The organism is Kribbella caucasensis (genome assembly GCF_004361855.1).
In the GTDB taxonomy this organism is placed as follows: Bacteria; Actinomycetota; Actinomycetes; order Propionibacteriales; family Kribbellaceae; genus Kribbella; species Kribbella caucasensis.
The window spans coordinates 1-56189 of the sequence record NZ_SNWQ01000017.1 but is presented as its reverse complement, the minus strand read 5'-3'; the positions used below and the strand labels follow the sequence as shown (position 1 = coordinate 56189).

Genomic DNA, 56189 nt, shown 5'->3' with positions numbered 1-56189 from the left:
CTCAGCCAGCATGTCTGACGAGAAGTCCATGCCGACGCACGGATGCCCGTCGGACGCGATGGGGATCAGCTTGTGCCCGGTGCCGCACCCGAGTTCCAGTACGCGCCCGCCTTGCCGATTGACGTCGGCCCGGTAGAAGTCGACTGCGGGCCCGCCGCCCGGGAACATCAGGTCGTACAGCCTCGCGTGCGAGTAGAACGCTTCACTCATTAAGCGCCTCCTCCTTTCCGACTCATCCGCGGTCAGCCGTGATGGCCTGCTGATTCAAGCGTGCACCGCCGGCGTGTCTGCCGGTGGCGCGGGCGTCGTCCTAGTGGTGGCGGCGGGCGAGGTGGGCATGGATCTCGGCGTTGAGTTCCACGGTTTCGGGCAGGACCTGGAGGATTCGGCGGAAGACCTGGTCTCGGTCGGCGGGTTGCAGCATCACGTACGCCGAGACCGTCGAGAGTTGTCCGATGTAGTCGTGGGCGCTCATCGTCAAGCGCCGTTCGATCACCGACTGGCGGACATCGGTGAACCACTCGGACTGCTGGAGCTCCGTGCCGGGCCATTCCATCGGGCGATCCGCGGGGGGTGTGCCGTCAGGCGACGGGATGCCGTCGTTCTCCAGGTACGGCGAACGTGCCGCGCGCACAGCCTCCTTGAGGGCCGGGTCGGCCAGCTGGATCGGTACACCGAACGAGGCGAACACGCCACCCGGTTGGACGAGTGCGGCCATGCGGGCCCACCGGCCTTCAGGGTTGGTCCAATGGAGCGCGGCAGCCGAATACACCAGCTCGTACGACGAATCCGGCGGCAAGTCCTCGAAGGCGGCTTGCACGGTTGTGACGTTTGCCGGCAGGTGTTTGCGCATCTCCGCGAGCATGGCCGCGTCAGGCTCGGTCGCCGTGACCGCGATCCCTGCCTGCGCGAACAGACGCGTTGCCTTGCCTGTCCCGGCGCCGAACTCGAGGGCGGTCCGGATCGGCCCACCGGCGTACGCGATCACCAGATCGAGGAGTTCCACGGGATACTCAGGCCGGAACCGTTCGTACGCTTCCGCCACCACCCCGAAGCTCAACGCGCGCGCAATCATGCCGGCATCCTGGCACCTTCCACGCCCCAGCGCTTGCCATTTTCCCCCGCCGAAGAGCGGACGTGATGAGGGCTGGTGACCCCTATCTATTGGTGGCGGCCCCTGGAACCGGAGCTACCGCGGCCGGGCGAAAGACACCACGATCAAACGGAGACCACAACACAACGCCGACAATCAGCCCGGCTTGACTTGTTCAGTGAAGGAAGCCATCCCACTTCGGTTATGTGTGTTTGACACTGTCCGGTGGTGGTCGCTGGTCTAGTCTCCGGGCTCATGTCTTCTCCTGGCTGGCGGGTGCATTTCGCTCGTCGTGAGCTGCGACGCTGACCTGCCGCGTCGCCTTGCGTTGGGGCGATCGGGCTGCGAGTGTCGCGGAATGCTGAGCAGTGTCGCGGTTCTGTCCGATGTCCATGGTGTGCTGCCGGTGCTCGACGCGGTGCTGGCCGAGCCCGAGGTCGCCGGCGCCGACGCCGTCGTGGTCACTGGTGATCATGCGGCGGGTCCACAGCCGGTCGCGGTTCTGGATCGCCTGACCGCGCTAGGCAACCGTGTCGTGCTCGTGCGAGGCAACGCCGACCGCGAACTGGTCGCGCTAGCCGAAGGCAGGCCGTCGACCGTCGGCGAGCCCTACGAGATCGACATGTGGGCCGCCAAGCAGCTGTCGCCCAAGCACGTCGCACTGCTCGCGGGCCTGCCCCACCCCGTGACCCTCGAAGTGACGGGCTTCGGCCCGGTGCTGTTCTGCCACGGCTCCCCCCGCGACGACGACGAAGTCGTGCTGGTCGACACCCGACTGGACCGCTGGGCCGAAGCATTCGCCGACCTACCGGCCGATGTCCAGACCGTGGTCTGCGGGCACACCCACATGCCATTCACCCGCCTCGTCGATCGCCGGCTAGTGATCAACCCAGGCAGCATCGGCATGCCCTACGGGCGCCCAGGCGGATCCTGGGCACTCCTGCGAGACGGAGCCGTCACGCTGCGATCGACCGCGGTCGACATCGACGCCGCGATCGCTGATGTCATCGCCGACTCGAACTACCCCGACCGGCGCGACTGGGCCGAGTACTACCTCCGAGCCACCTCAAGCGACGCCCAGGCCCTGACCTCCTTCGCACCACGCGACGGCCGCTCAACCAGTTGAGCACTCAGACGTGTCCCATCAACACACCGCCAGTAAGACGCCCACAGCGGACAACGGACAGGTAACGAAACCCTGTCAATAACTTCGGCTCATACCTCGACCCGCCCGGCAGCCTTCTCCCCAGGCACGCCTCCACCCCTTGAGCCGTACCGCTCGCGCATCCGCGGGAAGCCAGCTCGAAGTCCACCGGCCCAGCCAGCCCCACCGGCAGATCCACCATCACGCCATCACCGCAGGTCCGCGACACCTGTCGCGCACAGCAACCCACCCGACACCAGCCACCTGACCAGGCATAAGGCACCCCCGGCGACATGGCCGTGCCGCTCCTGCACATCGTGCCCAGCAGGCCCGACGCGGAGCGCCTCATCCCCATGAGTCCGGAGCTGGTGACGGTGCTGCTCGCGGTACAGCGCCGCGCCAAGGCCGGCGGAGCGCACGTGCCGCTATCGCCGCCGCTGACGCCCCGGCTCGTTGACCTGGGTACAACTGTCGGCGCTCTCACATAGCATCCCGGCAACTGGCCTGAGTGTGACTCGCCGGCTCCAGGAGGTGTCGTGGACGCGGTGCGCTGGAAGACTGCAACGTTTGCCGGTCATCAGCTCCGATACGCGGTGGCCGGGAGCGGCCCAGCGGTGGTGATGCCGAAGAAGGACCGCGGCTCGTATGTACCGTTCGAGCGACTCGCGGACCAATACACGATGGTGCAGATCGAGCCGCTCGGGTTCTGCCGAAGCGACCGCCCAGACCCCTACCCCTCAGCCGGCATCCACGAACAGATCCTCGCGGTCTGCGACCAAGAAGACATTCCCGAGTTCGCGGTGTGGGGCTTCTCGCAGGGTGGCGCAATGGCCTGCACGATCGCTCAAGCAACTCCCCGGGCTCGCCTGATGGTGTGCGGTGGGTTCAACGTGCTGCGTGGTTTGTCCGACGCGTGGCTTGCCCGGATGAACCGAGAGCGTCGCGTCCCGGTCGGCAGCCGAACGTTCTGGAACTGGTTCCATAGCTACAACTGGCACGCCGAGCTTCGTCAGATGGCAGTACCGAAGTTGATGTACTGGGGCACTCTGGACGCGCAGCGCGTATCGCTCAAGGACCAGCACATCCTTCGCGGTCTTGGGATCGATGTCGCCGAATTCGCTGGTCTTGACCACGGCGGCTGCGGTCTCGGCGATCCTGACAGCCCAGCAACGGCCGTGGTGGCCGATTGGCTGCAGCGCCATGGGTGGTGACCTGACAAGGCGACGCACGGTCAAGACCGAACCCAAACCGGGTCAGCGAAGTTAGTGGGGGTCGGCTGGCACAGCGCTCCACTTGGCCAGTCGGAGAGGCTGGGTCAGCCTGGCTTGACCGCCAGCGTCGCAAAATAGTTCGACATGTATTGGGCGGATGCGTTGGATTGGTCCGGTGCTTCTGCGAAGCCGGTGAGGACGAACCCCGCGGCGAGTTGCCCGCCGATCTGGTCGGTGAGGGTGTGACTATATTCAAGAGGGGCATCCGCGCCGAACTTCGTGGCGCGTTCCTCGGCGGAGTACTGCGTGACATCGCTGTAGGGCAGCTTGTGCACGACGACCAGCTCGCCGCGCTCGTCGAGGGCCTCGTGGTCGAACAAGTACACATCAGGGTTGAGGAAGCCCACGAGCAGAGTTCCGCCCGGTCGCAGGACGCGGAAGCACTCACGCCACACCGGTGCCAAGTCGGGTACAAATAAGTTCGAGACCGGGTGGAACACAACGTCGAATGCTGCGTCGCCGAAGGCGCTGAGGTCGCGCATGTCACCCAGGACGGTGCGCAGCTCGAGTCCGTCGCGCGCCGCCACCATCTGGTCCTGGCCGAGCTGGCGGGGCGAGTTGTCGAACACGGTGACCCGCGCCCCCGCGGCGGCGAGGATCGGACCCTGCTGGCCACCGCCGGAGGCCAGGCACAACACGTCCTTGCCGGTCAGGTCCGTCGGCAGCCAGGAGCGGTCGACTGGCTCACGCCCGATGAGAACAATCGACCAATCGCCCATGCGGGCGCGCTCGACATCCTCAGCACTCACCGGCCTCGACCACTCGTTGCCCTCCTGGACATACTTGTCCCAGGCTGCCCGATTATGGGCACCGGGGTCGACGACAATGTCCTGCACTTTTAACTCCCTGCTACAGCCAAGCGGACACCAGCGGTACTGACAGTTCGGTGCCGCTAGCCAACACGATCACAGGTGCGGGCTCAACGAAATTACCGGGCGTCGAGGTGCCCACGTGACGTGCCAACGGTCCACGGCGGTCTGCCAGACCCCGGTGACCTCGTCGGGGATCCATCTCGGCCGGCCTCGGCGGATCTCGTCGATACCGAGCATCTGCATCGGCTCGGGCTGGGCCGGCAGCACCGCCCGGGCGTGACTGGTGAACGCCGCCGCGACGACCGGCCAGGACAGCGCATGGTCCCGGGCCGCCTGGACGACCGTGCGGCCCTGATCGGCCACCGCCGCCCCGGCCGCAGACAAGTTGCCCATAGCCACAGTGTGACCCCGGTGCCTTGACTTGGTCCCGCTCGGACAGGTGACGACCCAGCAACAACCCACCCATCGACGAATCAGAAGGCAGCAGGGCTTCACCTCAATCAGATGACGTTGACGGCGTCCAGCAAGCGAGCGGCAAGCTGGGCGTCGCCAGTGACTGTGACGTCGCTGTCGCGCCAGGACGACCGCTGCGTGCCCCAGTCGGGGAAGGTCAGCGCGGGGCGGTGATGTGCGCGGCCACCTTGTCGTCGGATGGGGTGAGGACGCCGGCTTCGTCGATCCACCAGGTCCCGCCGCCGGGGCCGGTGAGGGTCAGGGCGACGCGGGCGTCGAGCCCGGCGATTGGCGCCTGCGCGATCTGGTTGCTCAGTACGGCGATCATCCAGGTCAGGACCGCGCGCATCCGGTCGGCGTCGGTCGGCGGTGCACCCCGGCCGAGTGCGGGGGCCATGTCGTGGCGCAGGTGTGTGTGGTGGTCGAAGACGCTAGGGGTTCCGGAGGGCACGGTGAAGGCTCGGTTGACGCGGGGGCGGGCGCGGCTCGCTCCGCTGGTTCGTGAGTTCGCGGATGATGCCGAGGAGGTCGGCCATGTCTGAGCTGAAGGAATTGTCGTGGTCGGTCCAGGAGAAGGTCGAGCCGGTGCCGTTCGAGCAACTGGAACGCCGCGGCATACGGCGTCGCCGGCGGAAGCAGGCGCTAGCCGGGGTCGGGGTCGCGGCGGCCACCACAGGCGGTGGGCTGCGGCCTGGAACGGGTGCCCAGGTGGGTCCTGCAAGAACAGTGCGGTGCTCAGGCGGGACGGTCTGCGGGTGACCGCTCCGGCGAGCGACCTCGAGTAAGCCGTACTGCGGAACGGTGACGACGTGATCGCCGGGACCGTGCTGGCCGCGGATTCCTTCAGCGCAAGCGATCCGAGCTGGGCCAAGGCCGTATTGGTGCGACTGACCGCGCAGGGTCGGGCGGTGACACCGCTGCGGTATGCCAGGGCCACGCAGACCTTCGGCGCGGACGAGATCCTCACCACCGAGCTGAGCCAGAGTCGCGAGCTGCTGGTGCTTCCTCTGGGCTCCAGGATCGACAACGCCCCGGTCGCGATGACGAAGGCCGTGACGAGCACCGATGACGGCAGGAGTTGGCAGGCCTTCGAACCCCGGTGAGAGGTTGGCTAGGGGTGCATCAGGGCGCCTTTGAGGATCTTGTCGACGGCGTTCTTGGGGCCGTGCAGGGCCAGTCCGACCAGGTCGAGCTTGTCCTGAGCAACCGCTCGGACGGCGGCTCGGTTGTCCCGATCGTTGCCGGTCGCAAACAGATCCGCGGTGAAGATCGAGTGCGGCAGCTGCCGGCTCAGGACCCGGCCGTGCGCGCTGCTGAGGAACTCCATCGAGCCCTCGAACACCAGCACCGGCTGGCGGAACATCGGCAGGTACGGCGTGCCGTCGGCGTCCGCGTAGGGTTCGCCGACCAGCTCGGGCGACGTCGCGGCGATCCCGCTGATCAGGAACGCGGTCACGTTCAGTCGCTGCCAGCCGGCCAGATCGTCACGCAGCAGCACCGCGATCTTGGTGTCGAATCTGATCAGTTCGTTGCTCACAGCACCACTTTGCCGGTGAGAGCCCGACCGGGTCTTGTACGTTTCTTGCCTGCCGACTCAGCAAAACCGGTCGCACGTAAATTCCGTGTGACCCCGTAATGCCAATCATTGGTCAATATCAAGGAAGTACTTGTGGGCCATCTGCGGCCTCAATACATTCCTTTCAACGCGCAGCGTGACCCGTTCGATACAGCGAGTCCGAAGCGTTCATTTGATGGCCCACTCTCCCGGGCCATTCGTGTGGTGCCCGGACGGCAATCCGGGCACCCCAATCACAAGGAGATCCAACGTGCCCAAGCTCAAGACCCGCCTCGTCACCGTCCCGCTGGCCGGTATCGCCCTGGCCCTCGCCGGCGGGTTGTTCGCCGCCACCAGCGCCTCGGCGCACGAGAGCCCGACGCCGGTCGGCAACGTCGGCGACGCGGTGCAGTACGGGACCCACGCGGTCCAGCTGCACCTGGACGCCCCGATGCTGGGCCTGAACCCGGCCATCGACGACCCCTACGGCTACGTGTCCGGCCACGTGCTCGGCACCGGCGTCAACATCGTCTCCTACACGCTGACCGGCCACCCGATCGCGGACGACCACACCGGCGAAGACCACGACCACTGATCCCGATCGGATCGGCGGGCGCTGACCGCCCGCCGGACCCGGGAGCCCGTACTCGCGGAAGTCGACTCCGCGAGTACGGGCAGTCGCCGTAGCCGGTAATTCGCGGCCGGCGTCCCAGGTCGAAGTTCTCACACCAACAAAATACCGGTGAGAGGTTTCCTGGCGATTTCGGAAATGCCCGCCGACGTTACGAATCAATTTCCGGCGGTGCGTCCCGAGGTGCACCGCCACAGCATTTCGCCCCGCAATTCCTTCGTGCCTGGAGGACCCAGATGATACTTTCTCCGCTTGCCCGAACCGCGACCCGTTCCGCGCTGCCGGCGGCTGCCGCCCTGGTGCTGGCACTCGCCCCCGTCATCCCCGCCCAGGCCCATACCGGACTCGTCGGCAGTACGCCGGCCGACGGCTCCCAGCTGACCTCGAACCCGGCCGAGCTGCGGCTCAGCTTCGACCAGACCCTGCAGCCCGTGCCCGGCTGGGATGCGATCGTCGTGACCGGCCCGGACGGAGTGAGCCGGCCGGTGCAGTCCGTCAGCGTCGACGGCAAGAGCATCGTCGCCGCAGGCAACCAGTTCGGACCGCAGGGCCGGTACGCGATCAGCTACCGGGTGATCTCCGGCGACGGCCATCCCGTCGCGGGCCACATCTCCGTCGTACTGGGCGGGGCCGGCTCCGGTTCGCTGGTGACCAACGCCCTGGCCGCCCCGAAGGGTGGGGTGCCGGCCTGGATCTGGATGCTCGAGCTGGCGGTCGCGATCTTCCTGCTGCAAGCGTTCCTCCGCTCCCGCTCGGCAGCCTGGGTCGCCGTCCGGCCGGCCAAGGCGCGCTTCGACCACGGCGGCCGCCTCGACTCCGCCTCCCACGGCTAAGGACCTGCATGGAGACCACCACCGTCACGGCTCCCGTCCGGCGATCGGGGCGCCGGACGTTGGTCTTCGCCGGGATCGCCGCGCTCAGTGTCGTCGCACTCGTCTGGGCGATCATGGTCACCCGCCCGGACCCCGAACCGGCCGTCGCGATGACCAGTCCCGGCCTCGCCTACACCACCCCACTGGCCCGGTTCGCCTCGAACGCGGCCGCGATCGCCGCCGTCGGTTCTGCGCTCTTCCTGCTCCTACTGGGGGCCGCAGGGAGAGCGCGGTACGCCGCCATCGCCGACCGCGCCCGGGTGATCGCGGTCGGCGCCGGCCTCATCTGGGTCACCGCGAGCACGACGACCTGGTGGTTGCAGGCCGCATCCGTCTCCGAGTCCGGATCCACGATGCCGTTCGCCGGCCTCGCGTCGTACGCGCTGCGGGTGTCGTCGGGCCGCGCGCTGGTCGTCACCGTGCTCGCGGCCGCGGCCTTCACCCTGCTCGCACTCACGAAGCCGCACAACTGGTGGGCCGAGGGTTGCCTGGCGGTCGCGTTGATCGGTCTGATCGCGGTCCCGCTGACCGGGCACGCGTCGCAGAGTACGGCGATGTGGCTCACCTCGCCGGCGATCTGTCTGCACCTGTGCGCGGTCAGCCTCTGGGTCGGCGGGCTCGCGCTCACCGCCGTACTGGTGTCGGCTCACCGGTCGGCGCTCGCGCTCGTGTTGCCGCGTTTCTCAACCGTGGCAGGGCTTTCGCTCGCGACCGTCGCCGTCACTGGGTTTCTGCTCGCGGGTCCCCGGCTGCTCAAGGACGCGACGCCGGACCCCTTCGCGCTGGTCAATGTGATGATGCACAGTCCGGCCGGCTGGCTGGTCACCGGCAAGCTCATCGGCCTGATGCTGCTGGCGGCGACCGGCGGCTACATCCGGCAGTTCCTGATGCCTTCGGTGCAACGCGAGGAGACGTCTGGACTGGCCAAGCTCGCGACGGTCGAGGTCACGCTGATGGCCGTCACCATCGCGCTGGCGACAGCGTTGGCCCGCCCGCTCTGACCTGTCAGCAGTACGGCGGGTTGGTGGTGACGGCCGTTGCCACCCGCAAGTAAAGGCAGAACAGCCGATAGAGGTCGAGCATGACGCCCTCGACCACGACGGTCCGGTCGTCGCGCCGTTCAACCCCCGGGATCGCGATCAGGTGGGCGGGGACAGACGCGGATTGCCAGCGGACGGTCAAGGTACGACGCTCCGCGGGCGTCGGCACGGAAGGGATCCGGCCAAGCGCCACCGCGGTGGTCGACTCGATCGCCGCGCGGGCCTCGGGGACGGGGACGAGCTGCGCGGCGAACCGGTCCCTTGCGTGCTTGACGGCAACGGTGGAGACCCTGTCGTCCCAGGCGGTCATCTCGGCGCAGGCGGTGTCGTCACCGGTGAGCAGCGCGACCGGGACCCCGAGCGAGGCGGCGGCCGCGTGCAACATCCCGATCTCCCCGACCAGCTGGTCGTCGAGCCACATGTCCTCGATCTCGTGCCCCATGAAGCTGTGGCTGAGTACGCCGAGAACGCCCGCGCGCGAGTGGAATCCGACGCACAGCGCGGCGTCGTACTCGGCGGTCAGTCCCTCGATCATCCCGAACGCCTTCGGCCGGCCCTTGATCAGCGCGGCCCGGGGATCGAGCAGCTCCGGCAGCAGGTTGCGCATCGGGCCGTGCGCGTCGTTCACCAGCACCGACGTCGCGCCGGCCGCGTAGGCGCCCCGGATCGCCGCGTTCACGTCCTCGGTCATCATCACCCGGCCGCGCTCGTAGTCCCGGCCTGGCGGCTGGACATCCTCGGCGTCGACCAGTCCGGTGATGCCTTCCATGTCCGCGCTGATGTAGACCCTCAACTCGCAACCCCTCCTCGGAACCCGTGTCTCCGAGTGGCAGCGTATGTTCTGACCTGTGAGCGGTGACGCGCAGGTCAGTGCGTGGCGTCCCGAGGTGAACGGGATCGTCGAGGTGCTGCACGCGTACTTCCCGTCGCACGCCTACCCCAGTCACACGCACGACGCGTGGACCGTGCTGATGGTCGACGAGGGCGTGGTCCGGTACGACCTGGACCACCGCGAACACGGGTTGGCCCAGGCCCAGATCTCCCTGCTCCCGCCGAACGTCCCGCACGACGGCCGCTCGGTCCGGCCGGAGGGATTCCGCAAGCGGGTGCTCTACCTGGCCCCCGACCAGCTCGGCGAGGACCTGGTCGGCGCGGCCGTCGACCGGCCCGAACTGGTGGACCCGGTACTGCGCCGACGGCTCCACCAGCTGCACGACGTGCTGGTGGACGGCCGCGAGGGATTCGAGGCCGAGAGCCGGCTGAGGCTGATCGAGAAGCGGCTGCGCCAGCACCTCCGCAGGCAGGCCATCGCTCCGCCGGACAGTCGCGACCCCGGAGTCGCCGGGCGGCTGCGCGAGGTGCTGGATGCCAACCTGCCGGACGGCATCACCCTCGACGAGGCGTCGAAACTGGTGCTCGCGCATCCGACCCACCTGGTCCGCGCGTTCACCCGCGAGTACGGCATGCCGCCGCACCGGTACCTCACCGGCCGCCGGGTCGACCTGGCCCGGCGGTACCTGCTCGAGGGCCGCCCGGCCGCCGAGGTCGCCGGGCTGGCCGGTTTCTACGACCAGTCGCACCTGACCCGGCATTTCCGCCGGATGCTCGGCGTCAGCCCCGGCCGCTTCGTCAGACGCTGACCCCTCAGGAGCCGCCGCGGTCGACCGTGCGGAGGAGCTGGGTGCGGTTGGCGACACCGAAGCGGCGGTAGAGGCGGGTGAGCTGCGACTCGACGGCCTTGACGCTCAGGTAGAGCGCGGCGGCGATCTCGCGGTTGGTGGAACCGTCCCGGACCATCGCGACGATCTGCAGCTCGTTGTCGGTTAGCTCGGACGGCTGCCGGCTCCGGCTCGGGACGTCGAGCCGGGCCAGCTCGGTCTCGGCCACCTCGCGCCACGCGGGCGCGCCGTACGACTCGAACTGCTCGATCGCGTCCAGGAACGCGGTCCGGGCCACCGACCGGCGCCGGGCCTGCCGGGCGACCCGGCCTCGGGTGAGCTCGCAGCGGGCCAGGTCGAGCGGGTAGAGCTGGTCGCCCGCGGAGGTGATCGTCTTCTCCAGCAGATCCAGCGCGGCGGCCGGATCGCCCTGCTTGGCGATCAGCAACGCCTCGGCCCGGGACAGGCCGATCTTCACGACCTCACGATCTAGCGTCTCGGCCCGGTTCCGGATCTCCGCGATCAGCGCGGCCGCGTCGTCCAGCCGGCCGGCGGCGACCAGGGCCTCGGCGTAGTCCGCGTGCCAGGGGATCACGGCCGGGTCGTACGGCATCGCGGCCTCGCCGGATTCGGCGATCGCGTCGAACGCCTCGACCGCGCGCTGCGGATCCCCGGTCAGTACGCCGACCAGGCCGACGCTGGCCAGGGCCGGTCCGGTCCACTCGTCGTTGCCGATCGAGCGGACCGCCTCCAGCGCCGCCTCGGACAGCTCGCGCGCCGCCGTCGCCGTACCGCCGGCCCATTCGGCCCGGCTGGCGATCACCAGGCCGACCTCGGGCTCGTCGCCCAGGTCCTGCATCAGCTGCAGGCACTCATGTCCGGCGGCGAGTGCCTCGGCGCCGCGCCCGCTCCGCTCGTAGATCGCGGTCGCGGAGATCAGCACCCCGGCCAGCCAGCGGATCGCGCCAACAGCGCGGACCTCGTCGACCAATGTGCTGATCCCGGCGATCGCCTCGGTGGTCCGGCCGCGGAACAGCTCCCGCATCGCGGCCATCTGCCGGGCGAGGATCACGGTCTTGGTCAGCGGCAACCCGATCGCCAGCTCACCGGCCTGTTCGAGCAACCGGTCCGCCGCTTCGCCGCCGCCGACCGAGATCTCGACCGAGTTCGCCGCGCTCAGCGCGTCCACCAGCACCTCGGTGTCGTCGCACTTGCGAGCCAGCTTCTCGGCCACCCGGGCAGCCTCGCGGGCCTCGTCGAGCCGGCGGTCGAAGTACGCGCTGTGGCTGCGCACGATCCACACCTTCGCCTCGAGCCGCTCGTCGCCGGCGGCCGCCTCGAAGGCCTCGGTCAGCAACTCGATCCGCTGGTCGTGCTCGGACCACGCCGCATCCACCAGCAGCAGAAGGGCAGGCACCTTCACGTCCGCCCGAGTCGCAGCCCGTACTGCGAGCCGGGCCATCTCGGCCGACTCCACCAGATGGCCGGCAGCGGCCGCATCGTCGGCGGCTCGGGTGAGGCGACGTCCGCGGTCGTCGGGCTGGTCCGCCGGGGTCCGCTCGGCAGCGAGTCGCCAGAGGGTCGCGGCGGCTCCGAGCGCACCACGGCCGCCCGCGGTCACGGCCGCCTCCTCGATCGCGGTCGCAAGATCCGCATCCGCTTCCTGGGTGGCCAGCGCCCGGTGGGTCGCGTTCTCCACCGGCTCCTCGACCACCGAGGCCAGCTGCGCGTGCGCCTGCCGACGGGCCGCGGACGTCGCCTCGGCGTACACGAACTCGCGCAGCAACGGGTGGTTGAACCGCAACCGCTCCGAGGAGACGTCGATCAATCCGAGTCCCTCGGCCTCGGCGAGCTCGGCATCGATTGGACGGCCCAGCGAGTGCGTCAGCTGGGCCGTGGTCGGCCGGGGCGACGAGGCCGCGTGCAGCAACAGCTCGTGGGTCGCCGTACTGAGATCGGCCAGCCGATCGCCCAGCAGCGTCTTCAGCCGGCTCGACACCGGAAGTGGATCGTTGGGCGAGACCCCTTGCGGGTGCCGCAGCACAGCCCGGCCCAGCTCCAGCGCCATGAACGGATTGCCCCCGCTCGCGGCATGAATCCGGCGCGCCGTCCGCACCGGCAGTGGGCTGGACAGCCGGTTGCGCAGCAGAGCCAGTACGTCGGGCTCGCCCAGCGGCGGGACCTCCAGCTGCAGCACCGGCTCGGGGCAGGCCTCGGCCATCAGCGGGAGATCGCCGTCGGCCACCTGCTCGGTGGCGAGCATATGCACGCCCTCGGTCAACCTGCGCGCGCAGAAGGTCAGTACTTCAAGACTTGACGGGTCGACCCACTGGATGTCGTCCACGACCAGCAACACCGGCCCGGACGCCGCCAGGCGACGCAGTACGTGCAGGACGGCCAGGCGCACGGCCAGCTCGTCGCGGACGGTGTCGGGGGCGCTCGCCTTGAGCAGGGCAACCTCGAGGGGCTGCCGGAGATGGTCGGGGAGCACCTGCCAGGCCAGCTCGAGCTGGTTCGAGAGGAGGTCGAGGAGGGTGACATACGGCAGACCGGCCTCGCTCTGGGAGGGCGCCGCACTGAGCACCCGCCAGCCGGACCGGGCCCGCTCGGCGACGAGAGCGCGCCCGACCGCGGACTTGCCGATCCCGGTCGGCCCGTAGAGCAGCACGCTGCCGCTGGTCTCGAGCTGCGTCCGCGCACGCTCGACCAGCCCGGCGCGCCCGACCAGCTCGTCGTCAGTCATCGATCCACATTCTCCCCGAAGGATTACATTCGCCGACATCACAGTCGAGCGCCAATCGACACGGCGAGTGTCACACACCGAAACCCGTCCGCCACCCCCTCGACACCATAATCAGGTGAGGAAGGCTCGCAGCAGCGCGGCGGTGCCGGCCAGGTGTTCCTGCATGGCCTGGCGGGCGGCCGGTGGGTCGGCGGCGAGGATGGCGTCGATGACGGCCTGGTGCTGCTTGTCCGAATGCTCGATATTCCGCTCCAGCAGTGGGATCGCGTCGAGCAGGGCGTTCAGCCGCATCCGGACGTCGGCGACCGCGGTGGTCAGCGACGGCGAACCGCTCACCTCCGCGATGGCGAGGTGCAGCCGGGAATCCATCCGGCGGTAGTCGGCGAGCTTGGCGGCCGCGGTGTCGGCGAGGCACCGTTCCAGGTGGGCGCGTTCGGCGGGGCCGAGGTCGCGGGCGGCTGCCGCCTCGGCCGCGCCGACCTCGAGGGCCGAGCGGAGGATCAGGGCGTCGTCGAGACCGCCGCCGAGTTCCTTCGCGAGTTTGCGGGGACCGACGCGGCGGGGTTTGGGGAGGCGTTCGTTGACGAACGTCCCGCCGTACCGGCCGCGCCGTGACTCGACGTACCCGGCCTCGGTGAGCGCGCGGATCGCCTCCCGCAGGGTGACGCGGGAGACGCTGAGCCGGGCGGCCAGGTCGCGTTCGGAGGGCAGCCGCTCGCCCGGGGCGACCACGCCGAGCTTGATCGCCTGCAGCAACCGCTCGACGGTCTCCTCGAACGGGTTGCCGGCCCGAACCGGCCGGAACAACGCGTCCCCAGCCCGCGCCTCCTCCAGCAAACCATCCACCTTCTCCCCGCTCAGCGTCCCCGTCAGCTTAGGCCGTGTCTGATGGTTTCCTGCAGTCGCGAGCAGGTGCTCGGTGCGGTAGCTCGGTGTGCTGGAGTGAAGGCCTCGATGCGGTGTTCATCGTGGCCTTTGCTCCAGTGCAGCGAGATGCCGTGCCGAGTGCCGCGCAGCACGCAGGAAACCGTCAGACATGGCCTAAAGGCGTCACGTAGGCGCCTGAGATACCGCCGTCGACCAGGAAGGTGTTGGCGGTGATGAAGGACGAGTCGTCGGAGGCCAGGAAGGCCACCGCGGCGGCGATCTCCTCGGGTTCGCCGAAGCGGCCCATCGGGACGTGGACCAGCCGGCGCTGGGCCCGCTCGGGGTCGGAGGCGAACAACTCCTTCAGCAGCGGGGTGTTCACCGGCCCCGGGCAGAGCGCGTTGACCCGGATGCCCTGGCGGGCGAACTCGACACCCAGTTCGCGGCTCATCGAGAGCACGCCGCCCTTCGACGCGGAGTACGAGATCTGCGACGTGGCGGCGCCCATCACGGCGACGAAGGAGGCGGTGTTGATGATCGAGCCCTTGCTCTGTCGCTGCATGTACGGGATCACGGCCTTGCAGCACAGGTAGACCGAGGTCAGGTTGACCTCCTGGACCTTGCGCCACGCGTCCAGCCCAGTGTCCAGGATCGACGCGTCCTCAGGCGGTGAGATGCCCGCGTTGTTGAACGCGATGTCGACGCTGCCGAAGACGTCGTCGGCCTGCTTGAACAGGTTGTCCACCTCGGCCGCGCTGGTCACGTCAGTCGGTACGAACAGCCCGCCGACCTCGTCCGCGGTGGTCTTGCCCGCGTCCGGGTCGAGGTCGCCGATGACGACCTTCGCGCCCTCGGCCGCGAGCCGCCGTACGCTGGCCAGCCCGATCCCGCTGGCGCCGCCGGTCACCACCGCGACCCGGCCGTCGAGCCGATGAGCGTGCACGTCTGTCATTTGGATTAGTCCTCCGTGGAGATGAAGATGTTCTTGGTCTCGGTGAACGCGGCCAGCGCGTCCGGCCCGAGTTCACGGCCGAGCCCGGACTGCTTGAAGCCGCCGAACGGCGTGGAGTAGCGCACCGAGGAGTGCGAGTTCACCGACAGGTTGCCCGCCTCGACACCACGTCCCACCCGCAGCGCGCGGCCGACGTCGCGGGTCCAGATCGACCCGGACAGCCCGTACTGCGAGTCGTTGGCGAGCCGAACCGCGTCGGTCTCGTCCTCGAACGGCGCGACCACGACCACCGGCCCGAAGATCTCCTCGCGCATCGCCGGCGCATCGGGCGACACCGGCGCGAGCACGGTCGGCGGGAACCAGAACCCGGGCCCCTCCGGCATCGACCCACGGAAGGCAACCGCGGCCTCGTCCACATACCCGGCGACTCGCTCCCGCTGCTGCGCCGAGATCAGCGGCCCCATCTCGGTCGCCGTGTCCGCCGGATCGCCGACCTTCACGCCCTTCACAGCCGGCTCCAGCAACTCCAGGAACCGGTCGTACGCCGACCGCTCGACCAGGATCCGCGACCGCGCGCAACAGTCCTGTCCCGCGTTGTCGAACACCCCGTACGGCGCCTGCGCGGCCGCCTTCTCCAGGTCGGCATCCGCGAACACGATGTTCGCCGACTTCCCGCCGAGCTCGAGCGTCACGCGCTTCACCTGCTCCGAGCAGCCGGCCATGATCTGCTTGCCCACCTGCGTCGAGCCGGTGAAGACCACCTTGCGGACGGCGGGATGCATGACGAACCGCTGCCCCACCACCTTCCCCGCACCCGGCACGATCTCCAGCACCCCCGGCGGCAGCCCGGCCTCCAACGCCAGCTCCCCCAACCGCATCGCGGTCAACGGGGTCAGCTCGGCCGGCTTCAGGACGACCGTGTTCCCGGCCGCCAGCGCGGGCGCGAAACCCCAGCCCGCGATGGGCATCGGGAAGTTCCACGGGACGATCACGCCGACCACGCCCAGCGGTTCGGCGAAGGTGATGTTGATGCCGTCAGCAACGGGAATCTGCCGACCGAACAACCGCTCCGGCGCCGCCGAGTAGTAGTGCAGGACGTCCCGGACGTTCCCCGCCTCCCAGCGGGCGTTGCCGATCGTGTGCCCGGCGTTCTCCACCTCCAGAGCGGCCAGGTTCTCCAGGTCCGCGTCGACCGCGTCGGCGAACCGCCGCAGTAGCCGGCCGCGATCCGCCGGACTCACCTCGCGCCAGCTCTCGTACGCCGTGGCCGCGCGCGCGATCGCCGCGTCCGCGTCGGCCTCGGTGGCCAGCTCGATCGTCCGGACCACCTTCTCCGTGGCCGGGTTGATCACGTCGTGCGTCACTGGTTTCTCCTTGCAGCCTTGTTTGCGGCGCTGATGAGTGCCGTGAACAGCCGCAGGTCGTCGGGGTTCTCCTCGGGGTGCCACTGGACGCCGATCGCGAAGTCGTGTCCCGTCACCTCGGCCGCCTCGACCGTGCCGTCCCCCGCGCGGGCCGTGACCTGCAGAGTCGGCGCGACCACGTCGATGGCCTGGTGGTGGTAACAGGCCACGGTGGATCGGTCGCCGAAGAGCCGCCCGGTCAACGTGTCCGGCTCGACCTTGACCTCGGTCTGGCCGAAGACCGCGGGCGACGGCCGATGCTCGTCGTGCGCCACCCTGTCCGGCAGGTGCTGTTGCAGCGTCCCGCCGAGCGTCACGTTGAGCATCTGCAGTCCACGGCAGATCGCCAGCAACGGCAGGTCCGCGTCGAGCGCGGCCCGGATCAGGATCGCTTCATGCTCGTCCCGCCCCGGCCGCGTGTCGACCGTCTCCGGGTGCTGCGCAGCGCCGTACGACGCGGGGTCGACATCACAACCGCCCGCGATCACCAACCCGTCAAGCAGTTCCAGCACGGTCGGATCGGTCCCGACCGGCGGAAGCAACACCGGTACGCCGCCCGCCGCGACCACGGAGTCGAGGTACACACGGGGCAGCAGGGCCGCGTCGCGTTCCCACACTCCCCAGATGGTCGGTTCGAGGTAGGTCGTGATCCCGATGCGTGGCTTGTGAGATTCCTTCCCCGCCCCACCGCCCCGGTCAGAGTCGTTCGAAACCACGGACCAGCTCCCAGTCGGTGACGGCCGCGTCGTAGGCGTCGAGTTCGACCCGGGCCGCGTTGACGTAGTGGTCGACCATCTCGTCGCCGAACGCCTCCCGGGCGATCTTCGACCCGCCGAACAAGGCCGTGGCCTCGCGCAGCGTCGTCGGCACGTGCGGCTTGTCGCTGGTGTAGGCGTTGCCGGCCAGCAGCGGTTCCATCTCCAGCTCGTTCTCGATCCCGTGCAGGCCGGAGGCGATCAGCGCGGCGACCGCGAGATACGGGTTCACATCACCGCCGGGCAGCCGGTTCTCCACCCGGAGCGACTCGCCGTGGCCGACCACCCGCAAGGCGCAGGTCCGGTTGTCCAGGCCCCAGGCGACCGCGGTCGGCGCGAAGCTGCCGGGCACGAATCGCTTGTAGGAGTTGATGTTCGGCGCCAGCAGGTAGGTGAGCTCGGGCAGGCAGGCGAGTTGGCCGGCGATGAACTGCTCCATCAGCACCGAGAACCCGTGCTCCCGATCCCCCGCCAGCACCGGATCCCCGGTGTCCGAGCGGAAGCTCAGGTGGATGTGGCACGAGTTGCCCTCGCGTGCGTCGTACTTCGCCATGAACGTCAGGCTCTTGCCGTGTTTGGCCGCGATCTCCTTGGCCCCGGTCTTGTAGATCGAGTGGTTGTCGCAGGTGGCCAGCGCCTCGTCGAACCGGAACGCGATCTCCTGCTGGCCGAGGTTGCACTCGCCCTTGGCCGACTCGACGTACAGGCCGGCGCCGGTCATCGAGTTGCGGATGTCGCGCAGCAACGGCTCGATCCGGGCGGTGCCGAGCAACGAGTAGTCGACGTTGTACTGGTTCGCCGGGTCGAGGTCGCGGTACCGCTTGGTCCAGGCGGACTCGAAGGTGTCGTTGAAGACGATGAACTCCAGCTCGGTCCCGACGTACGCCTTGAGGCCGCGCTCGGCGAGCCGGTCGAGCTGGGCCCGGAGGATCTGCCGCGGGCTGGCCGGGACCGGCGAGCTGTCGAGCCACTGGACGTCGCAGAGCACCAGCGCGGTGCCCTCCAGCCACGGCAGCAGCCGCAACGTGTCGAGATCCGGCGCCATCAGCAGATCGCCGTACCCGCGCTCCCAGGAGGACATCGCGTACCCGTCGACGGTGTTCATGTCGACGTCCACCGCGAGCAGGTAGTTGCAGCCCTCGGTGCCGTGTTTGAGCACTTCCTCGACGAAGTAGCGGGCGCCGCAGCGCTTGCCCTGCAGGCGTCCCTGCATGTCGGTGATGGCGACCAGAACGGTGTCGATCGTCCCCTCCGCGACCAGGTCGCGAAGGTCCTGCACGGTCAGCTTCCCGGAGATGGCGGCCACGGTCGCTCCGTTCTATTGGTCTACGGTCAGTCCATTGGATTCGATCCAGGGTACTGCTGTCAACGCGAGATCCGCGGTTTCTCTTGACAGCGCCCCGGCGTACGGGGAACCTCATGCCAACCCCGCTAGTGGTATGCCGGTAGACCATTGGAGGTCCCGCCATGAGCCGGAAGAGTTCACGCGTCGACTATCAGCAGGTGGGCAAGGAGTACCTGGAGCACCGCCAGCTGAAACGCGGTGCGGCCGGTTGGGTGCTGCTGGCCGGTCTCGGCGTCGCCTACGTCATCTCCGGCGACTTCGCCGGCTGGAACTTCGGGCTGGCCGAGGGCGGCTGGGGCGGCCTGCTGATCGCGACCGTGCTGATGGCCACGATGTACACCTGCATGGTGTTCGGGCTGGCCGAACTGGCCTCCGCGATCCCGGTCTCCGGGGCCGGCTACGGGTTCGCCCGGCGGGCGCTCGGACCGCTCGGCGGGTTCGCCACCGGCACCGCCATCCTGATCGAGTACGCGATCGCACCGGGCGCGATCGCCGTCTTCATCGGCGGTTACGTCGAGGCGCTCGGCCTGTTCGGCCTGACCTCCAGCTGGGTGGTGTACCTGGCCTGCTACGTGATCTTCGTCGGCATCCACCTGTACGGCGTCGGCGAGGCGCTCCGGCTGACGATGGCGATCACCGCGCTCGCGGTCGTCGGCCTGGTGGTGTTCGTGATCGCGATGATCCCGAAGTTCGACGCCGACAAGCTGTTCGACATCGTGCCGAACAACGCGGCCGGGGCGAGCGACTTCATCCCGTTCGGGTACGCCGGCGTGCTGGCCGCGCTCGTCTACGGGATCTGGTTCTTCCTCGCCGTCGAAGGCGTCCCGCTGGCCGCCGAGGAGGCCCGCGATCCGCGCAAGGACATGCCGCGCGGGATCATCACCGCGATGGGGATCCTGCTGGTCTTCGCCGCCCTGATGCTCGTCTTCACCGCCGGCGGCGCGGGCTCGTCGGTCGTCTCCGACTCCGACAACCCACTGCCACTGGCACTCCGTACCGCGTTCGGCGGGGACACCTGGGTCGCGGACTTCGTCAACTACGTCGGCCTCGCGGGCCTGGTGGCGAGCTTCTTCTCCATCGTCTACGCGTACTCCCGGCAGCTGTTCGCGTTGTCCCGGGCCGGCTACCTCCCACGCTTCCTGTCCGTGACGGGCAAGCGCAAGACGCCGTACCTCGCCCTGGTGGTCCCCGGCGCGATCGGCTTCCTGCTGGCCGCGATCACCCAGGACGGCGCGTTGCTGATCAACATCGCGGTCTTCGGCGCGACAGTCTCGTACGTGCTGATGATGCTCGCCCACATCGTCCTGCGCGTCCGCGAACCAGGCCTGGACCGCCCGTACCGGACCCCCGGCGGCGTTGTGACGACCGGCATCGCGCTGGTCCTCGCGATCACGGCCGTCGTCGCCACCTTCTTCGTCGACGAGAAGGCCGCCGCGATCACCGCGGGGATCCTGCTCATCGCGATCGCCTACTTCTGGTTCTACAGCCGCCACCACCTGGTCGCCTCCGCACCGGAAGAAGAGTTCGCCGCCATCCAGCAGGCCGAATCGGAGCTCGGTTGATGCGGTCCGCGATCTGGGTGCCGTTGTTCGATGCGTTGGCGGAGCCTGCGGCCGTGGTGCGGCTGGCGGTGGAGGCTGAGGAGGCCGGGTGGGACGGGTTCTTCGTTTGGGATCACGTGAACTGGCGGGCGCCCGTTCGGGCCGTGGCTGATCCGTGGATCGTGATGGCGGCGATCGTGGCGCGGACCGAACGATTGCGGGTCGGGCCGATGGTGACGCCGGTGGCCCGGCGCCGGCCGGCGAAGCTCGCACGGGAGACGGCGACGCTGGATCAGCTGAGCGGCGGACGGCTGACGTTGGGGGTCGGGCTCGGGAGCGACCGGTTCGGGCGCGAGTACTCGGCGCTGGGTGACGAGACCGACGATCGGGTCCGGGCCGAGTTGCTAGACGAGTCGCTGGAGATCCTCAAGGCGGCGTGGACCGGCGATCCCGTCGACCATCAGGGCAAGCACTTCACGGTCGACGGGATCTCCTTCGAGCCTCGCCCGGCCCAGCGACCCGGGGTGCCGATCTGGGTCGCCGGGTACACGGGCAAGACCAGGCCGATGCGCCGCGCCGCGCAGTACGACGGGTTCTTCCCCGTCAACCTCGAACACCCGGACCAGGTCGCCGAGGTCGCGGCCACGATCGGATCACTCCGCGCGCCCGCGACCACGACTTACGACATCGCGGTCGGGCTCCCACCCGATGCCGATCCGGCCCCGTACGCCGAAGCCGGGGCGACCTGGCGGTTGGTCGCGTTCGGCCCGAACGACCTGACCGTCGACGAGGTCAGAGCCGTCGTCCGGGCCGGACCCGGGTGGGATCAGGACGACGTGACCGAGTAACTGTTGCTGGTGAAGTTCATGCCGCCGCTGGACGAGGTGATCTCGAAGCCGAACTGCACCTCGTTCATGGTGGCGTCACCGATCCAGCCCCGGCCGCGGATCCAGTTCATCGGATTGGTCGCGGGGAAAGCCCGTCCTTCAAGGCGGGGAGGAACCGCGACCCCCTCCCTTCGGAAACTGGGAACTGTCGGTCCCTGCTGATTGGATCGGTGGCATGTCCCGATACCGGCTGTACCCGACTCCCACGCAGCAGGCCGCGTTGCTGGAACAGTGCAGGCACGCCCGGTACCTGTGGAACATGGCGCTGGAGCAATGGTCGATGTGGACCCCCGACAAACGCCCGACGCCCGGGTACGTCGAGCAGGCCCGCCAGTTGACCGAGGCCCGGGCCGCGTCCGGCTGGCTGCGGGCCGGGTCGCAGACCGTGCAGCAACAGGCGTTGCGGGACTTCGACCAGGCGGTCAGGAACTTCTACGCCGGGACCCACCGGCGGCCAACCTGGCGCAGAGCCGGAGTGCACGAGGGGTTCCGCATCGTCGGCTCCCAGGCGTCCCGGGTCGTCAAGCTGAACCGGAAGTGGGCCGCGGTCAAGGTGCCGAAGGTCGGCTGGGTCCGGTTCCGGCTGTCCCGTGCGGTTCCGGACGCGAAGTCGTACCGGATCACCCGCGACCGGATGGGCCGTTGGCACCTCGCGTTCGCCGCGATCCCGCCGCCGATCCCCGCACCCGGTACCGGTGAGGTGGTCGGGGTGGACCGCGGCGTCACCGTCTCGGCGGCCCTGTCCACCGGCGAACTGCTGACCTGCCCCGGGCTGACGGAGCGCGAACAGGCACGGCTCAAGCAGCTGCAGCGCCGCCGCGCCCGCTGCCGTCGCGGCTCCAAGCGCCGTGGGCGGGTGAAGGCCGCGATCGCGAAGCTGTACGCCCGGGCCGGTGACCGGCGCAAGGACTGGGTGGAGCAGACCAGCACCGACCTCGCCCGACGGTTCGATGTCATCCGCGTCGAGAACCTGCGGATCGGACCGATGACCCGGCGCCCCAAGCCCAAGCCCGATCCGGAACGACCAGGTCGGTACCTGCCGAACCGTCGCCGCGCCAAGGCCGGGCTGAACCGGGGGATCCTGGCCAACGGGTGGGGCGACCTGGTGGCCCGGCTGGAGCACAAGGCCGCGGGCCGGGTGGAGAAGGTGAATCCTGCGTACACGTCGCAGACCTGCAGCGTCTGTGGGCACTGCGCACCGGACAACCGCGAGAGCCAAGCGGTGTTCCGGTGCGCGGCCTGCGGGCACCGGGCGAATGCGGATGTGAACGCGGCAGTGAACATCGCGGCCGGACGGGCCGTCAGCGCACGCCGAGAGACGCCGGCACGGGTCTCGCCGAAGCGTGAACCTCAACTCGCTGCCTCCGGGTAGTGGTTGGAATCCCCCGTCCTTCAGGGCGGGGAGGACGTCAACCACAGCATGACCTCGTAGTAGTAGTTAGTAGTAGCAGCAGCAGTAGGCGTGACCGTCGGCCCAGATGTCGTACGCCGTCGCGTAGGCGCCGCTGCCGGGCCGGTTGACGTTGAAGCTGCTGGTCAAGGTGCCGAGGGCGCTGATCTTCTTGCCGACGGCACGGGCCGAGTGCGGGTACGCCTTCACGCCGCCGGTGTTCGGATGGTCTCATCGGGGCGGATCTGAGACTTGACAGCCGACGGCTGCCAATCGAATCTGGAGGTCCGATCGAAGCGCTTCGACAATGGCAGTGCGACTAAGTGAAGGTAGGCCAGATGGTCACGATCGCCGAGGTGGCTCGTCATGCGGGGGTCGCGGCCAGCACCGTCTCCTACGTGCTGAGCGGCAAGCGCTCGATCTCGTCCGACACCCGCGCGCGGGTCCAGCGCAGCGTCCAGGCCCTGGGCTACCGGCCGAACGCGAGTGCCCGTGCGCTCGCCAGTCAGCGGGCGAACGTGCTCGCGCTCGTCGTCCCGTTGCGGACCGGCATGCACGTCCCGGTGATGATGCAGTTCGCGACCTCGGTCGTCACCACGGCCCGCCGGTTCGACCACGACGTACTGCTGCTGACCGCCGACGAAGGTCCCGAGGGCCTCGAGCGGGTGGCGCAAAGCTCGCTGGTGGACGCACTGGTGGTGATGGACGTCGAGCTGCACGACGAGCGAGTCCCCGTACTGCGTGAGCTGCCGATGCCGTCCGTGCTGATCGGCTACCCGGCCGACGCCGACGGGCTGACCTGTATCGACCTGGACTTCGTCGCGGCCGGCGCGCAGTGCGTCGACCATCTCGCCGACCTCGGCCACCACTCGATCGCCTTGCTCGGTACGCCGTCCGCGGTCTACGAGCGGCAGACCGGATTCGCCCAGCGCACCCTCACCGGCTTCGTCGACGCGGCCGGACGACGAGGTGTGCTCGGTGTCGAAACGCCGTGCGAGCACACCTTCGACGCCGTCCTGCACACGGTCGAGCAACTGCTCCGCGATCACCCCGGCATCACCGGCCTGGTGGTGCAGAACGAGCCGATCATCGGCCCACTGCTCGACGTCTTGCGTCGCCTCGGCCGCCGGGTGCCTGAGGACATGTCGCTGGTGGCGATCTGCGCCGACGACGTCGCCGAGAGCCAGGTCCCGCGGCTGTCCTCGGTCACCATCCCGGCCGAGCAGATCGGCCTGCAAGCGGTCGAATCCCTGATCACCAAGCTGGAAGGCGGCTCCGTCCCGGCGCTGACGCTGCTCCCGCCGGGGTTGACCGCGCGAGCCAGCTCCTCCCAGCCAACCGGTCATATCGGTTCTCCATAAGGGATCCCGAACCCGTTGGTGGAGATGAAGACGCGCCCGTAGACCCGGGGATCGGCTGCGATCGCCTCCCCCGTCGACGCGTACTGATGCCGGTCGTCGTTCACCCGCAGCCAACTCCGCCCGCTGTCGTCCGACCGGAAGATCCCGCGCACGCCGCCGACCTTGCCCGAGGTGTAGACGGCCATCTCGGTCCGGCCAGGACATGCCTTGCCGAAGCCGACCGTGTACGCCTCCTCGATGCTGGTCACCGGCGAATAGGTCAGGCCGCGATCCACCGATCGATACATCCCACCCGCGCCCGCCGCCAGCCAGCAATGCCCGGCTCGATCGAGCACGGTCTCCAACTTCCCGGATCCGACCGGCAGCGAGTCTGCCGTCGGCGAGAAGCTGCCGGCCCCGTTCTCACTCACGTACGCCGTACCGGTGGCCGGGTCGAATGCATAGAAGACACCAGCCTCCACTCGATCGCCGACAACCACCGCGGTCGGCAGCAGACCGGTGATCGCCGTCCAGGTCGTACCGCGATCCCTCGAGTAGTGCGGGACGACGTCTCCCGGGATCCAGACCAGGGTCCTCGCGTCGGCACTGACGACGATCCGGCCAGGTCGCGTGAGCCCGGCCGGCTCGCCCGCAAACGGCTGCCAGCTCACCCCGGCATCCGTCGAATAGGCCCCACGCTGCAAGGGATCGCCGTACGCGACCCGGACCACGAAACCCTCCGCCTTGGCCGCGTAGTCCAGGCTGGTGGACGTTCCGCTGACGGGGTTGGCCGCCTGACCGTCCGGCGGTACGACGTCCAGCCGGGCGTGCCGATAGACCCCGATGTCCCCGAGAGCACTGATCAGCGGCGGTCCCCACGGTGGACTGATCAGATCGAGTACCGCGGTCTCCTCCAGCCCCTGCGCCCGGACCGACCAGTGGGTGCTGCGGCCCGCCTCCGCCTCGGTCGCGTCGTCGGTGCCGAAGATCGTGGCGCCGGTGACATAGAGGACCTTGTCCGAGTCGAACGGGTCGATCGAGATGTCCCCGATCATCCAGCCCAGCTTGGGCGTCCCGTGGAAGTTCAGGTACGGCGCGCCCGAGGTGTCGAGCACGATCCGTTCGGCGATCGAGTGCCAGGTCCGGCCGCCGTCGATCGTGCGGAACACGTCGTCGACCGGGCCCCACCTGCTCATCGTCGACACCATCACGGTGCCCGGCCGCCGTGGATCCGTCGCGAGTCCGCCATACCCGAACCCCGCCTCACCGCCTTCGTTCGGCCGCAACGGGGTGATGTCGGTCCACCCACCGGTCGAGGGGTCCAGCTTGTGCACGGCACCGTCGTACATCTCGTACGGACCGGGCAGGTCGCCGTAGGTCAGGTAGATGTTGCCATCGGCCCCCAGTTCGCCGTGGTGCGGGAGCAGTCCGACGGGCTGGCCGTCGACCGGCGCCCACGACAGTCCGGCGTCGGTACTGCGATAGAGCGGGACGGCCGGATCCGTCACGCCGGCGTAGATCACCGGCGTCGGGCGGCCGCGACGGGCGCCGCGTGGATCGAAGAAGACGAAGGCGATCCCGATTCCCGGCGTTCCGGTCGACGGGAAGCTGTCGAGTCGACTCCAGGTCTCACCTCGATCGGCGCTGCGCCACAGTCCCTGGTTCCGGGTGCCGAACAGGAGCACTCGGCCGTCGCGCGGATCGACCACCAGCCGCTCACCCATCGATCGACCCGGCTCGTTGCCGCCCAGTTTGAACGGCAGATCGGCCCGCTCGAAGGTCCTGCCCTGATCTGCTGAGCGCAGGATCGCACCGTTGATCGGCGACCACTCGTTGGTGTAGGTGCCGACGGCAAGGAACAGCCGGGCGGGATCCTCCGGATCGAGGGCGAGGCTCTCCACTCCGGTCCAGTTCCACTCGTCCCAGCCGATCCAGGCGAGCAGCTGAACCCAGCGGTTCGTCCGGTTGTCGAGCCGGACCGCGCCGCCGATGTCGGTCCGCGCGTAGACCAGGCCGCGCTGCCTCGGGTGGTGGATGATCCCGGTGACGAACCCGCCGCCGACGATCTCGACATTGCGCCACCGATACCGGTTCGCCGGCGATGCACCGGCCGCAACCGGAACGCCGCCGGCGGCCACCGCCAGCGCCGTACCGGTGCCTAGAGCAAGGAACTGCCGTCGCGGAAAGGACATTTCGCTCCTCTGGTTCGGGCCGGTCAGCCTTTGACCGCGCCGATGATGACGCCCTTGGTGAAGTGCCGCTGGATGAACGGGTAGACCAGCAGCACCGGCACGATCGCGATCACCACGATCGCCATCTTGATCGCCAGGCTCGGCGCGGGCGCCATCCCCAGCCCGGTCCCGGACGCGATCCCGCCGGCTCCGGTCGGCAGCACCTGCGCCTGCACGATGTACGTCCGCAGCACCATCTGCAACGGCCACTTGTTGTTGTCGTTGATGTACAAGAGCGCATTGAAGAACGCGTTCCAGTACCCGACCGCGTAGAACAGCCCGACCACGGCCACCACCGCCTTGGACAGCGGCATCACGATCCGGCGCAAGATCGCGAACTCCCCGGCACCGTCGATGCGGGCGCTGTCGATCAGCTCACTCGGGATGCCCATGAAGAACGACCGCATCACGATCAGGTTGAACGCCGACACCGCGGTCGGCAGGATCAGCGACGCGTAGCTGTCGATCAGCCCGAGCGCGTTCACCACCAGGTAGCTCGGGATGATGCCCGGCCCGAACAGAAACGTCAGCAGGACGACGAACAACAGCGGCCGGTGAAACAACGACCCCGGCCGCGACAGCCCGTACGCCGCCAACACCGTGATCCCCAGGCTGAACGCCGTACCGATGAAAGTGATCACGATACTGATCAACAACGCACGGGTGACCACTCCACCAGACAACAGTTGCGCGTAGGCGGCCACCGTCAGCTCCCGGGGGACGACCACCAGTCCGCCGGCGCGCGTCACCGCCTCCGTGCTGGACAGGCTCGTCACCACAACGACGTACAACGGGAATGTCACGGCGAGGGCGACCAGGGCCAGGACGACAGGTTTGCTCAGTCGCTCGAGTCTGGTCGGCTCCTCCTCCCAGACCGGGCGGCCCGACTCGACCCGTGCCTGCCGCCGGGCCAGTTGCCGAGTGGTCGTCAACGATTGCGTGGTCATGATCGGGTTGGTCGCGGGAAGGCCCCGTCTTTGAGGGCGGGGAGGAACCGCGACTCCCTCCCTTCGGGGATCGGGGATTGTCGGTCCCGCCTGATTGGGTAAGTGGCATGTCCCGCTACCGGATGTACCCGACACCCGCGCAGCAGATTGCGTTGCTGGAGCAGTGCCGGCAGGCCCGGTACGTCTGGAACCTGGCGCTCGAGCAATGGTCCATGTGGACCCCCGACAAGGGCCCAACACCGGGATACGTCGAGCAGTGCCGACAGTTGACCGAGGCCCGGGCCGCGTTCGGCTGGCTGCGCGCCGGGTCGCAGACCGTCCAGCAGCAGGCGCTGCGCGACTTCGACCAGGCCGTCCGGAACTTCTACGCAGGGACCCATCGGCGGCCGACCTGGCGCAAAGCCGGGCTGCACGAGGGGTTCCGGATCGTCGGCCGCCAGGCGTCCCGGATCGTCAAGCTGAACCGCAAGTGGGCCGCGGTCAGCGTGCCCAAGGTCGGCCGGGTCCGGTTCCGGCTGATCCGGTACGACTTGGCGTCGGGAACCGCACCGGACAACCGCGAGAGCCAAGCGGTGTTCCGGTGCGCAGCCTGCGGACACCGGGCGAACGCGGACGTGAACGCGGCAGCCAACATCGCGGCCGGACGGGCCGTCAGCGCACGCCGAGAGACGCCACCACGCGTCTCGCCGAAGCGTGAACCTCAACACACTACCTCCACGTAGTAGTTGGAATCCCCGTCCCTCAGGGCGGGGAGGACGTCAAGATCGGGAATACACCCCCTGCTCACCCACGAGATGGGCGAATCGATTGGCCACCAGGACCAGGACGAGTCCGACGACGCCCTTGAAGAGGCCGGCCGCGGCGCCGTACCCGAAATCGCCGACCAGCAGGCCCTGGTAGTAGACGTAGGTGTCGAGCACCTCAGCCGCGTTGCCACCGACGGCGCTGCGCTGCAGGATGAACTGCTCGAAGCCGACCGTCAGCGCGTCGCCGAGCCGGAGGATGAGCAGCAGCACGATCACCGGTCGGAGCCCGGGCAGCGTGATGTGCCACAACCTGCGCCGCCGGTTCGCGCCGTCGGCCGCCGCGGCCTCGTACAGGGCGGGGTTGATCGTGCTGAGGGCGGCGAGGAACACGATCATGCCCCAGCCGGCGTCCTTCCAGATCGACTGCGCGGTCACCAGCAGGATGAACGTGTGGGGTTTGGTCATCAGGTCGATGGCCTCGTACCCATTCGCCCGCAGCGACTGGGCCAGCAGCCCGGCTCCGCCGATCATCTGCTGGAACAACGAGACGACCAGTACCCAGGAGAAGAAATGCGGGAGGTACACGACGCCCTGGATCAAGGTGCGCAACCGGACCGACAGCACGCTGTTGAGCAGCAGGGCCAACGCGATCGGGATCGGGAAGAAGAACACCAGCTGGACCGCGGTGATCGACAGGGTGTTGAGCACCGCCGTCCAGAAGGCGGGTTCGGCGAACATCCGGCTGAAGTTGGCCAGCCCGATGAACTCGCTGTCCCGGATCCCGGCGTACGGGGAGTAGTCCTGGAACGCGATCACGTTGCCGAGGGTCGGGAAGTAGTGGAACACCCCGAGCAGCACGACCACCGGCAAGACCATCAACAGCAAGGGCCAGTCCCGACGCAACCGATGCCGAAACCCCGCGCCACCGCGACGGCGTCGTCCACCCGACCCGGTGCCGGCCCGTGCCTCGACCACCGGGTCCGCGCTCACTGGACGCTTAGCGACCGTTGTCACTGAGTACCTTGGCGTAGAAGTCCCGGCCCTCGTTGCCGCCGTTGGTCTGCCACGCCTTGACCGCGGTCTTCAGCTCGCTGACCGGCTTACGGCCGCGGAAGATGTCCTGCAGCGCGTCGTCGAACGGTTGGTTGAGCGCCGCCATCTTGGCCGGCTGCTCGACTCGGATCCCGTCGAACAGGTTCTTCTCCTGCACCTTGGCCGCCGCGTTCTGCCACTCGCTCATCGACTGCACGTAGCCCGGGTACTCGCTCTGGGTGATAGCCGTCGGCCGGCCGCCGAGGAAGATGTAGGTCTGCGACACCTCCTTCTGGCCCAGAGCGGTGAGCTTCGGCGCACCGGACGGCTGTTTGGTGTAGTGCGTGCCCTCCTTCCCGTACATGTAGAGCTGGTTCTCCTCGGTCCCGAACGGCGCGGCGGTGTAGTTGAGGACGCCGAGCAGCTCCTTCACCCGGGCCTCGCCGAGCCCCTTCTTCACGAAGGTGAAGATGCCGGCCGGGTCGCCGCCCCAGGTGATCGGCGTCCCGCCGTCATGGGCGAACGGCATCACTGGCTGCGGGTTGTACTTCGGGTTGATCGTGGCCTGGCGCTGCAGCGACTCCTGCCAGCCACCGAGCCCGTTCTGGCGGATCACCAGCTTGCCGCCCTCGAACAGCGCGTTCTGGTCCGCGCCGGCGTTGCCGACGACCTCGGGGTGCACGTAGCCGGTCTGGAACAGCTTCCGGATGAAGGCCACCGCCTCCTCGAACTCCGGTGTCTCGATCTTGTGCACCAGCTTGCCGTCAGATTCCTTGCGCCAGCCCGACGGTGCCCCGAACGCCCGGATCACCTCGTCGGAGACCCCGCCGAAGGCCCAGCGGTTCGCCTTCGCATCGGTCAGTTGCTTGCCCAGCGCGAGCAGGTCGTCGCCGTTCTTCGGCGGTTCGGCGCCGAACTGGTCGCAGATGTCCTTGCGATACATCAGCATCCAGGGGAAGCCGTCCGAGGGGAACGGCACCGCCTTGAGCTGGTTGTTCCAGACGCCGTACGCCCAGGCCCTGGTCGGCAGGTTGGCCAGCATCGGGTACGCCGAAGCCTTGTCCCCGGCCAGATACGGCGTCAGGTCCTCGAACAGCTTGTCCACCGCCTGACCGAACCGGGTCAGCCCGGCGATGTTCCAGCCCGGGACGCAGAGCAGCTCCGGCACGTTGCCCGCGGCAAGGATCGGGCCGAGCTTGTCGCCGTAGTCGTTGCCGTTCAGGATGTTGAACCGGACCGGCGCGCCGATCCGCTCGTTGTTCACGTCGTAGTACGAGTTGTTGCCGAGGCCGGGCGGCATCGGGCTCCACAGCGGCGTCATCGCGGACACTTCCTTGCCGCTCGTGACCGCCTTGTCCGGGACGGCCCGCTTCAGCTCGGCCGGGTACTTGGTGAAACCCGGCGCGGCGCCGTTCTCACCCGGCAGGTCCGGTTTGACCGACTCGTACGCGATGTACTTCGGCAGCAGCCCGGACAGCTTGTCCTCGGTCTCGGCCCGCCCGGACGTCGACGAACCGGACTTGCCGTCCGAGCAACCGGTCAGCGTGGCGCCGCCGGCGGTCACCGCGGCGCCCGCGCCGAGCAGGGAGATGAACGTCCGGCGGCTGGTGCCGCCGCCCACTGGTCCAGTCACGATGGCTCTCCTGGATCTCTTGACCTAGAATTAGTTGGGCTAGTAGCCAAACAAATTAACTCACACCCGATGACGCCACAAGGTGTAGAACTGAGCCAGGCACAATTCGACGGGACGGACCTTGATCACACAGACCGCTGGCCATACGGACATCCGCGCCACCAACCTGGCCGCGGTGCTGGGTTTCCTGCGCCGGGAAGCGCCGTGTTCGCGAGCGGCGATCGCGAGCGGGACAGGGCTGAACAAGGCGACCGTGACGAGCATCGTCGGCGATCTGCTCGAGCGGCGACTGGTCCGCGAGACCCAGCAGACCCAGAACCACGTCGGCCGGCCCGCCACCCTGCTGGTCCTGGACGGTTCGGCATACGCCGCGGTCGGCCTGGAGGTCAGCGCGAACGGGCTCAGCGCCCTCGCCTTCGACACCGCCGGCGACCAGCTGCTGCGCTGGCACCGAGCCGGGCCGGGCGCGGACGCCGGGCCGGCGAAGACGATCGCCGCGCTGGCGGTGCTGGCCCGCCGCGCGATCAGCACGGTCCAGTCGTCCGGTCGCGAGGTGCTGGGGATCACGGTCGGCGTTCCGGGGCTGATCGACCGGGACGGAGTCGTCGTCCTGGCCGCCGGCCTGGGCTGGCGGGACGTCCGGCTGCGCACCGAGCTGACGGCCGCCCTCGGCCGTCCGGACATCCCGGTGGCGGTCGACAACGACGCCAATCTGGGCGCGCTGGCCGACCAGCTGCACGGCCCGTTCGCGGGGTGCGACAACCTGATCCACCTGACCGGCGACACCGGCATCGGCGCCGGCGTGATCGCCGACGGCCGGTTGCTCCGCGGTGACCTCGGCTATGCCGGCGAGATCGGACACCTGCGGCTGGTCGCCGACGGTCCGCTCTGCGGCTGCGGTCGCCGCGGCTGTCTGGAGGCGCTGGCCGGCCTGCCCGCCATCCTGTCCCGCAGCGATCCCGCCGCCGATCCCGATCCACAGGTCCAGCTCGAACACCTGATCCGCCGGGCCGAGGCCGGCGAGGCCGCGGTCACCAAGATCCTGGCCGAAGCCGGGACCCACCTGGGCAACGGCATCGCCGCGCTCGTCAACGTCCTCAACCCGGCGGCCATCACCCTGGGCGGCTCCTACGCCCTGCTGGCCGACCACCTCATCCCGTCCATCGAGCAAGTCCTTTCCGAGTCGGTCATCACCCCCGACGCGGGCGGCTGCACGATCGCCCCCTCGGCCTTCCCCCGGACCGCGACCACCCTCGGCGCCGCGGCCCATTCGCTGATCTCACTGAACTCCGGCCGTCTCCCGAAGTTGACGGTGAACTCTTGACCTGCCGCGACCGGGATGCGAGCCTCTGAGTCACTCCGTCGTAACAAGGTCGTCACAGACCGAGACGGATTTTGATACCTTCCCCGCCCCACCACCCCGGTCTTTTTCAACCGCCATCGTCGAAGCGCTTCGATCATCATCAGAGCGGCGAACTCCGATGCTCACTCGAAGCGCTTCGACACCAGCCAGCAGTGGAGTCCGCCATGAGTACTCCGGCCCCGCCTCCCCCGTTCCGCGATGTCACGCGACCGCTCGGCGAACGGCTCGATGACCTCCTCGGCCGGCTCACCACCGAGGAGAAGCTGGCCCTCCTGCACCAGCACCAGGCACCGGTTCACCGCCTCGGTCTCGACTCCTTCCGGACCGGTACCGAGGCGCTCCACGGAGTCGCCTGGCTGGGTCCCGCGACCGTCTTCCCGCAGGCGCTCGGCCTCGCCACGACGTGGCACCCGGAGCTCGTCCGCGCGGTCGGGTCCGCGGTCGGCGACGAGGTCCGGGTCTTCCATCAGAAGGACCCGGCCGGCGTCGGACTCAACGTCTGGGCGCCCGTCGTCAACCCATTGCGTGACCCCCGCTGGGGCCGCAACGAGGAGGGGTACTCCGAGGATCCGTGGCTGACCGGCGTCATCGCCACGGCGTACGGGCACGGGTTGGCGGGTGACGATCCGGGTCGGCTGAAGACGGCGCCCACGCTCAAGCATTTCCTTGCCTACAACAACGAAACCGATCGCTGTACGACGTCGAGCAACCTTCCGCCCCGGGTCCTGCACGAGTACGAGCTGCCGGCCTTCCGGGCCCCGATCGAAGCCGGTGCCGCGGTCGCCGTGATGCCGTCGTACAACCTGGTGAACGGACGGCCGGCCCACCTCAGCCCGCTCATCAACGACGCCATCCGGAGCTGGACCGACGACGAACTGCTCGTGGTCAGCGACGCCGGCGCACCCGCCAACCTGGTCGACCTCCAGCGGGCGTACACCGACCGTCCGACCGCGTACGCGGCGGCCCTGAAAGCCGGCGTGGACAGCTTCACCCAGGACGACAACGACGCCGGCCCCTCGATCCGCCACCTCACCGAGGCTCTCGATCGGGGCCTCATCACGCTCGCGGACATCGACGCAGCCGCCAAGCATGCGCTCGCGATCCGGCTCCGCCTCGGCGAGTTCGATCAGTCCCAATTTCCTTCCCCGCCCCACCACCCCGGTCTGGCCGACCCGTACCAGACGCTCGAGCCCGACCTGGTGAACTGCCCCGCGCACCGCGACCTCGCGCACGAGGCGGCCAGGCAGTCCATCGTCCTGCTGAAGCACGAGTGCCACGTCCTGCCGCTTGACGCCGCCTCGATTCAGCGGATCGCCGTCATCGGCCCGCTCGCGAACACCCTCACCGCGGACTGGTACGCCGGGACGCTCCCCTACCAGGTCACGGCGCTGGACGGAATCGTCGAACGGCTCGGGCAGGAGCGAGTCGAGTACTGCGAGGGCGTCGACCGGATCGCCCTCCGGATCGCGGGCTCCGCTTCGTGGTTGTCGATCGGCGCCGACACCGTACTGCGCGCCGAGGCCGACGCCGGCGAGCACACCTGGTTCGACGTGTTCGACTGGGGCGGCAGCGCTTGGGCCCTGCGGGCGGTCCGCACCGGCCGCCACCTGACCGTCACCGAGGACGGCGAGCTGGTCGCCGATCAGCCCGGCCCGAACGGCTGGGAGGTCAAGCAGACGTTCCAGCTGATCGAGACCGCCGCCGGGACCACACTGGTCCGGCAACTGAACAGCGGCTTGTACCTGCACGTGGACGCGACCGGCACGGTCACGCTCGCCGATCCGGATGAAGCGACACCCTTCGAGATCGATCTCGTCATCGACGGCGCCGCTCGGGCGGCCGAGGCAGCGGCCCGGGCGGACAGCGCAGTCGTTGTCGTCGGCAACCATCCGCTGGTGAACGGGCGGGAGACCGAGGACCGCGCCGACCTCGATCTGCCCGCCGCCCAGGACCGGCTGGTGCGCGCGGTCCATCAAGCGAATTGCCGCACGGTCATGGTGATGAGCAGCAGCTACCCGTTCTCGGTGGATTGGGCCCAGCGGAACCTGCCTGCCCTGTTGTGGTCGGCGCACGGCGGTCAGGAGTACGGCCGGGCGCTGGCCGACATCCTCTTCGGCGACCGGGATCCCGCCGGGCGACTGCCGCAGACGTGGTACCACTCCGTCGCCGATCTGCCCGATCTGCTCGACTACGACATCATCGCCACGGACGCCACCTACCTGTACTACCGCGGCACGCCGCTCTACCCCTTCGGCCACGGCCTCAGCTACACGACGTTCGCGTACTCCGACCTCCGGCTCGACGCGATCACCGTCCCCGCTGACGGCGAGGTGGAAGTCAGCTTCACCGTTACCAACACCGGCAGCCGGCCCGGGCAGGAGGTGGTCCAGCTGTACGCCCATCAGCAACGCTCGCGGGTCAAACAACCACTGCGCCAACTCCGCGGTTTCCAGCGGCTCTCGTTGAATCCCGGCGAAAGCAGGCAGGTCGCAATGCGGATCACCGCGGCCGATCTCGCCGGTTGGGATGTCACCCGGGATCGGCCCTGTGTCGAGGCCGCGCGGCACAGCGTCATGGTCGGCCGATCCAGCACCGACATCCGGCTCGCCACCACCATCGACGTACAGGGTGAACGGATCCCGCCCCGGACGATGCGCCGGCTCGCCGCGTCGAGCTTCGACCAGTACTGCGCGATGACGCTGACGCCGGGCTCCGACGATCGCGGGGACGCCGCTCTCTCGCTGGATCCCGGTGCTTGGCTGGCCTTCGATGATGTCGATTTGGGCTCCGTGGTCTCGAAGTACACGGCTCGCATTGCCAATCAGGGGACGGCACCGGCGACAGTCGAGTTGCGAGTCGATGATCCGATGCACGGTGACCTGCTTGGCGTCTTCCGGGTTCCGCCTACCGGTCGTGGTACTTGGATCGACGCTGAGTGCGACCTGGTCGCGGCTGGCGGCGTACACACCCTGTTCGTCGTGTTCTCCGCTGCCGATCTTGTCCTGGACGGCTTAGGTGAGGCGCAGTACTGCCAAGGCACTGGTGGGACGGGATAGGGCTTGGCGGTTCGCGGGATGACGCTGAAAATCACCTGATTCGGCCGCACCGCCCGAAGCGGCCCCATCCTGGAGGAACGCAGCATGCGATCTTTCACCACCCGTCCCCGCGTCCTGGCCGTGCTGTTGGCCGGTACGGCGCTCGCGTTCAGCCCACTCGGCGGCCAGGCCACGGCCAAACTCCCAGTGGACCAGCTGACCAACCCCTGCTTCACCCCGGAGAACAGCACCTCCGCGCGTGGCGGTCAGAAGGCCGACCACCGCGAGCTGAGCGTGGCCGAGCAGAAGGCGATCGACGCGCGCACCGCGGAGATCCTGAAGGCCAAGAAGGCCCGCGGCCTCGCGCCGGCCGCCGGGACGCTCGCCTCGGCCACGGTGCCGGTCTACATCCACGTGATGCGTGACTCGGCCGGCAACGGCGACGTCACCGACACGCAGATCGCGCAGCAGATCGCCGAACTGAACCAGGACTTCGCCGGCGGCGAGTCCTCGGCCGCGGCGAACACCGGCTTCAACTTCACCTTGGCCGGCACGTTCCGGTACAACAACAACCAGTGGCACAAGGACCGGCAGAGCACGACGTACCGGTCGCAGACCCGCAAGGGCGGCGCCAACGCGCTGAACATCTGGCTGGTGAACTTCAGCTACCTCGGTATCGCCACCTTCCCGTGGGACTACTCGAGCAACCCCAGCATCGACGGCATCCGGGTGCAGTACACCTCGCTGCCGGGCGGTTCGGCGACGAACTTCAACCTCGGCAAGACGGCCACGCACGAGGCCGGCCACTGGTTCGGGCTGTACCACACGTTCCAGGGTGGCTGCACCAGCACGAACGACTCGGTGTCCGACACCCCGGCGCAGAGCAGCGCGACCAGCGGCTGCCCGGCCGGCCGGGACTCCTGCTCGTTGCCCGGTCTCGACCCGATCTACAACTACATGGATTACTCGTACGACTCCTGCTACAACCAGTTCACCCCCGGCCAGAGCACCCGGATCAGCAGCATGTGGACGGCGTACCGCGGCTAGACAAGCTGGGCCGGGTTTCGGAGGGACCGGATGTTTGTCTAGAGTGCCGCCGATGCGTTGTCTTCTGACGGCTCTCGCGACCGGTATGGCCAGTACGGCCATGCTGGTCGCGGGGCCGTTCACGGCGACCGCCGCCGCCCAGGGCTCCGGAAGCCCGGTCGGCGGCGCTCTGCTGACCGCGGAACCCAAGGTCGTCGCGGACGGCGCGACACCACCGCCGGTGCACGCGGCGTCGTACGTGCTCGCCGACCTGACCACCGGCACGGTCCTGGCGGCCAAGGCGCCACACGCCAAACTCCGGCCGGCCAGCACGCTCAAGACCCTCACCGCCCTGGTTCTGCTGCCGCGACTGACCAAGACGGACGTCTTGGTCGGCACGGACGAGGACGCGGGTATCGAGGGCAGCAAGGTCGGCATCTCCCCGGGCCTGCGGTACTCGGTGGACCTGTTGTTCCAGGGGATGTTCCTGGCGTCCGGCAACGACGCCGTCCACGCACTGGCGAACCACGATGCCGGTGGCATTCCCGCGACGACCCAGCGGATGAACAAGCTGGCCGGCCAACTCGGTGCGCTCGACACCCACGTCACCGATCCGACCGGGCTCGACGCGGACGGGCAGTACTCGTCGGCGTACGACCTGGCGTTGTTCGCCCAGGCGGGACTGGCCCGGCCGGACTTCGCGAAGTACGCGGGGACGAAGTACACGACCTTCCCGCTGGCGAAAACCGGTACGTACCAGGTGGCGAACCAGAACCGGCTGCTGTTCGGGTACGACGGTGCGCTGGGCGTGAAGACGGGTTACACCACGCTTGCCCGCAACACCTTCGTCGGCGCCGCCCGCCGCGGCGGCCACACGCTCGTGGTCACGCTGATGAACTCACCGCACGGCATCACCGAGGACGCCAGCAGCCTGCTGGACTGGGGCTTTCTGCACTACGACGCGCTCAACCCGATCGGGACCCTGGTGAAGCCGGCGGTCCCCGCACCGGCCACGGGGAAGAGCCGCGAAGTCGAGAGAAAGGCCGTTGAAAGGCCGACTCTCCCCAAGCGCAGTCGGACCGTGCTGGCTTCAGGCCAGGCCGTCCAGGGGATCGTCTACCGGATCCCGGTCTGGGCGTACGCCGCGCCGCCGATCCTCTTGCTGAGCTTGTTCCTGCGCCGCCCCCGCGCCCTCCGCATCCGCAACCGCCGCAGCACGCGCAGCCGCCGCCACTGAACTATCGGCGCAGAGATTTGGCCGCTCGGGCGAGTTGGACGGTCAAGGCAGCCGCCGTCGCTCCGAGCAGGGCACCCGCCGCGACGGCGACGGAATCGGCCTTCTTCGCCGGGATCGGGACCACCTTGTACCGCTTCCCCGGCGGACCCTTCAGCAGCGGCTCTTCGACCGGCTCCGGGGTCTCTGCCTCGACGGCGACCGGCTCGCGATCGAGTGCGGCCTCCTTCGTCCATGCGGCGATCAGCATGATCCCCCGGGTCAGCAGGTAGATCCACACCAGCAGCGCCAGCGGCAACGCCAGCGCCCCGTACGCCGCGTTGTTGCCGATCACCTGGTCGACGTACACGTTGCCCAGCCGCTGCGCCGCATAGAAGAGGGCGCCTCCGACCAGCGCCGCGATCAGGGCGACCTTGCGCGGCAGGATGATCCGCGGCAACGCCGTCTGCAGGTACAGGAACAGCACCGCGCCCGCCGCGATCCCGACCACCAGACTGATCAGCCCGAGGCCCCAGTCCGCCAGCCAGGTGCCGTCCAGATCGGACCACTCGACGATCTTCTTCGACAGCCCGGTCAGCACCGACGAGGCGCCCGTCGCCAGCAGCCCGATCAGGCCGAGACCGATCAACGCACCGAGATCGACCAGTTTGAGCTTGACCGGGTTGCCGGGCTGGTCATCCAGCTCGTGCATCGACCGGATCGAGGCTCGCAACGAGTCGATCCAGCCGAGCCCGGTGAACAGCAGGGACGCGGCGGAGATGAGTCCGATGGTGCCGGCGTTGTTCACCAGCGAGTCGAGGTCGATCCGGTCGCCGATACCAGGCAGGTTCTGCTTGAGGGCGTCCTTCAGGTCGTCGATCGCCGACGCGGGCAGCAGGACACCGGTGACGGCCGCCGCCAGCACGATCAACGGGAACAGCGACAGGAAGCCGAAAAAGGTGGTCGCGCCGGCCAATCGGTTGCCCCGGCGGTCGCCGTACCGCTTCCAGGCTCGCCAGAGTTGCGAACGCTTGAACCGTGCCCAGACAGCCTTGCCCCGTGCCTTGACGCCCATGGTTCTCCCGTACCCCGACTGAGGCTGTCTAGCCTGCCAGCGGGAAGCTTCGCTGCGGCCGCCACACGCCGTCGGCACCGTGCTCGTACCGGCTGAAGGCGGTCACGTCGAAGCCGCAGTCGTACGTCGACAGAGTGTCGTACGCCCGGTCCAGTGATTCCTTGTCCAGATCGTGCGCCACGGTCACGTGCGGGTGGTACGGGAAGCGCAGCTCGACCTTGAGCGGCCCGGACCGGACCTGCGACTGCAGCACCTCGCAGGACGAGATCCCCTCCGCCAGGGTCACGAACACCACCGGCGAGATCGGCCGGAAGGTCGCCGTACCGCGCAGCCGGATACGGAAGCTCGGGAACCGGGCGGCGACCCGCAGCAGGTGCTCGTCGACCCGCTCGAGTTCCGCGTCGTCCACCTCGGTCGGCGGCAGCAACGTCACGTGCGTCGGGATCGACGACGCCATCGGATCACCGAAGTCGGCCCGGTACTTCTGCAACTCCGAACCATAGGGTTCCGCGATCGGGATCGCGACACCGATCGTCGCCATCCGGCGGCCTACCGGCCCGATCCAGGCACGGACCCGGCGTCGGATGCAGGGCCGTACCCAGGGCCGCGTACAAAGCCGAGGCGGTCGTAGACCCGCTCCAGCGTCGGCTCGGTGACGGCTCGGGCCCGCTCGGCCCCGGCGGCCAGAATCTTGTCCAGCTCGGCCGGGTCGTCCAGGTAGCCGAGCGTCTTCTCCCGGAACGGCGTGACGAACTCGACCACCAGCTCGGCCAGGTCCTTCTTGAAGTCGCCGTACCCGCGGCCGGCGTACTCGTCCTCCAGCTCGCTGATCTTCCGCCCGCTGAGCGCGGTGTAGATGGTCAGCAGGTTCGCCACCCCGGCCTTGTTCTCCGGGTCGAAGACGACGTCCCGGCCGGAGTCGGTGACGGCGGAGCGGATCTTCTTCGCGCTCACCTTCGGGTCGTCCAGCAGATCGATGATGCCGGCCGGCGAGGAGGACGACTTGCTCATCTTCGCGGTCGGGTCCTGCAGGTCCGCGATCTTCGCGGTCTCCTTGACGATGTACGACTCGGGCAGCCGGAACGTCTTGCCGAACCGGTGGTTGAACCGCTGCGCCAGGTCGCGGGTCAGCTCCAGGTGCTGGCGCTGGTCCTCGCCGACGGGGACCCGGTCGGCCTGGTAGATCAGGATGTCCGCGGCCTGCAGGATCGGGTACGTGAACAGGCCGACCGTCGCCCGGTCGGTGCCGCCCTTGGAAGACTTGTCCTTGAACTGTGTCATCCGGCTGGCCTCGCCGAACCCGGTGATGCAGCCGAGCACCCAGCTGAGCTGGGCGTGCTCAGGGACGTGCGACTGGACGAACAGCGTCGACCGCTCCGGGTCGATCCCGGCCGCCAGCAACTGGGCGACCGACCGCCGGGTCCGGTCCCGCAGCGCCTTCGGCTCGTACTCCACCGTGATGGCGTGCAGGTCCACCACGCAGTAGAACGCGTCGTGGTCCTCCTGCAGCGCGACCCACTGACGCACCGCGCCCAGGTAGTTGCCGAAGTGGAAGGAGTCGGCCGTCGGCTGGATCCCGGACAGCACCCGAGGGCGTCGCTGGGACCCGGCCACGGAGGGGTCGGGCACGGCTGCAGACATGCCCCCGATTCTGCCAGCGCCCCGGGTCCGCTCCACACCGGGGCAGGCCTGCCGGAGCATAGGCCCCGAATTATGAGCGGCGGCTGGAAATCCCTGGCAGGTCGGCGCCGTTGAAGATCGGGCGGTCGGCGGTGGGAGCCTGGTTGAGGACCCAGAGACCGATCAGCACGGCCAGCGCGAAGACGACCGTGACGAGGATGGCGAGCACCAGCCGGCGCCGCCGTTCTCTGCGTAGCCAGTCGCCGCGGGCCAAGCGATAGGCGTCCGGGGCTGGGCGAGTCGGGTTGACCTGGCCGGCCAGGGCTTCGAGGGTCTCCTGCAGTTGCTTCTCCGTGGCGCTCATCGCCGGGCCTCCATCGCCTGGGTCAGGGCGGCCAGTCCGCGCGCCGTGTGCGTCTTGACCGAACCTGCCGAAATCCCCATCGCCGCTGCGATCTCGCTCTCCTTGAGACCCAGCCAGTGCCGCAGTACGAGGGCTTCGCGCTGCCGCGCGGGCAGCGCCTGCAGGGCGTCGACCAGCACCCGCTGATCATCCTTGAGCAGCGCCGAGTTCTCGGCGGAGGCCACCGAATTGGCCGCCGCCGGCGCCGCGGCGTGGCGGCGGGCGACCTGGAGGTGGCGGATGCGCATCCGGGTCAGATTGCAGACGGTGGAGCGCAGATAGGCCTCCGCCGACTCGGCGTCCCGCAGCTTCCGCCACTTGCGGTAGATCTGGTAGTACGCCTCGGCCACGATGTTCTCCGGGTCGTCGGCACCAAGCAGCGCGGCGAGGCGAAGCATCGAGGTGTAGTGCAGATCGAGCCTGGCGACGGCCGCCTCCCGCTCCTGCTCGACGGGGTCGGCCGTACTCGCTTTCACCGGTGGGCCCTCGGCAGCGGCGGCCGGGCCGATCCGTCTCATGCTCATGTTCATCGGTTGAGCGCTCCCGTCCCCTGGCGGTGTCTGTCGAGGATCGCCGTACCTGCCACCGCGACAGCCAGATTGAGCAGCAGGGCCACCAGCCCCGCGTAAATTTCGACCTGCCCGCCGATCGGGACCACGGGCGAGAACCCCTCTCGGACGACCATCACCGTGCCGGCCAGCATCCCGGTGGCCCACCCGGCGAGCAGCGCGCGCGGGTGTAACCGGCGAGTGTAGAGGCCGATTGCGACAGCGGGGAAGATCTGCAGGATCCACACCCCGCCCAGCAGTTGCAGGTTGATGGCGTCCTGGTCGCGCAGACCGAAGACGAACGCGACCGCCCCGACCTTCGCCGTCAGGGAGACCGCCTTGGCGATGCGCACCTGTCGCTTGGGCGTGGCGGTTGGGTGGAAGTACTCCACGTACACATTGCGTACGAACGAGGTGGCGGCCGCGATCGACATGATGGCGGCCGGAACGAGCGCGCCGACGGTGATCGCGCCGAACACCAGGCCGGCCAGCGCCGCGGGCATGAGGCGGTCGACCAGCATCGGGACGGCAGCCTCGGCGCCACCCACCGGGGCGCGCACGCCGTAGGCAAGCGCCGCGATGCCGAGCAGGCCGAAGAGGGCGAGCACCGCGGTCCATGCCGGGAGGGCAACGGCGACCCGCTGCAGTACGCGCGGGCTGGAAGCCGCGAAGGCGGCGATCTGGACGTGCGGGTACATCAGCAGGGCGAGCGCCGAGCCGATGGCGAGGGTGGCGAACGCGGGCTGCTGCTCGGGGGTGAGAAGGAGGGAGGCGCCCCCGGTTTCGCCCAACCGTCGTTCGGCCGCGTCGAAGATCCCGCCGGGGCCGCCGAGCCGGGCCAGCACCAGCCAGCAGACCGCCAGCACCGAGCAGAAGACGGCCACGCCCTTGAGCGCCGAGATGACGGTGGGGGCGCGCAGGCCGTGCCGGTACGTGGCAACCGCCAGCCCCGCGAAGATCGCGACCATGACCAGGTCGCCGGTGGCGGCGCGGGGATAGAGCCCGCCGGCCGTGAGCACGGCGCGGATGCCGAGCAGTTGCAGCGCGAGATAGGGCATCGTCGCGAGGATGCCGGTGAGCGCGACGACCAGGGCGAGAGGCGCGGATCCGTAGTGTCCGCGCACGAAGTCACCGACCGTGACATAGCCATGTTCCTTTGCGATCGTCCACATCCGGGGCAGCAGGACGAAGGCCAGCGGACAGACGATCACCGTGTAAGGAAGGGCGAAGAAGGCGGGCGCCCCGTTGCCGTACACCAGGCCGGGAACGGCCGCGAAGGTGTACGCCGTGAAGATCGTGCCGCCGAGCAGCAGCCACGTCCACAGCGTCCCGAGGCGACGGTCGGCCAGGGCCCATCCCTCCAACGAGGGCAGGCTGTCGTCGGTGTGCAGGCGGCGGGCGGCGAAGGCGAGCAGGGACGCGCCGAGGACAACGGCGAGGAATGCCGCAGCCATGGGGCCTTCGGTCATCGCTCACCGCCCTTGGCGTCCTACCAGGCCTGGTGCCCTGAACTCGCGCATCCGGGGTGTGTTGCCTACGAGTTGCGCGGGCGGCGCATTCGGATGACAGGAGGGCCGCGGAAACCTTGATGAAATCCGCTGTCAACCGAAGTGTGTGCAGGCGCAACTCTTGCACAGACCACCAACGACGGGAATGAGGGAGGAGACCGTGGCACCACTCGCACATCCCGGCCCACCGCGCCGGCGCCGGTTCGCGGCCGCCCTCTGCCTGCTCACACCGGTCGTCGCGCTGGTCTGCGTGCCCTGGTACGCGCAGGACCGGCCACGGCTGGCCGGGGTGCCGTTCTTCTACTGGTACCAACTCGCCTGGGTGCCGGGGTGCACCCTCGGCATGCTCGCCGCGTACCTGCTGACCCGCCGCTCCCACCAGCCGTAACAATCCACCAGTCGTCCAGCTCAGCCCGACCCCGAACCCACCGACCCGCCGAGGCGAGGATCCGCCATGCTCAAAACCGCTCAGCATCGCCCTAGATCAGTCCTTTTGTGGACCTGCGTCGCCCTGCTCGGCGCCGCCGGCTGGGGCATGGTGGCCCTGGCCCGGGGCGAGGAGATCTCCGCCGTCTGGCTGGTGATCGCCGCCCTTGGCTCGTACGCCATCGCGTACCGCTTCTACTCCCGCTTCATCGCCCGCCGGGTGTTGAAGCTGAACGACCGCCGGGCCACCCCCGCCGAGCGGCTGGAGGATGGTGTCGACTACCAACCGACCGACCGCCGCATCCTCCTCGGCCACCATTTCGCCGCGATCGCGGGCGCCGGACCGCTGGTCGGCCCTGTCCTCGCGGCCCAGATGGGCTACCTCCCCGGCACCATCTGGATCGTCGTCGGGGTGATCTTCGCGGGAGCGGTGCAGGACATGGTGGTCCTGTTCCTCTCGATGCGACGGGACGGCAAATCGCTCGGCCAGATGGCCCGCGAGGAGATCGGTAAGGTCGGCGGAGCAGCCGCGCTGATCGCGGTGTTCGCCATCATGATCATCCTGCTCGCCGTCCTGGCCCTGGTCGTGGTCAACGCCCTCGCGCACTCGCCCTGGGGCACCTTCTCGGTCGCCATGACCATCCCGATCGCCATCTTCATGGGCTTCTACCTGCGCATCGTCCGCCCCGGCCGGGTGACGGAAACCTCCCTGATCGGCGTGGCGCTGCTGCTGCTCGCCATCGTCGGCGGCGGCTGGGTGGACAACTCCCCCGCCCTCGCCAGCGCCTTCACCTGGAGCCCGACGACGCTGGTCCTCTGCCTGGCCGGATACGGTTTCGTCGCCTCCGTCCTCCCCGTGTGGATGCTTCTCGCGCCCCGCGACTACCTGTCCACCTTCATGAAGGTCGGCACGATCGCGCTGCTCGCGATCGGTGTGCTGGTCGCCGCCCCCGCCCTCAAGGCCGAGGCGATCACCGACTTCGCCTCGTCCGGCGCCGGACCGGTCTTCGCGGGCTCGCTCTTCCCCTTCCTCTTCATCACCATCGCCTGCGGCGCGCTGTCCGGCTTCCATGCCCTCGTCGCCTCCGGTACTACTCCGAAACTGATCCAGAAGGAGTCCCAGGTCCGGATGATCGGCTACGGGGCGATGCTGATGGAGTCCTTCGTCGCCGTCATGGCGCTGATCGCCGCCGCCGTCCTCGACCCGGGGTTGTACTACGCGATGAACGCCCCGGCCGGGCTGCTCGGCGGCACCGCCGAATCCGCCGCCCAGGCCGTGGCGAACCTCGGCTTCAGCATCACCCCCGGCGAACTCGTGGCCGCCGCCAAGGCGGTGGAGGAGCAAACGCTGATCGCCCGCTCCGGCGGGGCCCCGACCCTGGCCGTCGGTATGTCGGAGATCTTCTCCGGGGTCTTCGGGGGCGCCGGGATGAAGGCCTTCTGGTACCACTTCGCGATCATGTTCGAGGCGCTGTTCATCCTGACGACCGTCGATGCGGGCACCCGGGTCGGGCGGTTCATGCTCCAGGACATGCTGGGCAACATCTGGAAGCCGATCGGCCGGGTCAACTGGAAGCCCGGCATCTGGATCACCAGCGCCCTCGTCGTCGCAGCCTGGGGCTATTTCCTCTACGCCGGCGCCACCGATCCGCTCGGCGGCATCAACCAGCTCTTCCCGCTGTTCGGCATCGCGAACCAACTGCTCGCCGCCGTCGCGCTCACCGTCTGCACGACCGTACTGGTGAAGTCAGGCCGGATCCGCTGGGCCTGGGTGACCGGCGTACCCCTGGTGTGGGTGGTAGCGGTGACCTTCACCGCTGGCTGGCAGAAGATCTTCTCCGCCGACCCGCGGGTGGGCTTCTTCGCCCAGCGCGCCAAGTACGCCGACGGCATCGATTCCGGCACCGTGCTGGCACCCGCCAAGTCGATGGACGACATGCACACCGTGGTCACCAATTCCACGGTCGATGGTGTGCTGATCGCGCTGTTCCTGCTCCTCGTCGCAACTGTGATAGCCAACGCAACGGTGGTGTGCGTACGCTCCCTGCGCTCGCCCGAGCCGCTGCCGACGACCGAGGCGCCGTACGTCGAGTCGCGGATCGACGCGACCCTTCCGGAGCCGGGCAGGGAACTCGCCGGGACCCGCGAATGAGGTCGGCTGCCCTTCGCCGCATCCTGCGCCAGTTGCATTGGTACATCCGGGAGTTCACCGGCGAAGCGGAGTACGACCGGTACCGCGCACGCCTGACCGACGGACCGCCGCCCACCCGCCGCGAGTACGAGCGGATGCGGGCCCGACACCGGGAAGATCAAGCTCACAACCGGTGCTGTTAAGCCGAACGCTCGGCAGGGCGAATCCGAAGTCGGTCAGCAGCCGCGACCGCGGTGGAGGACTTCCTGGACCAGGTGGTGTGGCCCTAGGCGAAGAGTTACCAGGACCAGCCGCGGGAAGCCAGTTCCTGCTCCTCGTGCCAGCGCTTCTCGTCGCCTCGCTTCAGGTCGGCCTCCGCGGGTACGCCGGCGAGCCGGCAGGCCTCGTCGAGCAGGTCGTCGTACGCGGCCTCGAGGGCCATCAACCGATGCGCTTTCGCGTAGATTCGCGGCGTGGCCTCGACCCGCCGGATCTTTCCGGCGAGATCGCCGAGCCTGGTCTGCAATCGCAACGTGTCGAACGGGTCGGGCTCGGGGACAGTGCGCCGGCGAAACCGTCCGGCGAGGCGCTCCGCCGACGTCTGCAGCCCCTGGCGCCAGCGCGACGGCGGCTGCGGCAACACGAGACTGAGCAGCACCCAAAGGAACGCCCAAAAGGAAACGAACAGGAAGAGGAAAGCCACCCACTCCATCGACCTCACCACCCTCTTTCGAGGTTACGTCGGCTCCTCTCCGACGGCGAGATCTTTTGTGGTGGCTAGGCGTTTGTTGCCGGGTCGCCGTCGACGGCCTTGGACAGCTTGGGCACGAGCTGGTCGAGAACGATCGGCAGGCTCAGCACCGATACGAACTGGATCGCGCCGTACACCTGGTCGTCGTAGTTCTCCTCGATGAACACATCACGACCCTCGGTGCGGACCTTGAAGTTCATGTAGAGCGGGTCCGCCTTGAGCTTCGCCGTACCGCCCTTGGCCGGGAACCAGACGAGCACCTGCTGGTCGAGGACCGAGAGCCGCTCGGCGCTGATGTTGCCGCCGAACTTGTCGCCGATCACCTTGTCCAGCCCGGACGGTAGCGTGAAGCCGAAGTCAGTCAGCAGCCGCGAGCGCGGATCCTGGGTGCCGTAGACGAAGTAGCCCTCCCACGGCGTCGCCGCCAGCGCGGTCTTGCCCTGGAACTCGGGGTGCTCGGATCGCACGGTGGCGAACCGCTGCTCGATCCCCTTCACCAGCTCGTCCGCCTGCTTGGCCTTGCCGACCGCCTGGCCGACGGTACGGGCCACGTCCTGCCAGGCGACGCCGTAGTCCGGTACGCCGGCCGGCTGGGCGACCGTCGGCGCGATCGCCTCGAGCTTCTTGTAGTCCTCGGCTGTGATCCCGGAGTACAGCCCGATGATCAGGTCCGGCTGGAGCGAGGCGAGCTTCTCGAACTGGATCCCGTCCTTGTCGTTCAGCACGGTCGGCACCGCCGCGCTGCCGAGCTTCTCCTTCGCCCACGGGAACAGCGCGCCCGGCTTCTCGCCGAACCACTCGGTGGTGGCGACCGGGACCACGCCGAGTGCGAGCAACGCGTCCTGCTCGACCAGTCCGACCGTCACCACCCGCTGCGGCGCCGACTTGATCTCCGCGGTGCCGAACTTGTTCTTGATCGACACCGGGAACGCGCCCGCCTCGGCGCCGGCGGTGCTCCCGGCGACGGGGTCCTCGGTATCGGAACCACACCCCGTCAGTGCAAGCAGAGGCAGAACGAGCAGCGCGACGACCGGTCGCAGGAAGGAACACATTGAGACCTCACAGGCTAGTTAGGTTGCCCTAACCTTATCCAGGAGGTCAGTCGCGGTGATACTTCGTGATGGTCTTGTCCTGCTTGACCTGGTCGGCGGCCGCCTGGATCCGGGCCGCCCACTCGTCCGGCCGGAAGGCGCCCGCCAGGCATTGCCCGGTGATCTCGCCGGCGGTCTTCGCGAACTCGGCGTACCACGTGTCGAAGTACCAGGTGATCGCCTGATCCCCGGCGGCTGTGAGGAGATCCCGGGCCGAGCGCAGCGCCGTACTGATCTCCAGGCCGTCCGCGGCACCCCGTACGACGGTCAGCTGGCTGGTCTGGCTCGTCACCTGGGCGGCGACCTCCTTGGACAGCATCGCGCGGAGGTAGTCGAGCCCGCCCGGCTGGTTCTTCGCCTTCGCGGCGACCAGCAACGGCGCGGTCGGAGCCACATGCACGCCCTTCGGCATCGCGGACGACCCGTCCAGCGGTGGCACGCCGAACATGGTCAGACCGAAGTTCTGCGGGGTGACGGCCTTCATCTCGTTCTCCAGCCAGTTCCCGCACGGGAGCAGGCCGGCCTTCGACGTCATCAGCCGGGTCTGCGAACCGATGTGGTCCATCTGCTGACTCCCCTGCGCGATCAGCCCGCGCTTGGTCAGCTCCGCGAACGCCGTGATCGCCCGGACCATGCTCTGGTCCTTCCAGGCGCCGGCTTCGAGGTTGTCGATCCGCTTGACGACATCGTGCCCGCCGGCCTTGGCCGCAAGGGTCAGTACAGCCTCGAGCACGTAGTACGGGTGCACTCCGGCGTACGTGAACGGCCCTACGCCCGCGGCCTTCATTTCGGCACCAAGCGCCAGTAGCTCGGGCCACGTCCGCGGCACGTCCCAGCCGTGTTTCTGGAAGAGCTGCGCCGAGTACCAGAGCCCGTAGACGTTCACCACGTAGTTCAGCGCGTACTGCTTGCCCTCGTACCGCCCCGCGTCGAGCATCCCCGGCAGCACCAAGTCCTTGACCGGCACGCCCTGATTGTCCCACGACGGCGCATCCAGGAGCTTCTGCAGATCGGCCAGCTGGCCGTCCGCGACCAACCGGCTCACGGTCAGCGCCTTGTCCCCCGTACTCAGCACCACATCCGGCGGACTCCCCGCTGCGAACCGCGACTGCAGTAGGTCCCTGAGCTGCTTGGTCGGCGTCACCGTGACCACCGCCTGCGCATACTTCTTCCTGTACGGCGCTGCCGCGAACCCGCCGTACTCCTCGGACACCACGACTTCCAGCGGCGTATCCCCACCCACCGCGAACGGGTTGTCCGCAGGGGAAGCAGTCGGCTTCGTCGACCCTCCGGAGGAGCAACCGGTCAACAGGGCGCCCGCAAGAGCGCCCTGCAGGACAGTCCTTCGTCTGAGCACCTTCCGCAGGCTAGCGGAACTCGACCGGGGCGGTGGGGTGGGGAAGGAATCCGACTAGTCGGTGCCGGACTCCATAGCCGCGCGGTCGAGGAGTTCCTCGTCCTCGGAGACCTCGCCGCGGGAGGCGATCGCCTCGGCGCCGCCCTCGTCCATCTCGCCGATCAGACCGGTGGGGACGGCCTGGGCCGCCTCGATCAGGGCCGGGTGAGCGGTGCCGATCAGGCCGAGGCCGGCGTACTGCTCGAGCTTTGCCCGGGAGTCGGCGATGTCCAGGTTCCGCATGGTCAGCTGGCCGATCCGGTCCAGCGGGCCGAAGGCGGAGTCCTCGGTCCGCTCCATCGAGAGCTTGTCCGGGTGGTAGCTGAACGCGGGCCCGGCGGTGTCGAGGATCGAGTAGTCCTCGCCCCGCCGCAGCCGCAGCGTCACCTCGCCGGTCACCGCCGTACCGACCCACCGCTGCAGGGACTCGCGCACCATCAGCGCCTGCGGGTCCAGCCAGCGGCCCTCGTACATCAGCCGGCCGAGTTTGCGGCCCTCGTTGTGGTAGCTGGCGACGGTGTCCTCGTTGTGGATCGCGTTCACCAGCCGCTCGTACGCCGCGTGCAGCAACGCCATCCCGGGCGCCTCGTAGATCCCCCGGCTCTTCGCCTCGATGATCCGGTTCTCGATCTGGTCCGACATCCCCAGCCCGTGCCGGCCGCCGATCGCGTTGGCCTCCAGCACCAGGTCGACGGCGCTGGCGAACTCCTTGCCGTTGATCGTCACCGGCCGGCCCTGCTCGAACCCGATCGTGACGTCCTCGGTGAGGATCTCGACCTCGGGGTCCCAGAACCGGACCCCCATGATCGGCTGGACGATCTCGAGACTGGTGTCCAGGTGCTCCAGCGACTTCGCCTCGTGCGTCGCGCCCCAGATGTTCGCGTCGGTCGAGTACGCCTTCTCGGTGCTGTCCCGGTACGGCAGGCCGTGCTCGACCAGCCACTCGGACATCTCCTTGCGGCCGCCGAGCTGGGCGACGAAGTCCGCGTCCAGCCACGGCTTGTAGATCCGCAGCGACGGGTTGGCGAGCAGCCCGTACCGGTAGAACCGCTCGATGTCGTTGCCCTTGAAGGTCGATCCGTCGCCCCAGATCTGGACGTCGTCCTCGAGCATCGCCCGGACCAGCAGCGTGCCGGTGACGGCCCGCCCCAGCGGCGTGGTGTTGAAGTAGGCCCGGCCACCCGACCGGATGTGGAACGCCCCGCAGGCCAGTGCCGCGAGCCCCTCCTCGACCAGTGCCGACTTGCAGTCGATCAGCCGGGCGATCTCCGCCCCGTACGCCGTCGCCCGCTCCGGCACCGTCTCGATCGCGGGCTCGTCGTACTGGCCGATGTCGGCGGTGTACGTGCACGGCACCGCACCCTTGTCGCGCATCCACGCGACCGCGACAGAAGTATCGAGACCGCCGGAGAACGCGATGCCGACCCGTTCACCGACGGGCAGCGAGGTGAGTACCTTGGACATGACTGAAATTATGCAGCCGAATGCATGATTATGCAAACCGGCCGTCGCAACCAACGGCAACGTCCGAAAGCGGTGGAAAGGAGGGGCTCTACTTGAGCGTGGCGCCGGTGAGGCCGGCCTGGACCTGGCGGTAGAAGACCAGGTAGACCGCGATGACCGGGACCATCGCGATGGTCAGGGCGGCGAACAGGATGCCCCACTCGTTCTCGTAGCGCTGACTGCCGAGGAGGGTCGCGATGCCCTGGGACAGAACCGGCTTCTCCGGCGACAGGAACGACGGCAGCACGAACTGGTTGAACTGACCCAGCACGTTGAAGATGCCGACGCTGATCAGGCCGGGCTTGGCCATCGGGAGCATCACCCGGAAGAACGTGGTCGCGTGGGAGGCGCCGTCGACCAGAGCGGCCTCGGCGATCGAGGTCGGCAGCGTCCGGAAGAACGCGTGCATGAAGAACACCGTGAACGGCAGCGAGTAGGCGATGTAGACCAGGATCAGGCCCTGGTACGTCGACACCATCCCGAAGCCCTTGACCACGAAGAACAGCGGCACGATCGCCAGGAAGGTCGGGAACATCATCCCGGCCGCGAACAGGTAGTAGATGAAGCGGTTGCCGGGGAACTCGTACCGGGCGAGCACGTAGGCGACCATCGACCCGAACAGCATAGTGCCGAAGACACCGCCGGCGACGACCACGGCGCTGTTGAACAGGTAGTCGCCGACGCCCTTGTCCCAGGCCCTGGAGAAGTTGGACCAGAGCAGGTCCTTGGGCAACGCCCAAGGGTTGTCGCCGAAGATCTCGCCGGTGCTCTTCAGCGACGCGAGCAGCGCCCAGGCGAACGGCACCACGACGAGAACGCTCCAGGCGATCAGCACGGTGTGGGAGAACACGTTCACCGGGCTGAAGGCGCGGTCCTTGCCGCCGGCCGGACGGATCGCCGGCGCGGGCTTCGCGCTGGTCTCCTCGACGTCGATCTGTACAGGTACGGTCATTTCCGGCCCCTCAGTATTCGATCCGGTCGCGGCGGGTGGCCCGGAGCATGACAGCGGCGATGATCAGCGTCAGGAAGAACAGCACCACACCCATCGCCGAGGCGTAGCCGGCCCGGCCGTACTGGAAGCCGTTGTCCGCGATCTGCAGACCCATCACCTGGGTGGAGTTGTCGGGTCCGCCCGGTCCCGCGGTCATCACCGCGACCAACGCATACGCGTCCAGCGCCAGGATGGCCAGGTACACCCAGGAGGTCTGGATGGTGTCCCACAGCAGCGGCAGGGTGATCCGGTAGAACGTCGCGAACCGGCCCGCACCATCGATGATGGCGGCCTCGAAGATGTCCTTCGGGATCCCGGACATGGCCGCGTTGAACAGCACCAGGTAGAACCCGACGCTGCCCCAGATCAGCACCCACATCACGCAGTACAGCGCGATGTTGGGGTCGGCCAGGTACTCCGACGTACCCAGGCCGATCGCCTTCGTGAAGGAGTTGAGCAGGCCGGTGTCGGTCGAGGTCATCACCGTCGCCCAGATGACCGCGATGACCGGGACCGACAGCACCTGGGGCAGGAAGAACGCCAGCTTGTAGAAGCCGTTGCCCCGGACCCCCTGCACGCCCGCGGCGTTCGCCCGCCCACCCACGTTGAGCAGGTAGGCGAACACCAGGGCGAGGAAGATCGTGATCAGCGGCAGCCCGATCAGCAGGATCAGGTTGTGCCCGAGTGCCTGGCGAAACACCGCGTCGCGAGCGAGGGTCTGGAAGTTGTCGAAACCCACGAAGTTGAACTCCGGTGAGATCCCGGTCCAGTCGGTCAGCGAGTAGTAGAACGCCTGGACGAACGGGGAGATCACGAAGATCGCATACAACGCCAGTGGAATCGCGAGGAAACTCGCGACGAACCGGTAACTGCCGTGCCGCATCTCTCTCCTTCAGAGCAGGGGGGCGGAGGATCAGCTCAGCTGCGGGTCTGCTTGACCGTCTTCGGGTCCTTGGCCGTGTCGTCGGCGATCTTCTGGGCACGGTTGCAGAACTCGTCGGCCGTGATGCGGGCGGCGGCAAGCTCTCCCCACACGCTACGGATCGGCTTGTCCATCGTCGAGTACCACGCGGCGAAGTACGTCGTCCAGTTGTTGTCGCCACCGGACTTCAGCAGCGCGCTCGAGGACGACGCGCCCGGGCTGAGCTTGAGCCCCTCGCCGGCACCCTTGACCACGGTCGGGGAACCGGTCAGCTCGGTGAACTTGCCGGCCGCCTCCTTCGACAGCATGATCCGCATGTACTCCAGGCCACCGGCCTTGTTCTTCGCCTGCTCCGGCACGATGAAGGGCTCACCGGCGGCGATCTCGGTGCAGTCGACCGGCAGCTTCGAGCCGTCCAGCAGCGGAGTGTAGGCCGCGGTGGTCTCGAAGTCCGCGGGCGCGACCGGCTTCTGCTCGTTCTCCAGCCACGAGCCGGACGGGATGAACGCCGCCTTGCCCTGGTTCCAGGCGGTCTGGGACTGGATGTGGTCCAGACCCTCGGTGCCCTGCATGAAGTAGCCCTTGCCCTTGATCTCCAGGATCGCCTCGGCGGCGGCCTTGATCGACTCGTGCTTCCACGCGTTCGGCTCGAGTTGGTCGATCGCCTTGATGACGTCGTGGCCACCGTGCTTGACGGCCATGTCCATATGCACCTGGCCGATGTAGTACGGGTGCTTGCCCTGGTGGGCCATCGGTGCGATGCCCGCCTTCTTGATCGTCTCGCACAGGTCGAGGAACTCCTGCCAGGTCTTCGCCGGCTCCCAGCCGTTCTTGGCGAACAGCGGCTTGTTGTACCAGATCGCGTAGACGGTCAGGACGTAGTTGAGCAGCAGCGGCTTGCCGCTCAGCTGGGCCGCCTCCAGGGTGATCGGCTCGATCGTGTCGCGGACCTTCTTGCTTGCGTCGTCGATCGAGGCGGCGTCGAACAGCTGGGTCAGGTCAGCGAGCTGACCGCTCGTGGCCAGCGTCGACGACGGCAGCGCCGAGGCACCGGAGTTGTCGATCACGTCCGGCGGGTTGCCACCGTTGAACCGCGGCTGCAGCTGCGGCGTGATGTCGGTGATACCGGCGTGCTTGACGGTCGTCTCGGGGAACTTCTTCTTGTAGAGCTCCTCGTGGGCCTTGGCGTAGTCGTCGCCGTAGCCGCCCTTGAAGATGACGACGTCCAACGGGTCGGCCGCCTTGACGCCGAACGGGTTTTCCGAGGTTTTCTCGGCGCCGCCACCGCCGCCGCTGTCGTCACCGCCGCCGCTCGCGCAGGCCGCGAGCGTACTGCCACCCGTGGCCAGCAAGGTGCCGACCGCCGCGCGCTGGAGGAAAAGCCGCCGCGACAGGTTGTTGGGTGTGGTCATGGTCCCGCCTTCCGAGAGTGTTTCAGGCAGTACGACGGATCCGGCCGGCGTACTGTGCTTCAAGGGCGTGGTTGTGGTCGTCGCCGCCCGGGATGTTCGCGGACAGGTAGACCGGTGGGGTCTCACCGGCCTCGGTCAGCCGGCGCAGTACCTCAGCGACCAGCATCTGCGCAATCAGCGCGGCGGTGATGGACGACACGGCGCAAACCTTGCCACCAGTTGGCAGGTCGAGCACGGAGTCGCCGTACGGAGCGTGGTTGTCCAGCACCACGTCGGCGAAGTCGATCAGCTTCTTGCCGGACGGGTGCCGCGACTCCACCCCGCTGGTGTGCTGCAGCGAGGTGATCGCGATCAGGGGGTGGCCCTTCTCCTTCACCACTCCTGCGAGCTCGACGATGGAGCCGTTCACGCCGGAGTTGGAGGCGATCACGAACAGGTCGCCCGGTCGTGCGGCCGACAGTTCGTAGAGCTTGCGGGAGTACGACGGGTCGCGCTCGAGCTCGCCACCACGGAGCAGCTCGGGTGATTCGCCGCCGAGCAGCACCAGGTCGCGCAGCGCGATCCGGTTGGTCGCGATCAGGCCGCCGGCCCGGCCGGCGATCTCCATCGCGAGCGCCTCGGAGTGACCGGAGCCGAAGGCCTGGATGACGCCGTCGGCGCGCAGCGAGGCGGCCATCAGGTCCGCGGCCTGCTGGATCGGGCCGTCGATCTGCTCGGTGACAGCAGACATGATCGGCGTGAGCGCTTGAACATAGGACTGCGCACTCAAGGCGCCAATCCCCTTGTTGACGCTCGTGCTGCCCTCTGCCGTGCTGGCCATCTGAGGCCCCACCCCTCGACTAATGTGTTCGGCGCGACACTCCTGGTGCCGACAACTGCGCAAGTTTGCGGTTTGCTGGACAGAACTTTTCTCACCTGGCAGCTAAAGTCAAGGCTCATCTCACTCTCTCGCCCAGATCGGGACCGTTGCGTGACCTTGTCCGTGGCTGTTCGAAACTGGACAACTCTGAGCAGTTTGGAGCATCGCCTATGTCGCACGAACCCTCGCTCCAGGAACCACGGGAATCAGTGGTCGTAATACCGGCGACCGCACTGGTCCTGGGCGGCGATCTCGGCGGCACCTCCACCCGGATCATGATCGCGGACCACGACGGCAAGGTAGTAGGCCGCGGAGCCGCTGCCGGCGGAAATCCGACCAGCCATCCGGCGAGTGCCGCGGCGAACTTCGGCACGGCACTCAGGCAAGCGCTCGCCGGTCTGGAGTCCGGGACGCCGCCGCTCGACCCGACGATGGTGAAGGCCGCCGTGATCGGCGCGGCCGGCGGTTCGGCGCTGTCCAAGCCGGACGTGCGGGCCCAGTTCGACGCGGCCTGGAACGGCGCCGGCCTGGTCTGCGAACCCGACTACATCGGCGACCTGGAGGTCGCCTTCGCCTCCGGAACGCCGGAACCGGACGGTGCCGTCCTGATAGCGGGGACCGGAAGCAACGCCGGCCTGGTCCGCGACCACCGATTGGTCCGGACTTCCGGCGGGCACGGCTGGCTGCTCGGCGACGACGGTTCGGGGTTCTGGCTCGGCCGTGAGGCGATGCGCAGTCTGCTGCGCACCCTGGATCTCGGGGAGCCGATCGGAGCGCTCGGTGAAGCGGTGATCCAGCAGGTGCTGCCGGACTACGACGAGCACGGTGTCGCCGAACGTGAGGGGTACGACCGGCTCCGTGACGACCTGATTCGCACGGTGAACTCGCGCCCACCGGTCCTGTTGGCCGAACTGGCCCGCACCGTCGTGGCGGCGTACGACCAGGACGACGAGACCGCGCAGGCGCTGGTGAAACGCGCAGCCGAGTTGCTCACAGAGACGGTCGGCGGGCTCCGGACAACGTCGGACAACGGCCCATTGGTGCTCGCGGGAAGTGTCGCGGGTGAATCCTCGCCGGTCGGCCGGCTGCTCCGCGAAAACATCCACCAGCACTTCCCCGGCGAGGTCCTCACCGCCCACAACGGCGTCGGCGGCGCCACCTGGCTAGCCCTCGGCACCCTCGACCCCGCCTTGGCGACCAAGGCCAACCATGCTCGGCTGGTGAGTTAGGCGGACCGCCAGCACATCAATCGGGGTTGAGCGGGCTGCCGCTGAGCGTGCGGCAGGGCCGGGATCGTCGATTGTGATGGGCTGGCGGTCCGGCATTCACTAGTCGAAGACCGAGATCGGCCTCAGCTCGACGCCGACGAACTGGGCTTCGGGGATGCGGGCGGCGATCTCCTCGGCGCGTTCCGGGGTGGCCACGTCGACGATGAAGACGCCGGCGAGCTGCTCCTTCGCCTCGGAATACGGACCGTCGGTGGTCGCCCGGACGCCCTTGCGGATCCGGACCACCTTGGTCTTCTCCGGGGCGTCGAGCGGTTCCGCCACCACCAGCTCGCCGTTCTCGGCCAGCTCGGCGAGCAGCTTCTCCAACTGGTCGGACAGCGCCTGCCGCGCCGACTCGGGCAGCGCCTTCCCCGCCTTGGTGTGCAGGAACGACGGGTGCCCCCAGGTCTCGGGGTTGCTGTGAATCAACAACAGGTACTTCATGACCGGTTCCTCTCGTTCGAATGGATCCTCGCAGCAGAGGTCGGAGGCTGCCGGAACTTCTCGACATTTCGAAAATGTCGAGCCTGGCGCGGGCCGTCCGACGTACCGCTCGCCAAGGGCCTGTCTGACGGTTCCCTGCAGTCGCGAGCAGGTGCTCGGTGCGGTAGCTCGGTGTGCTGGAGTGAAGGCCTCGATGCGGTGTTCATCGTGGCCTTTGCTCCAGTGCGGCGAGATGCCGTGCCGAGTGCCGCGCAGCACGCAGGGAACCGTCAGACAGGCCCTAACGGGGCTTCGCCCCAGCCCGCCGAGGCATGTCCGTGGGTGGCCCGGGCTCGTAGGCTCCGGTCGTGGGTCAGTCGAGGACCCTGGGGTCCTCGTCGTTGATCCGCTCGATGGCGGTGGTGTGGCCCGGTGGGCCGGCCCGACGACCGGAGCTTGTTATGACAGTACCTCGCACGGTTTCTGATGTGCTGGCCGAGCATGTGCGGTTCGAGGTCGAGTGCATCGACCGGATGTATCTGAATGTGTTCGTGCCGGAGTTGCAGCGCACCGGGCAGGTGGCCGGCTACCTGATGCGGCATCGCGGGCAACCGATCGCCTCGACCGCGCTGGTCGCGCCGATGTCGAAGCAGTTCGTGGCCGGCATCTATGACTATGCCGCGGCCCATGATGTGCCGCTGGTCCACTTCACCAAGGGGCAGCGCAAGGACGACGTGATGCACGAGTACCTGGCCGGCTTCACCGGCACCGACCAGGTGGTGTTCATCGGGGTGGCCCAGGAGAAGGCGCACGTGTTCCGGACCGAGCGGCGGCACAACCCGATCACCGGGGCACCGTTTCCGTGGATCGTGACCGCGACCGCG

At 68.5% G+C, this 56189-nt stretch carries 55 protein-coding genes and 1 pseudogene (1 of these 56 running past the window's edge); 22 read left to right on the top strand and 34 right to left on the bottom strand.

Annotated features, from left to right (window positions below; all coding sequences use genetic code 11):
* A protein-coding gene (locus tag EV643_RS30140) for a class I SAM-dependent methyltransferase (RefSeq protein WP_133803559.1) crosses the window boundary here: on the bottom strand, window positions 1-210 show its 5' portion. The gene continues 543 nt to the left of window position 1, outside the view; 210 of the gene's 753 nt are visible here — the first part of the coding sequence; its start codon is at window positions 208-210; its stop codon lies beyond the left edge, outside the window.
* Between the two features lie 100 nt (window positions 211-310).
* A complete protein-coding gene (locus EV643_RS30135) occupies window positions 311-1075 on the bottom strand; it encodes a class I SAM-dependent methyltransferase (RefSeq protein WP_133803558.1) in 765 nt (254 codons plus the stop codon).
* Between the two features lie 376 nt (window positions 1076-1451).
* Between EV643_RS30135 and EV643_RS30130 the strand changes: the two genes are divergently transcribed.
* Complete coding sequence (locus EV643_RS30130; protein WP_133803557.1) at window positions 1452-2219, top strand: metallophosphoesterase family protein; 768 nt, start codon at window positions 1452-1454, stop codon at window positions 2217-2219.
* Window positions 2220-2773: 554 nt separating this feature from the next.
* Complete coding sequence (locus EV643_RS30120; protein ID WP_133803555.1) at window positions 2774-3448, top strand: alpha/beta fold hydrolase; 675 nt, start codon at window positions 2774-2776, stop codon at window positions 3446-3448.
* Window positions 3449-3552: 104 nt separating this feature from the next.
* Here EV643_RS30120 and EV643_RS30115 read toward each other — a convergent pair whose 3' ends face one another.
* The 3 genes from EV643_RS30115 to EV643_RS30105 form a co-directional block, all read right to left on the bottom strand.
* The gene (locus EV643_RS30115) at window positions 3553-4344 is read right to left on the bottom strand and encodes a class I SAM-dependent methyltransferase (RefSeq protein ID WP_133803554.1); all 792 of its coding nucleotides are present in this window, start codon (window positions 4342-4344) and stop codon (window positions 3553-3555) included.
* 69 nt (window positions 4345-4413) lie between these two features.
* The gene (locus tag EV643_RS30110; RefSeq protein WP_202869829.1) at window positions 4414-4713 is read right to left on the bottom strand and encodes a hypothetical protein; all 300 of its coding nucleotides are present in this window, start codon (window positions 4711-4713) and stop codon (window positions 4414-4416) included.
* A gap of 217 nt (window positions 4714-4930) precedes the next feature.
* Window positions 4931-5224, bottom strand: a complete 294-nt coding sequence (locus EV643_RS30105; protein WP_238165895.1) for a hypothetical protein — start codon at window positions 5222-5224, stop codon at window positions 4931-4933.
* 83 nt (window positions 5225-5307) lie between these two features.
* On the opposite strand from EV643_RS30105, the gene EV643_RS30095 reads away from it, so the two are divergent.
* Together EV643_RS30095 and EV643_RS30090 are read left to right on the top strand one after the other, a co-directional pair.
* Window positions 5308-5532 (top strand): hypothetical protein, encoded by a 225-nt coding sequence (locus EV643_RS30095; protein ID WP_133803552.1) that lies wholly within the window; start codon window positions 5308-5310, stop codon window positions 5530-5532.
* Window positions 5533-5582: 50 nt separating this feature from the next.
* Window positions 5583-5876, top strand: a complete 294-nt coding sequence (locus EV643_RS30090; protein WP_133803551.1) for a hypothetical protein — start codon at window positions 5583-5585, stop codon at window positions 5874-5876.
* Between the two features lie 8 nt (window positions 5877-5884).
* Here EV643_RS30090 and EV643_RS30085 read toward each other — a convergent pair whose 3' ends face one another.
* On the bottom strand, window positions 5885-6310 hold the full coding sequence (locus EV643_RS30085) for a DUF2000 domain-containing protein (protein ID WP_133803550.1): 426 nt from the start codon (window positions 6308-6310) through the stop codon (window positions 5885-5887).
* Window positions 6311-6599: 289 nt separating this feature from the next.
* Here EV643_RS30085 and EV643_RS30080 point away from each other — a divergent pair, with 289 nt between their 5' ends.
* From EV643_RS30080 to EV643_RS30070, 3 genes are all read left to right on the top strand, one after another.
* On the top strand, window positions 6600-6923 hold the full coding sequence (locus tag EV643_RS30080; protein ID WP_133803549.1) for a hypothetical protein: 324 nt from the start codon (window positions 6600-6602) through the stop codon (window positions 6921-6923).
* Between the two features lie 272 nt (window positions 6924-7195).
* Window positions 7196-7792 carry a copper resistance CopC family protein gene (locus tag EV643_RS30075; RefSeq protein ID WP_133803548.1) on the top strand — a complete coding sequence of 199 codons (597 nt, stop codon included), beginning with the start codon at window positions 7196-7198 and terminating at the stop codon, window positions 7790-7792.
* 8 nt (window positions 7793-7800) lie between these two features.
* Window positions 7801-8832, top strand: coding sequence for a CopD family protein (locus EV643_RS30070; RefSeq protein WP_133803547.1), 1032 nt, complete (start codon window positions 7801-7803; stop codon window positions 8830-8832).
* A 4-nt stretch (window positions 8833-8836) separates the two neighbouring features.
* On the opposite strand, the gene EV643_RS30065 is transcribed toward EV643_RS30070, so the two are convergent.
* On the bottom strand, window positions 8837-9664 hold the full coding sequence (locus tag EV643_RS30065; RefSeq protein ID WP_133803546.1) for a M55 family metallopeptidase: 828 nt from the start codon (window positions 9662-9664) through the stop codon (window positions 8837-8839).
* A 55-nt stretch (window positions 9665-9719) separates the two neighbouring features.
* Here EV643_RS30065 and EV643_RS30060 point away from each other — a divergent pair, with 55 nt between their 5' ends.
* Window positions 9720-10511 (top strand): AraC family transcriptional regulator, encoded by a 792-nt coding sequence (locus tag EV643_RS30060; protein ID WP_133803545.1) that lies wholly within the window; start codon window positions 9720-9722, stop codon window positions 10509-10511.
* Between the two features lie 4 nt (window positions 10512-10515).
* On the opposite strand, the gene EV643_RS30055 is transcribed toward EV643_RS30060, so the two are convergent.
* The 6 genes from EV643_RS30055 to EV643_RS30030 all read right to left on the bottom strand — a co-directional run bounded on the left by EV643_RS30055 (window position 10516) and on the right by EV643_RS30030 (window position 18555).
* Window positions 10516-13272 (bottom strand): helix-turn-helix transcriptional regulator, encoded by a 2757-nt coding sequence (locus EV643_RS30055; protein WP_133803544.1) that lies wholly within the window; start codon window positions 13270-13272, stop codon window positions 10516-10518.
* A 111-nt stretch (window positions 13273-13383) separates the two neighbouring features.
* Window positions 13384-14118, bottom strand: a complete 735-nt coding sequence (locus EV643_RS30050) for a FadR/GntR family transcriptional regulator (protein WP_238165894.1) — start codon at window positions 14116-14118, stop codon at window positions 13384-13386.
* 184 nt (window positions 14119-14302) lie between these two features.
* Window positions 14303-15091 (bottom strand): 3-oxoacyl-ACP reductase, encoded by a 789-nt coding sequence (locus tag EV643_RS30045; RefSeq protein ID WP_133803543.1) that lies wholly within the window; start codon window positions 15089-15091, stop codon window positions 14303-14305.
* Between the two features lie 5 nt (window positions 15092-15096).
* On the bottom strand, window positions 15097-16455 hold the full coding sequence (locus EV643_RS30040; RefSeq protein WP_133803542.1) for an aldehyde dehydrogenase family protein: 1359 nt from the start codon (window positions 16453-16455) through the stop codon (window positions 15097-15099).
* Window positions 16452-17210, bottom strand: coding sequence for a gamma-glutamyl-gamma-aminobutyrate hydrolase family protein (locus tag EV643_RS30035; protein WP_133803541.1), 759 nt, complete (start codon window positions 17208-17210; stop codon window positions 16452-16454). Before EV643_RS30035 ends, EV643_RS30040 begins: the two co-directional genes overlap by 4 nt.
* Window positions 17191-18555: a glutamine synthetase family protein gene (locus tag EV643_RS30030; RefSeq protein WP_133803540.1), complete on the bottom strand. Its 1365-nt coding sequence runs from the start codon at window positions 18553-18555 to the stop codon at window positions 17191-17193. The genes EV643_RS30035 and EV643_RS30030 overlap by 20 nt, the downstream gene beginning before the upstream one ends.
* A gap of 161 nt (window positions 18556-18716) precedes the next feature.
* On the opposite strand from EV643_RS30030, the gene eat reads away from it, so the two are divergent.
* The gene (gene eat, locus EV643_RS30025; protein WP_133803539.1) at window positions 18717-20156 is read left to right on the top strand and encodes an ethanolamine permease; all 1440 of its coding nucleotides are present in this window, start codon (window positions 18717-18719) and stop codon (window positions 20154-20156) included.
* Window positions 20156-20983, top strand: a complete 828-nt coding sequence (locus tag EV643_RS30020) for an LLM class flavin-dependent oxidoreductase (RefSeq protein ID WP_133803538.1) — start codon at window positions 20156-20158, stop codon at window positions 20981-20983. Before eat ends, EV643_RS30020 begins: the two co-directional genes overlap by 1 nt.
* On the opposite strand, the gene EV643_RS46540 is transcribed toward EV643_RS30020, so the two are convergent.
* Window positions 20962-21093 (bottom strand): hypothetical protein, encoded by a 132-nt coding sequence (locus tag EV643_RS46540; protein WP_255513053.1) that lies wholly within the window; start codon window positions 21091-21093, stop codon window positions 20962-20964. The two genes, EV643_RS30020 and EV643_RS46540, sit on opposite strands and share 22 nt — an antisense overlap.
* 104 nt (window positions 21094-21197) lie before the next feature.
* Here EV643_RS46540 and EV643_RS30015 point away from each other — a divergent pair, with 104 nt between their 5' ends.
* Window positions 21198-22394, top strand: a complete 1197-nt coding sequence (locus EV643_RS30015) for an RNA-guided endonuclease InsQ/TnpB family protein (protein ID WP_133803537.1) — start codon at window positions 21198-21200, stop codon at window positions 22392-22394.
* 66 nt (window positions 22395-22460) lie between these two features.
* On the opposite strand, the gene EV643_RS44330 is transcribed toward EV643_RS30015, so the two are convergent.
* Window positions 22461-22622, bottom strand: coding sequence for a glycoside hydrolase family 12 protein (locus EV643_RS44330; protein ID WP_166665624.1), 162 nt, complete (start codon window positions 22620-22622; stop codon window positions 22461-22463).
* Between the two features lie 128 nt (window positions 22623-22750).
* Between EV643_RS44330 and EV643_RS30010 the strand changes: the two genes are divergently transcribed.
* Entirely contained in the window at window positions 22751-23773 is a 1023-nt protein-coding gene (locus tag EV643_RS30010) for a LacI family DNA-binding transcriptional regulator (protein WP_133803536.1), read from the top strand.
* Here EV643_RS30010 and EV643_RS30005 read toward each other — a convergent pair.
* Together EV643_RS30005 and EV643_RS30000 are read right to left on the bottom strand one after the other, a co-directional pair.
* Entirely contained in the window at window positions 23755-25944 is a 2190-nt protein-coding gene (locus EV643_RS30005) for a WD40/YVTN/BNR-like repeat-containing protein (RefSeq protein WP_133803535.1), read from the bottom strand. The genes EV643_RS30010 and EV643_RS30005 overlap by 19 nt on opposite strands.
* A 23-nt stretch (window positions 25945-25967) precedes the next feature.
* Window positions 25968-26930: a carbohydrate ABC transporter permease gene (locus EV643_RS30000; protein WP_133803534.1), complete on the bottom strand. Its 963-nt coding sequence runs from the start codon at window positions 26928-26930 to the stop codon at window positions 25968-25970.
* A 107-nt stretch (window positions 26931-27037) separates the two neighbouring features.
* On the opposite strand from EV643_RS30000, the gene EV643_RS29995 reads away from it, so the two are divergent.
* Window positions 27038-27652: a helix-turn-helix domain-containing protein gene (locus EV643_RS29995; protein ID WP_133803533.1), complete on the top strand. Its 615-nt coding sequence runs from the start codon at window positions 27038-27040 to the stop codon at window positions 27650-27652.
* Window positions 27653-27688: 36 nt separating this feature from the next.
* Here the strand turns inward: EV643_RS29995 and EV643_RS29990 are convergent, their stop codons facing one another.
* Together EV643_RS29990 and EV643_RS29985 are read right to left on the bottom strand one after the other, a co-directional pair.
* Complete coding sequence (locus tag EV643_RS29990; protein ID WP_238165893.1) at window positions 27689-28690, bottom strand: ABC transporter permease; 1002 nt, start codon at window positions 28688-28690, stop codon at window positions 27689-27691.
* A complete protein-coding gene (locus tag EV643_RS29985) occupies window positions 28674-30341 on the bottom strand; it encodes a type 2 periplasmic-binding domain-containing protein (protein ID WP_133803532.1) in 1668 nt (555 codons plus the stop codon). Before EV643_RS29985 ends, EV643_RS29990 begins: the two co-directional genes overlap by 17 nt.
* 121 nt (window positions 30342-30462) lie before the next feature.
* Between EV643_RS29985 and EV643_RS29980 the strand changes: the two genes are divergently transcribed.
* The 4 genes from EV643_RS29980 (at window position 30463) to EV643_RS29965 (ending at window position 37002) form a co-directional block, all read left to right on the top strand.
* Window positions 30463-31665, top strand: coding sequence for an ROK family transcriptional regulator (locus EV643_RS29980; RefSeq protein ID WP_133803531.1), 1203 nt, complete (start codon window positions 30463-30465; stop codon window positions 31663-31665).
* Window positions 31666-31868: 203 nt separating this feature from the next.
* Complete coding sequence (locus EV643_RS29975) at window positions 31869-34760, top strand: glycoside hydrolase family 3 protein (RefSeq protein ID WP_133803530.1); 2892 nt, start codon at window positions 31869-31871, stop codon at window positions 34758-34760.
* 84 nt (window positions 34761-34844) lie between these two features.
* Entirely contained in the window at window positions 34845-35786 is a 942-nt protein-coding gene (locus EV643_RS29970; protein WP_133803529.1) for a zinc metalloprotease, read from the top strand.
* Window positions 35787-35838: 52 nt separating this feature from the next.
* Entirely contained in the window at window positions 35839-37002 is a 1164-nt protein-coding gene (locus EV643_RS29965) for a D-alanyl-D-alanine carboxypeptidase family protein (RefSeq protein WP_133803528.1), read from the top strand.
* A gap of 1 nt (window position 37003) precedes the next feature.
* Here EV643_RS29965 and EV643_RS29960 read toward each other — a convergent pair whose 3' ends face one another.
* The 6 genes from EV643_RS29960 to EV643_RS29935 all read right to left on the bottom strand — a co-directional run bounded on the left by EV643_RS29960 (window position 37004) and on the right by EV643_RS29935 (window position 42093).
* Window positions 37004-38053: a YihY/virulence factor BrkB family protein gene (locus EV643_RS29960; protein WP_133803527.1), complete on the bottom strand. Its 1050-nt coding sequence runs from the start codon at window positions 38051-38053 to the stop codon at window positions 37004-37006.
* A 28-nt stretch (window positions 38054-38081) separates the two neighbouring features.
* Window positions 38082-38594, bottom strand: a complete 513-nt coding sequence (locus EV643_RS29955) for a 2'-5' RNA ligase family protein (protein WP_133803526.1) — start codon at window positions 38592-38594, stop codon at window positions 38082-38084.
* A gap of 8 nt (window positions 38595-38602) precedes the next feature.
* The gene (gene trpS / locus EV643_RS29950; protein WP_133803525.1) at window positions 38603-39694 is read right to left on the bottom strand and encodes a tryptophan--tRNA ligase; all 1092 of its coding nucleotides are present in this window, start codon (window positions 39692-39694) and stop codon (window positions 38603-38605) included.
* A 70-nt stretch (window positions 39695-39764) separates the two neighbouring features.
* Entirely contained in the window at window positions 39765-40037 is a 273-nt protein-coding gene (locus tag EV643_RS29945) for a hypothetical protein (protein ID WP_133803524.1), read from the bottom strand.
* Window positions 40034-40594, bottom strand: a complete 561-nt coding sequence (locus tag EV643_RS29940) for a sigma-70 family RNA polymerase sigma factor (protein WP_202869828.1) — start codon at window positions 40592-40594, stop codon at window positions 40034-40036. Before EV643_RS29940 ends, EV643_RS29945 begins: the two co-directional genes overlap by 4 nt.
* Before the next feature lie 8 nt (window positions 40595-40602).
* Window positions 40603-42093, bottom strand: a complete 1491-nt coding sequence (locus EV643_RS29935; protein ID WP_133803522.1) for a sodium:solute symporter family protein — start codon at window positions 42091-42093, stop codon at window positions 40603-40605.
* Between the two features lie 199 nt (window positions 42094-42292).
* Between EV643_RS29935 and EV643_RS29930 the strand changes: the two genes are divergently transcribed.
* From EV643_RS29930 to EV643_RS29920, 3 genes are all read left to right on the top strand, one after another.
* Window positions 42293-42520 carry a DUF3311 domain-containing protein gene (locus tag EV643_RS29930; RefSeq protein ID WP_238165892.1) on the top strand — a complete coding sequence of 76 codons (228 nt, stop codon included), beginning with the start codon at window positions 42293-42295 and terminating at the stop codon, window positions 42518-42520.
* Window positions 42521-42586: 66 nt separating this feature from the next.
* Window positions 42587-44710: a carbon starvation CstA family protein gene (locus EV643_RS29925; RefSeq protein WP_133803520.1), complete on the top strand. Its 2124-nt coding sequence runs from the start codon at window positions 42587-42589 to the stop codon at window positions 44708-44710.
* A complete protein-coding gene (locus EV643_RS29920; protein ID WP_133803519.1) occupies window positions 44707-44892 on the top strand; it encodes a YbdD/YjiX family protein in 186 nt (61 codons plus the stop codon). The genes EV643_RS29925 and EV643_RS29920 overlap by 4 nt, the downstream gene beginning before the upstream one ends.
* A gap of 95 nt (window positions 44893-44987) precedes the next feature.
* Here EV643_RS29920 and EV643_RS29915 read toward each other — a convergent pair whose 3' ends face one another.
* From EV643_RS29915 to EV643_RS29880, 8 genes are all read right to left on the bottom strand, one after another.
* Window positions 44988-45401 (bottom strand): hypothetical protein, encoded by a 414-nt coding sequence (locus tag EV643_RS29915; RefSeq protein ID WP_202869827.1) that lies wholly within the window; start codon window positions 45399-45401, stop codon window positions 44988-44990.
* 65 nt (window positions 45402-45466) lie between these two features.
* Complete coding sequence (locus tag EV643_RS29910) at window positions 45467-46492, bottom strand: iron-siderophore ABC transporter substrate-binding protein (RefSeq protein ID WP_133803518.1); 1026 nt, start codon at window positions 46490-46492, stop codon at window positions 45467-45469.
* 46 nt (window positions 46493-46538) lie between these two features.
* The gene (gene ngcE, locus EV643_RS29905) at window positions 46539-47888 is read right to left on the bottom strand and encodes an N-acetylglucosamine/diacetylchitobiose ABC transporter substrate-binding protein (protein WP_133803517.1); all 1350 of its coding nucleotides are present in this window, start codon (window positions 47886-47888) and stop codon (window positions 46539-46541) included.
* Window positions 47889-47942: 54 nt separating this feature from the next.
* A complete protein-coding gene (gene argG, locus EV643_RS29900) occupies window positions 47943-49391 on the bottom strand; it encodes an argininosuccinate synthase (protein ID WP_133803516.1) in 1449 nt (482 codons plus the stop codon).
* An 88-nt stretch (window positions 49392-49479) separates the two neighbouring features.
* Entirely contained in the window at window positions 49480-50382 is a 903-nt protein-coding gene (locus EV643_RS29895; RefSeq protein WP_133803515.1) for a carbohydrate ABC transporter permease, read from the bottom strand.
* Window positions 50383-50392: 10 nt separating this feature from the next.
* Window positions 50393-51304: a carbohydrate ABC transporter permease gene (locus tag EV643_RS29890; RefSeq protein WP_133803514.1), complete on the bottom strand. Its 912-nt coding sequence runs from the start codon at window positions 51302-51304 to the stop codon at window positions 50393-50395.
* Window positions 51305-51339: 35 nt separating this feature from the next.
* Window positions 51340-52755, bottom strand: coding sequence for an N-acetylglucosamine/diacetylchitobiose ABC transporter substrate-binding protein (ngcE, locus tag EV643_RS29885; protein WP_133803513.1), 1416 nt, complete (start codon window positions 52753-52755; stop codon window positions 51340-51342).
* A gap of 22 nt (window positions 52756-52777) precedes the next feature.
* Window positions 52778-53575 carry a sugar isomerase domain-containing protein gene (locus tag EV643_RS29880; RefSeq protein WP_133803512.1) on the bottom strand — a complete coding sequence of 266 codons (798 nt, stop codon included), beginning with the start codon at window positions 53573-53575 and terminating at the stop codon, window positions 52778-52780.
* Between the two features lie 209 nt (window positions 53576-53784).
* On the opposite strand from EV643_RS29880, the gene EV643_RS29875 reads away from it, so the two are divergent.
* Window positions 53785-54843 carry an N-acetylglucosamine kinase gene (locus EV643_RS29875; protein ID WP_133803511.1) on the top strand — a complete coding sequence of 353 codons (1059 nt, stop codon included), beginning with the start codon at window positions 53785-53787 and terminating at the stop codon, window positions 54841-54843.
* A 99-nt stretch (window positions 54844-54942) separates the two neighbouring features.
* Here the strand turns inward: EV643_RS29875 and EV643_RS29870 are convergent, their stop codons facing one another.
* Window positions 54943-55326: a YciI family protein gene (locus tag EV643_RS29870; RefSeq protein WP_133803510.1), complete on the bottom strand. Its 384-nt coding sequence runs from the start codon at window positions 55324-55326 to the stop codon at window positions 54943-54945.
* Between the two features lie 440 nt (window positions 55327-55766).
* On the opposite strand from EV643_RS29870, the pseudogene EV643_RS29865 reads away from it, so the two are divergent.
* Window positions 55767-56189 (top strand): annotated as a pseudogene (locus EV643_RS29865) (hypothetical protein); the annotation flags it as partial.

Bases quoted from the DNA above. Each gene is read 5' to 3' on its own strand.
- EV643_RS29970 (WP_133803529.1), top strand. From the start codon at position 34,845: ATGCGATCTTTCACCACCCGTCCCCGCGTCCTGGCCGTGCTGTTGGCC.
- EV643_RS30015 (WP_133803537.1), top strand. From the start codon at position 21,198: ATGTCCCGATACCGGCTGTACCCGACTCCCACGCAGCAGGCCGCGTTG.
- EV643_RS29925 (WP_133803520.1), top strand. From the start codon at position 42,587: ATGCTCAAAACCGCTCAGCATCGCCCTAGATCAGTCCTTTTGTGGACC.
- EV643_RS29915 (WP_202869827.1), bottom strand. From the start codon at position 45,401: ATGGAGTGGGTGGCTTTCCTCTTCCTGTTCGTTTCCTTTTGGGCGTTC.
- EV643_RS29880 (WP_133803512.1), bottom strand. From the start codon at position 53,575: ATGGCCAGCACGGCAGAGGGCAGCACGAGCGTCAACAAGGGGATTGGC.
- EV643_RS29890 (WP_133803514.1), bottom strand. From the start codon at position 51,304: ATGCGGCACGGCAGTTACCGGTTCGTCGCGAGTTTCCTCGCGATTCCA.
- EV643_RS46540 (WP_255513053.1), bottom strand. From the start codon at position 21,093: ATGAACTGGATCCGCGGCCGGGGCTGGATCGGTGACGCCACCATGAAC.
- EV643_RS29975 (WP_133803530.1), top strand. From the start codon at position 31,869: ATGAGTACTCCGGCCCCGCCTCCCCCGTTCCGCGATGTCACGCGACCG.
- EV643_RS29935 (WP_133803522.1), bottom strand. From the start codon at position 42,093: ATGACCGAAGGCCCCATGGCTGCGGCATTCCTCGCCGTTGTCCTCGGC.
- EV643_RS30005 (WP_133803535.1), bottom strand. From the start codon at position 25,944: ATGTCCTTTCCGCGACGGCAGTTCCTTGCTCTAGGCACCGGTACGGCG.
- EV643_RS30045 (WP_133803543.1), bottom strand. From the start codon at position 15,091: ATGACAGACGTGCACGCTCATCGGCTCGACGGCCGGGTCGCGGTGGTG.
- EV643_RS30135 (WP_133803558.1), bottom strand. From the start codon at position 1,075: ATGATTGCGCGCGCGTTGAGCTTCGGGGTGGTGGCGGAAGCGTACGAA.
- EV643_RS29995 (WP_133803533.1), top strand. From the start codon at position 27,038: ATGTCCCGCTACCGGATGTACCCGACACCCGCGCAGCAGATTGCGTTG.
- EV643_RS29955 (WP_133803526.1), bottom strand. From the start codon at position 38,594: ATGGCGACGATCGGTGTCGCGATCCCGATCGCGGAACCCTATGGTTCG.
- EV643_RS30095 (WP_133803552.1), top strand. From the start codon at position 5,308: ATGTCTGAGCTGAAGGAATTGTCGTGGTCGGTCCAGGAGAAGGTCGAG.
- EV643_RS29945 (WP_133803524.1), bottom strand. From the start codon at position 40,037: ATGAGCGCCACGGAGAAGCAACTGCAGGAGACCCTCGAAGCCCTGGCC.
- EV643_RS30070 (WP_133803547.1), top strand. From the start codon at position 7,801: ATGGAGACCACCACCGTCACGGCTCCCGTCCGGCGATCGGGGCGCCGG.
- trpS (WP_133803525.1), bottom strand. From the start codon at position 39,694: ATGTCTGCAGCCGTGCCCGACCCCTCCGTGGCCGGGTCCCAGCGACGC.
- EV643_RS29895 (WP_133803515.1), bottom strand. From the start codon at position 50,382: ATGACCGTACCTGTACAGATCGACGTCGAGGAGACCAGCGCGAAGCCC.
- ngcE (WP_133803513.1), bottom strand. From the start codon at position 52,755: ATGACCACACCCAACAACCTGTCGCGGCGGCTTTTCCTCCAGCGCGCG.
- eat (WP_133803539.1), top strand. From the start codon at position 18,717: ATGAGCCGGAAGAGTTCACGCGTCGACTATCAGCAGGTGGGCAAGGAG.
- EV643_RS30000 (WP_133803534.1), bottom strand. From the start codon at position 26,930: ATGACCACGCAATCGTTGACGACCACTCGGCAACTGGCCCGGCGGCAG.
- EV643_RS29940 (WP_202869828.1), bottom strand. From the start codon at position 40,594: ATGAGACGGATCGGCCCGGCCGCCGCTGCCGAGGGCCCACCGGTGAAA.
- EV643_RS29875 (WP_133803511.1), top strand. From the start codon at position 53,785: ATGTCGCACGAACCCTCGCTCCAGGAACCACGGGAATCAGTGGTCGTA.
- argG (WP_133803516.1), bottom strand. From the start codon at position 49,391: ATGTCCAAGGTACTCACCTCGCTGCCCGTCGGTGAACGGGTCGGCATC.
- EV643_RS30130 (WP_133803557.1), top strand. From the start codon at position 1,452: ATGCTGAGCAGTGTCGCGGTTCTGTCCGATGTCCATGGTGTGCTGCCG.
- EV643_RS30075 (WP_133803548.1), top strand. From the start codon at position 7,196: ATGATACTTTCTCCGCTTGCCCGAACCGCGACCCGTTCCGCGCTGCCG.
- EV643_RS30055 (WP_133803544.1), bottom strand. From the start codon at position 13,272: ATGACTGACGACGAGCTGGTCGGGCGCGCCGGGCTGGTCGAGCGTGCG.
- EV643_RS30010 (WP_133803536.1), top strand. From the start codon at position 22,751: ATGGTCACGATCGCCGAGGTGGCTCGTCATGCGGGGGTCGCGGCCAGC.
- EV643_RS29965 (WP_133803528.1), top strand. From the start codon at position 35,839: ATGCGTTGTCTTCTGACGGCTCTCGCGACCGGTATGGCCAGTACGGCC.
- EV643_RS29870 (WP_133803510.1), bottom strand. From the start codon at position 55,326: ATGAAGTACCTGTTGTTGATTCACAGCAACCCCGAGACCTGGGGGCAC.
- EV643_RS30020 (WP_133803538.1), top strand. From the start codon at position 20,156: ATGCGGTCCGCGATCTGGGTGCCGTTGTTCGATGCGTTGGCGGAGCCT.
- EV643_RS29920 (WP_133803519.1), top strand. From the start codon at position 44,707: ATGAGGTCGGCTGCCCTTCGCCGCATCCTGCGCCAGTTGCATTGGTAC.
- EV643_RS30110 (WP_202869829.1), bottom strand. From the start codon at position 4,713: ATGGGCAACTTGTCTGCGGCCGGGGCGGCGGTGGCCGATCAGGGCCGC.
- EV643_RS29960 (WP_133803527.1), bottom strand. From the start codon at position 38,053: ATGGGCGTCAAGGCACGGGGCAAGGCTGTCTGGGCACGGTTCAAGCGT.
- EV643_RS29910 (WP_133803518.1), bottom strand. From the start codon at position 46,492: ATGTGTTCCTTCCTGCGACCGGTCGTCGCGCTGCTCGTTCTGCCTCTG.